53 protein-coding genes and 1 tRNA gene (2 of these 54 cut by a window edge) are annotated in these 57,671 nt (G+C 49.9%); 16 read left to right on the top strand and 38 right to left on the bottom strand.

The window, feature by feature from the left end:
* From recC to rppH, 9 genes are all read right to left on the bottom strand, one after another.
* Positions 1-2,572, bottom strand: the 5' portion of a protein-coding gene (recC, locus tag SK36_RS02100) for an exodeoxyribonuclease V subunit gamma (RefSeq protein WP_048220637.1). Its footprint begins 797 nt before the window's first position; the window shows 2,572 of its 3,369 coding nt (coding positions 1-2,572); the start codon lies at positions 2,570-2,572; its stop codon lies off the left edge, out of view.
* A gap of 12 nt (positions 2,573-2,584) precedes the next feature.
* Entirely contained in the window at positions 2,585-2,908 is a 324-nt protein-coding gene (locus SK36_RS02095) for a prepilin-type N-terminal cleavage/methylation domain-containing protein (RefSeq protein WP_048220636.1), read from the bottom strand.
* Entirely contained in the window at positions 2,893-3,300 is a 408-nt protein-coding gene (locus tag SK36_RS02090) for a DUF2509 family protein (RefSeq protein ID WP_045446992.1), read from the bottom strand. The genes SK36_RS02095 and SK36_RS02090 overlap by 16 nt, the downstream gene beginning before the upstream one ends.
* Positions 3,297-3,860, bottom strand: a complete 564-nt coding sequence (locus tag SK36_RS02085; protein WP_048220635.1) for a prepilin peptidase-dependent protein — start codon at positions 3,858-3,860, stop codon at positions 3,297-3,299. Before SK36_RS02085 ends, SK36_RS02090 begins: the two co-directional genes overlap by 4 nt.
* Positions 3,851-4,321 (bottom strand): prepilin peptidase-dependent protein, encoded by a 471-nt coding sequence (locus SK36_RS02080; RefSeq protein WP_048220634.1) that lies wholly within the window; start codon positions 4,319-4,321, stop codon positions 3,851-3,853. Before SK36_RS02080 ends, SK36_RS02085 begins: the two co-directional genes overlap by 10 nt.
* 186 nt (positions 4,322-4,507) lie before the next feature.
* The gene (gene thyA, locus SK36_RS02075) at positions 4,508-5,302 is read right to left on the bottom strand and encodes a thymidylate synthase (RefSeq protein WP_045447002.1); all 795 of its coding nucleotides are present in this window, start codon (positions 5,300-5,302) and stop codon (positions 4,508-4,510) included.
* A 6-nt stretch (positions 5,303-5,308) separates the two neighbouring features.
* On the bottom strand, positions 5,309-6,184 hold the full coding sequence (lgt, locus tag SK36_RS02070; protein WP_048220633.1) for a prolipoprotein diacylglyceryl transferase: 876 nt from the start codon (positions 6,182-6,184) through the stop codon (positions 5,309-5,311).
* Positions 6,185-6,482: 298 nt separating this feature from the next.
* Positions 6,483-8,729, bottom strand: a complete 2,247-nt coding sequence (gene ptsP, locus SK36_RS02065) for a phosphoenolpyruvate--protein phosphotransferase (RefSeq protein ID WP_045447008.1) — start codon at positions 8,727-8,729, stop codon at positions 6,483-6,485.
* Between the two features lie 12 nt (positions 8,730-8,741).
* Positions 8,742-9,272 carry an RNA pyrophosphohydrolase gene (gene rppH / locus SK36_RS02060; protein ID WP_045447012.1) on the bottom strand — a complete coding sequence of 177 codons (531 nt, stop codon included), beginning with the start codon at positions 9,270-9,272 and terminating at the stop codon, positions 8,742-8,744.
* A gap of 684 nt (positions 9,273-9,956) precedes the next feature.
* Here rppH and mutH point away from each other — a divergent pair.
* The 4 genes from mutH to SK36_RS02040 all read left to right on the top strand — a co-directional run bounded on the left by mutH (position 9,957) and on the right by SK36_RS02040 (position 12,953).
* Positions 9,957-10,649 carry a DNA mismatch repair endonuclease MutH gene (mutH, locus tag SK36_RS02055; RefSeq protein ID WP_048220632.1) on the top strand — a complete coding sequence of 231 codons (693 nt, stop codon included), beginning with the start codon at positions 9,957-9,959 and terminating at the stop codon, positions 10,647-10,649.
* Between the two features lie 78 nt (positions 10,650-10,727).
* Positions 10,728-11,441 (top strand): TerC family protein, encoded by a 714-nt coding sequence (locus SK36_RS02050; RefSeq protein ID WP_045447018.1) that lies wholly within the window; start codon positions 10,728-10,730, stop codon positions 11,439-11,441.
* A gap of 144 nt (positions 11,442-11,585) precedes the next feature.
* The gene (gene ygdR / locus SK36_RS02045; RefSeq protein WP_000758660.1) at positions 11,586-11,804 is read left to right on the top strand and encodes a lipoprotein YgdR; all 219 of its coding nucleotides are present in this window, start codon (positions 11,586-11,588) and stop codon (positions 11,802-11,804) included.
* A gap of 108 nt (positions 11,805-11,912) precedes the next feature.
* Positions 11,913-12,953, top strand: a complete 1,041-nt coding sequence (locus SK36_RS02040) for an NADP(H)-dependent aldo-keto reductase (RefSeq protein ID WP_048220631.1) — start codon at positions 11,913-11,915, stop codon at positions 12,951-12,953.
* 50 nt (positions 12,954-13,003) lie between these two features.
* Here the strand turns inward: SK36_RS02040 and lplT are convergent, their stop codons facing one another.
* Positions 13,004-14,197, bottom strand: a complete 1,194-nt coding sequence (lplT, locus tag SK36_RS02035) for a lysophospholipid transporter LplT (RefSeq protein ID WP_048220629.1) — start codon at positions 14,195-14,197, stop codon at positions 13,004-13,006.
* A complete protein-coding gene (gene aas, locus SK36_RS02030) occupies positions 14,190-16,349 on the bottom strand; it encodes a bifunctional acyl-ACP--phospholipid O-acyltransferase/long-chain-fatty-acid--ACP ligase (protein ID WP_048220628.1) in 2,160 nt (719 codons plus the stop codon). Before aas ends, lplT begins: the two co-directional genes overlap by 8 nt.
* 590 nt (positions 16,350-16,939) lie before the next feature.
* On the opposite strand from aas, the gene galR reads away from it, so the two are divergent.
* On the top strand, positions 16,940-17,968 hold the full coding sequence (gene galR / locus SK36_RS02025) for an HTH-type transcriptional regulator GalR (RefSeq protein WP_045447037.1): 1,029 nt from the start codon (positions 16,940-16,942) through the stop codon (positions 17,966-17,968).
* Between the two features lie 11 nt (positions 17,969-17,979).
* On the opposite strand, the gene lysA is transcribed toward galR, so the two are convergent.
* Complete coding sequence (gene lysA / locus SK36_RS02020; RefSeq protein ID WP_045447040.1) at positions 17,980-19,233, bottom strand: diaminopimelate decarboxylase; 1,254 nt, start codon at positions 19,231-19,233, stop codon at positions 17,980-17,982.
* Between the two features lie 118 nt (positions 19,234-19,351).
* On the opposite strand from lysA, the gene SK36_RS02015 reads away from it, so the two are divergent.
* Entirely contained in the window at positions 19,352-20,287 is a 936-nt protein-coding gene (locus tag SK36_RS02015) for a LysR family transcriptional regulator (protein WP_048220627.1), read from the top strand.
* Here SK36_RS02015 and SK36_RS02010 read toward each other — a convergent pair.
* Positions 20,274-20,966: an aspartate/glutamate racemase gene (locus SK36_RS02010; RefSeq protein WP_045447045.1), complete on the bottom strand. Its 693-nt coding sequence runs from the start codon at positions 20,964-20,966 to the stop codon at positions 20,274-20,276. The two genes, SK36_RS02015 and SK36_RS02010, sit on opposite strands and share 14 nt — an antisense overlap.
* A 142-nt stretch (positions 20,967-21,108) precedes the next feature.
* Here SK36_RS02010 and SK36_RS02005 point away from each other — a divergent pair, with 142 nt between their 5' ends.
* Positions 21,109-21,435 carry a cupin domain-containing protein gene (locus SK36_RS02005; protein WP_045447048.1) on the top strand — a complete coding sequence of 109 codons (327 nt, stop codon included), beginning with the start codon at positions 21,109-21,111 and terminating at the stop codon, positions 21,433-21,435.
* Between the two features lie 114 nt (positions 21,436-21,549).
* On the opposite strand, the gene kduD is transcribed toward SK36_RS02005, so the two are convergent.
* From kduD to SK36_RS01985, 4 genes are all read right to left on the bottom strand, one after another.
* On the bottom strand, positions 21,550-22,311 hold the full coding sequence (gene kduD, locus SK36_RS02000; RefSeq protein WP_045447052.1) for a 2-dehydro-3-deoxy-D-gluconate 5-dehydrogenase KduD: 762 nt from the start codon (positions 22,309-22,311) through the stop codon (positions 21,550-21,552).
* Positions 22,312-22,368: 57 nt separating this feature from the next.
* Positions 22,369-23,205, bottom strand: coding sequence for a 5-dehydro-4-deoxy-D-glucuronate isomerase (kduI, locus tag SK36_RS01995; protein WP_045447055.1), 837 nt, complete (start codon positions 23,203-23,205; stop codon positions 22,369-22,371).
* 692 nt (positions 23,206-23,897) lie between these two features.
* Positions 23,898-25,076 carry an acetyl-CoA C-acetyltransferase gene (locus SK36_RS01990; RefSeq protein ID WP_045447057.1) on the bottom strand — a complete coding sequence of 393 codons (1,179 nt, stop codon included), beginning with the start codon at positions 25,074-25,076 and terminating at the stop codon, positions 23,898-23,900.
* Positions 25,077-25,178: 102 nt separating this feature from the next.
* The gene (locus tag SK36_RS01985) at positions 25,179-26,063 is read right to left on the bottom strand and encodes a LysR family transcriptional regulator (RefSeq protein WP_045447059.1); all 885 of its coding nucleotides are present in this window, start codon (positions 26,061-26,063) and stop codon (positions 25,179-25,181) included.
* Between the two features lie 101 nt (positions 26,064-26,164).
* On the opposite strand from SK36_RS01985, the gene SK36_RS01980 reads away from it, so the two are divergent.
* Together SK36_RS01980 and SK36_RS01975 are read left to right on the top strand one after the other, a co-directional pair.
* Positions 26,165-26,620, top strand: a complete 456-nt coding sequence (locus SK36_RS01980) for a multidrug/biocide efflux PACE transporter (protein ID WP_045447061.1) — start codon at positions 26,165-26,167, stop codon at positions 26,618-26,620.
* A 142-nt stretch (positions 26,621-26,762) separates the two neighbouring features.
* Positions 26,763-27,992 (top strand): amino acid permease, encoded by a 1,230-nt coding sequence (locus tag SK36_RS01975; RefSeq protein ID WP_048220626.1) that lies wholly within the window; start codon positions 26,763-26,765, stop codon positions 27,990-27,992.
* A gap of 52 nt (positions 27,993-28,044) precedes the next feature.
* Here the strand turns inward: SK36_RS01975 and rcnR are convergent, their stop codons facing one another.
* Positions 28,045-28,317 carry a Ni(II)/Co(II)-binding transcriptional repressor RcnR gene (gene rcnR, locus SK36_RS01970; protein WP_016154292.1) on the bottom strand — a complete coding sequence of 91 codons (273 nt, stop codon included), beginning with the start codon at positions 28,315-28,317 and terminating at the stop codon, positions 28,045-28,047.
* Positions 28,318-28,436: 119 nt separating this feature from the next.
* On the opposite strand from rcnR, the gene SK36_RS01965 reads away from it, so the two are divergent.
* Positions 28,437-29,336, top strand: coding sequence for a nickel/cobalt efflux protein RcnA (locus tag SK36_RS01965; RefSeq protein WP_048220625.1), 900 nt, complete (start codon positions 28,437-28,439; stop codon positions 29,334-29,336).
* 55 nt (positions 29,337-29,391) lie between these two features.
* Here the strand turns inward: SK36_RS01965 and SK36_RS01960 are convergent, their stop codons facing one another.
* From SK36_RS01960 to SK36_RS01930, 7 genes are all read right to left on the bottom strand, one after another.
* Complete coding sequence (locus SK36_RS01960) at positions 29,392-30,774, bottom strand: amidohydrolase family protein (RefSeq protein ID WP_045447070.1); 1,383 nt, start codon at positions 30,772-30,774, stop codon at positions 29,392-29,394.
* A gap of 12 nt (positions 30,775-30,786) precedes the next feature.
* Positions 30,787-31,737 carry a carbamate kinase family protein gene (locus SK36_RS01955; protein ID WP_045447073.1) on the bottom strand — a complete coding sequence of 317 codons (951 nt, stop codon included), beginning with the start codon at positions 31,735-31,737 and terminating at the stop codon, positions 30,787-30,789.
* Positions 31,738-31,763: 26 nt separating this feature from the next.
* On the bottom strand, positions 31,764-33,314 hold the full coding sequence (locus tag SK36_RS01950; RefSeq protein WP_048220624.1) for a hypothetical protein: 1,551 nt from the start codon (positions 33,312-33,314) through the stop codon (positions 31,764-31,766).
* Positions 33,315-33,434: 120 nt separating this feature from the next.
* Positions 33,435-34,850: a YlbE family protein gene (locus tag SK36_RS01945; protein ID WP_048220623.1), complete on the bottom strand. Its 1,416-nt coding sequence runs from the start codon at positions 34,848-34,850 to the stop codon at positions 33,435-33,437.
* Positions 34,850-36,397 carry an acyl-CoA synthetase FdrA gene (gene fdrA / locus SK36_RS01940; RefSeq protein ID WP_048220622.1) on the bottom strand — a complete coding sequence of 516 codons (1,548 nt, stop codon included), beginning with the start codon at positions 36,395-36,397 and terminating at the stop codon, positions 34,850-34,852. Before fdrA ends, SK36_RS01945 begins: the two co-directional genes overlap by 1 nt.
* The gene (locus tag SK36_RS01935; RefSeq protein WP_048220621.1) at positions 36,375-37,250 is read right to left on the bottom strand and encodes an oxamate carbamoyltransferase subunit AllH family protein; all 876 of its coding nucleotides are present in this window, start codon (positions 37,248-37,250) and stop codon (positions 36,375-36,377) included. Before SK36_RS01935 ends, fdrA begins: the two co-directional genes overlap by 23 nt.
* A gap of 39 nt (positions 37,251-37,289) precedes the next feature.
* Entirely contained in the window at positions 37,290-37,895 is a 606-nt protein-coding gene (locus SK36_RS01930; protein ID WP_045447086.1) for an ankyrin repeat domain-containing protein, read from the bottom strand.
* A gap of 385 nt (positions 37,896-38,280) precedes the next feature.
* Between SK36_RS01930 and SK36_RS01925 the strand changes: the two genes are divergently transcribed.
* The gene (locus tag SK36_RS01925; RefSeq protein ID WP_045447089.1) at positions 38,281-39,210 is read left to right on the top strand and encodes a LysR substrate-binding domain-containing protein; all 930 of its coding nucleotides are present in this window, start codon (positions 38,281-38,283) and stop codon (positions 39,208-39,210) included.
* Positions 39,211-39,279: 69 nt separating this feature from the next.
* Here SK36_RS01925 and SK36_RS01920 read toward each other — a convergent pair whose 3' ends face one another.
* The 6 genes from SK36_RS01920 to pgaA all read right to left on the bottom strand — a co-directional run bounded on the left by SK36_RS01920 (position 39,280) and on the right by pgaA (position 46,312).
* Positions 39,280-39,552, bottom strand: a complete 273-nt coding sequence (locus tag SK36_RS01920) for a GNAT family N-acetyltransferase (RefSeq protein WP_045447092.1) — start codon at positions 39,550-39,552, stop codon at positions 39,280-39,282.
* A gap of 11 nt (positions 39,553-39,563) precedes the next feature.
* Positions 39,564-39,794: a 4Fe-4S mono-cluster protein YjdI gene (yjdI, locus tag SK36_RS01915; RefSeq protein WP_048220619.1), complete on the bottom strand. Its 231-nt coding sequence runs from the start codon at positions 39,792-39,794 to the stop codon at positions 39,564-39,566.
* A 190-nt stretch (positions 39,795-39,984) separates the two neighbouring features.
* Complete coding sequence (pgaD, locus tag SK36_RS01910) at positions 39,985-40,491, bottom strand: poly-beta-1,6-N-acetyl-D-glucosamine biosynthesis protein PgaD (RefSeq protein ID WP_045447097.1); 507 nt, start codon at positions 40,489-40,491, stop codon at positions 39,985-39,987.
* Positions 40,488-41,822, bottom strand: a complete 1,335-nt coding sequence (gene pgaC / locus SK36_RS01905) for a poly-beta-1,6-N-acetyl-D-glucosamine synthase (protein ID WP_045447099.1) — start codon at positions 41,820-41,822, stop codon at positions 40,488-40,490. The genes pgaD and pgaC overlap by 4 nt, the downstream gene beginning before the upstream one ends.
* Positions 41,819-43,840 carry a poly-beta-1,6-N-acetyl-D-glucosamine N-deacetylase PgaB gene (gene pgaB, locus SK36_RS01900; protein WP_045447101.1) on the bottom strand — a complete coding sequence of 674 codons (2,022 nt, stop codon included), beginning with the start codon at positions 43,838-43,840 and terminating at the stop codon, positions 41,819-41,821. Before pgaB ends, pgaC begins: the two co-directional genes overlap by 4 nt.
* A 9-nt stretch (positions 43,841-43,849) precedes the next feature.
* Positions 43,850-46,312 carry a poly-beta-1,6 N-acetyl-D-glucosamine export porin PgaA gene (pgaA, locus tag SK36_RS01895; protein WP_048220618.1) on the bottom strand — a complete coding sequence of 821 codons (2,463 nt, stop codon included), beginning with the start codon at positions 46,310-46,312 and terminating at the stop codon, positions 43,850-43,852.
* A gap of 1,126 nt (positions 46,313-47,438) precedes the next feature.
* Here pgaA and SK36_RS01890 point away from each other — a divergent pair.
* The 5 genes from SK36_RS01890 (at position 47,439) to SK36_RS01870 (ending at position 52,426) form a co-directional block, all read left to right on the top strand.
* The gene (locus SK36_RS01890; protein ID WP_197086120.1) at positions 47,439-48,923 is read left to right on the top strand and encodes an EAL domain-containing protein; all 1,485 of its coding nucleotides are present in this window, start codon (positions 47,439-47,441) and stop codon (positions 48,921-48,923) included.
* Positions 48,924-49,012: 89 nt separating this feature from the next.
* Positions 49,013-49,375: a helix-turn-helix transcriptional regulator gene (locus tag SK36_RS01885; RefSeq protein ID WP_045447111.1), complete on the top strand. Its 363-nt coding sequence runs from the start codon at positions 49,013-49,015 to the stop codon at positions 49,373-49,375.
* Between the two features lie 558 nt (positions 49,376-49,933).
* Positions 49,934-50,275 carry a DUF3302 domain-containing protein gene (locus tag SK36_RS01880; RefSeq protein WP_045447114.1) on the top strand — a complete coding sequence of 114 codons (342 nt, stop codon included), beginning with the start codon at positions 49,934-49,936 and terminating at the stop codon, positions 50,273-50,275.
* 2 nt (positions 50,276-50,277) lie between these two features.
* Positions 50,278-51,414 (top strand): HlyD family secretion protein, encoded by a 1,137-nt coding sequence (locus SK36_RS01875; RefSeq protein WP_045447118.1) that lies wholly within the window; start codon positions 50,278-50,280, stop codon positions 51,412-51,414.
* A gap of 91 nt (positions 51,415-51,505) precedes the next feature.
* The gene (locus SK36_RS01870; RefSeq protein WP_082138858.1) at positions 51,506-52,426 is read left to right on the top strand and encodes a LysR family transcriptional regulator; all 921 of its coding nucleotides are present in this window, start codon (positions 51,506-51,508) and stop codon (positions 52,424-52,426) included.
* A 41-nt stretch (positions 52,427-52,467) separates the two neighbouring features.
* Here the strand turns inward: SK36_RS01870 and SK36_RS01865 are convergent, their stop codons facing one another.
* The 7 genes from SK36_RS01865 to actS form a co-directional block, all read right to left on the bottom strand.
* Positions 52,468-52,806, bottom strand: a complete 339-nt coding sequence (locus SK36_RS01865) for a LysR family transcriptional regulator (protein ID WP_156184433.1) — start codon at positions 52,804-52,806, stop codon at positions 52,468-52,470.
* A gap of 425 nt (positions 52,807-53,231) precedes the next feature.
* Positions 53,232-53,756 carry a SphA family protein gene (locus SK36_RS01860; RefSeq protein ID WP_082138857.1) on the bottom strand — a complete coding sequence of 175 codons (525 nt, stop codon included), beginning with the start codon at positions 53,754-53,756 and terminating at the stop codon, positions 53,232-53,234.
* A gap of 96 nt (positions 53,757-53,852) precedes the next feature.
* Positions 53,853-55,103 (bottom strand): low affinity tryptophan permease TnaB, encoded by a 1,251-nt coding sequence (tnaB, locus tag SK36_RS01855; protein WP_048220614.1) that lies wholly within the window; start codon positions 55,101-55,103, stop codon positions 53,853-53,855.
* Positions 55,104-55,213: 110 nt separating this feature from the next.
* Positions 55,214-56,629, bottom strand: a complete 1,416-nt coding sequence (gene tnaA, locus SK36_RS01850; RefSeq protein ID WP_048220613.1) for a tryptophanase — start codon at positions 56,627-56,629, stop codon at positions 55,214-55,216.
* A 272-nt stretch (positions 56,630-56,901) separates the two neighbouring features.
* Complete coding sequence (gene tnaC / locus SK36_RS25180) at positions 56,902-56,979, bottom strand: tryptophanase leader peptide (RefSeq protein WP_197086135.1); 78 nt, start codon at positions 56,977-56,979, stop codon at positions 56,902-56,904.
* A gap of 423 nt (positions 56,980-57,402) precedes the next feature.
* Positions 57,403-57,476: transfer RNA gene (locus tag SK36_RS01845), tRNA-Gly, on the bottom strand.
* A gap of 79 nt (positions 57,477-57,555) precedes the next feature.
* Positions 57,556-57,671 carry the 3' portion of an amidase activator ActS gene (actS, locus tag SK36_RS01840; RefSeq protein ID WP_045447133.1) on the bottom strand. It continues 643 nt past the right edge of the window, so only the last 116 of its 759 coding nucleotides appear in the window; the start codon falls outside the window, past its right edge; its stop codon occupies positions 57,556-57,558.

Raw genomic sequence — 57,671 nt, 5'->3', positions numbered from 1 at the left:
GGAAATTCACTCGTAGCCGCATCTGGAAGAAGGCCCGAACCGGATGAGCCCAAAATCGTTGTAGCGTTTCCAGCGTCAGGGTTTCAGGCATCGTAAAGTGGAGTGGCTGAACAAAATCAGCGTGTGCCTTACCTGACATGTTCGCCGCTGGCAGCCATTCACGCGCATAACTTTGCTGTTCGCCTGGCTGAAAGTTTTGTACATCAAAAGGCATACGGGTGTGCAAACGGGTAATGTGGGCTTTTACTTTGGTTTCGCTTTCATCGCTGGTGAGCAATTCATCACCCGGTAAGTAGTGGCTTTGCCCAATATAGTCCATTAACTCCTGCACCAGTACCGACGGAAAGCGTTCACTGTTGTCCTGAATTGAACGCCCAATGTAGCTGATATAGAGCGTTTGCTGCGCCGAGATCAGTGCTTCCAGAAACAGATAGCGATCATCATCACGACGACTTCGATCACCCCGCATCGGCTTTTGACTCATCAGGTCAAAACCCAACGGCGCAAGCTGGCGCGGATAAACACCGTCGTTCATGCCTAACAAACACACCACTTTGAAAGGAATGGAACGCATTGGCATCAGCGTACAAATATTCACCGGACCAGCAAGGAAGCGCTGACTGATACGTTCCTGGTCTAGCCGCAGGGCTAGCTCATCGCGTAACAGTGAAAGTGGAATAGCACCGCGATACTCAGCCCCCAAACCTTCGGCAATAATAGCCTGCCACTGTTGTTCAATGAGCGTCATCGCCGCTTCGGTTTCCGCATCCGGCAGGAAGAAATCATTGAGCATGTCACGACAGACGGGTAGCCATTCCTCCAGCGGACGCTCCTGGGCCAACCCCCGGCGCCAAAGATTGAGCTGCATCAATAGCGAAGCCAGATGCCCCACCAGCTCGGCAATCAAACCGCTGGATTCATCATACGGCAATACCGATTGCCACTCGCCCTGTGTGCTTTCCATCGCATAGCCCAGCAGCATACGCGTCAGACCAAATTGCCAGGTGTGCTGGCCTGTCGGTGGTAGTTCCAGTTCGCGAACGTTATCGTCGTCAATTCCCCAACGAATACCTGACTCATTAACCCACAGGCGAAGATAGCGTAATCCCTCTTCGTTGATGTTGAAGCGCGCCGCCAGTACTGGGACGTCCAGTAATGCCAACACATCTTCTGAGACAAAACGGCTGTCCGGCAACGACAGCAGGCTGATAAAGGCCTGTAAAACGGGATGGGACTGACGTGCACGGCGGTCAGAAATGGCAAACGGTAAATATCTATCAGCTGGCGCGCTGCCAAAAACGGCCTGAATGAATGGGCTGTAGCTGTCGATATCCGCTACCATCACAATGATGTCACGCGGCGTCAGCGTAGGGTCCGCTTCCAGCATCGCCAGCAAACGGTCATGGAGGATTTCCACCTCACGCTGTGGGCTATGGCAGACATGGAAACTCACACTGGTGTCATTCGGCTCAAGCAACCGTTTATTGTCGCTACGCGAATACTCCTCCAGATTGACGCCTGCCACAGCCCGGCTTTCCAGCTCAAGGATGTCCGACTGAATGTTACGCAAAAGATTGTCGGGCGTGATATCGACAAACGCATCCAGTTCCTGGCTGTTTTCCAGCTCAGACAGCAGGTAAATATAGTCACGCCCCAGTTTTCCCCACGAGGCCAGCAGCGGATTGCTGACATCCTGCTCGCCATCACTGTTAAACAACCCCTCGGCATTTTGGCTATCACGAAACAACGGCAGCTCTCTTTCTTCAAAGCTGTGCCGACGCTGGCGCGCCAGCAGCTTCGCCAGATACGCAGGATCTTTAATGTCACCCCAGTAGTAACGACACGGATTAGTGAATAACAGGTGAATTTCGATATGCTTACCCAACGCCTGCAACGCCTGAAGATAAACAGGCGGCAACGCCGAAATACCGCAAATAAAAACGCGCGAAGGTAGCCCTTCCGGGCAGCTTGTTGCACTTTCCAGGGTCTGAATAAACCGTTGATATAAATTAGCGCGATGCCAGCGTGGTTGTCCCAGTTCAGCGGTATATTCCACCAGCGCTTTCCACAGTGGTGCCTGCCAGGCCTGAGACTCACCTAAACCTTCAACCAGCCTTCCCTCCTCCCACTGCGTTAACCAGTCCGGACGGTAGACTAAATATTGGTCGAAAAGGTCGGCTGCGCGTGAAGAAAGCTGAAACAACTTACGCTTGTCGGTATCGTCAGTCAGATAGTGACGCAGCAGCGTGAAGTCATCTTTTTCCAGTAATTGCGGCAGCAACGTCATCAGCTTCCAGCTCATACTCTGTTTGCTGAACGCGCTCTCTTTCGGGATCTCCGGCAATACGCGCACAAACATATCCCAGATAAAACTCGCAGGTAGCGGAAAATCAATGTTGGCGGCAATACCAAACTTCTGTGCCAGGGTCATTTGTAACCATTGCGCCATACCGGTACTTTGAACCAGGATCATCTCCGGTTCAAAAGGGTCGTCCAGTCGCTCCCGCTCGACGATATATTCCATTAACGCTTCCAGCACATCCAGGCGATTGGAGTGGTAGACCCTTAACATAGCGACTCCTGACTACTGACGATTTGAGCAGTGCAGACGTGTCATTTGACCCTGCCTGCCCATAGGGGACGTAATTTTAACATTGATGCTGACACATCCCGCCTGCGTTGTCTGCATTCGGTTTACCTGCCAGTTCAAAGGCGGCGAAAACACATGCAGTTGGCTTTGCTGCCACGCGTAACGCCAAAGCTGCTGGTACTGATTTCTGCCCAAGAAACTGTTCATCAATGCTCGTTGATACCCCGACAGTGTGGTCACAATCATGATCATCAACACCATTGCCAACATGACTTCCGGCAGGCTAAATCCACGTTGCCGGTTCAGGGGATCTGGCATAATGCCAGCGTCTTTAACGGGCAGAAATCGCTCCAGCCATGTGCAGAAAACTTGATATTGCCGTCTACAACCTCGCCCTGACGCCATAGAGATATCCCTTCGTATTGAGCAATAAGCAACACGTTATTATTAGCAAGCAGTCGCAGACAAACGTCTGCATTCTGCATTGCATAGGACCGACACTGAACATCGGGTTGCAAAAGCCAGCGTTGCATACGCCCCCATTCCATCGCAGATTGCGCCACGGCCTGGCGTTGCAAAGACTGGCTTTCCATTGCAACACGAGAGGCAAAACTGGCTTCCTGCCTGCTAACGCCCTGCAACAACAGACTACCGAGCACCAGAAGTAAAAGTACCAGTGCAAGGGACGATACACCTCGTTCCCGGTTCACAGATTAAATCCTGTCACGCTGTAAAGCGCTTCGATCACTCTTTGTGGTTCGACTTTACTGGAGCCACGCAGACGCAGAATGAGGACGGGCGCAAACCCGCTAACATTCTGGCGTTCCACCTGAAATGACTCAATCTGAATGGTTACAGGATCGGTCATGCTATCCCAGCCCTTTCCTGCGCACGACGTCGCACCGCGCAATGTCTCCAGCGCCTTGTTTTGTAGGCGAAATCCAATCTGCTCGGCTTCTTTCGCTGGATTCGTCTCCCAGATACCGTTACTGTTTGCATCCCACTGCACAATAACGCAATCGCGCTGACCCGATATTTCCAGCCCTTCACCGTGACAGCGTCCGTGACAGTAGCCCGCCCGCTGGAGATGCTTCGCTACGGTATAAACACGTTGCCAGACCTCATCTTCAAGCACTAACTGGTGTGTATTGTGCAAAATACCGCGCTGCAGGGCAGGTAAAAATCGCGCTGGACCCAGGAGTAAAACACTGCTTATCGCCATCGCAATCAGCACCTCCAGCAGTGAAAAACCGCGTTCGTTTAGCGACATAGATTTGCCTCATCGCGCTCGCAAAGTCTGATTCTCCCCCAACCTGATACCACCAGATTCAATTCACCAGCCGCATTTTTCAGGCGAATATGCCCAGCCCATGCCGTGTTCCGTAGGCCAAAAAAAGCCAGCGAAGGCGTTATCTCCACCATCTCAATATCGTCCCAGAGCGGCATAAACAGCCACGGCGAGGAAGGCTTACATGACTCATGAACATCGGCAGAGCTAACAAAACACCATGACGCTCCCTCTCTGATAACGCTGATAACGTGGTCGCGGTTATGCCAGTTGGCATCTTCACGAAGTTGCAGCAAATAATCCCGTACCTGACAGGCGGTTTGCCACAACCGTTGTTGCTGCTGCCAGCGTTGCCAGCCATAAAGTCCTGTGGCACTTAGGGCGACAATAATGAGCATCGCAACCAGAGTTTCAATTAGCGTATAGCCTTGTTGTTTTTTCATGTCGCCAGTATGGCGTGAGGGAATGAAATAACGAGCAGTGAATTCGGGTTATTCGGCGGGCTGCGAGGAATATTTTCCATGTTGCAGCGTATTACAACTTTTGCAGGAATCAGCATCGAAAAACTGACGCGAAGGCAAAAAAAAACCGACGCGCTATGGCGTCGGTCGTGGCAGCATGACATTCGATCAGATGGCGACCGGCGCTTTGATGCCTGGGTGCGGATCGTAGCCTTCAATTTCGAAATCGTCGAAACGATAGTCGAAGATAGACTCAGGTTTACGCTTGATAACCAGCTTCGGCAGCGCGCGGGGTTCACGGCTAAGCTGCAGGTGAGTTTGTTCCATATGGTTGCTGTACAGGTGCGTGTCGCCACCAGTCCAGACAAAGTCACCAACTTCAAGATCGCACTGCTGCGCCATCATGTGGACCAGCAAAGCGTAGCTGGCAATGTTAAACGGCAGGCCGAGGAACACATCGCACGAACGCTGGTACAGTTGGCAGGAGAGCTTGCCGTCAGCCACGTAAAACTGGAAGAATGCGTGGCACGGCGCCAGCGCCATCTTATCCAACTCACCCACGTTCCACGCGGAAACGATGATACGACGAGAGTCCGGGTCGTTTTTCAGCTGGTTTAAAACAGTCGTAATCTGGTCAATATGGCGGCCATCCGGCGTTGGCCACGCGCGCCACTGTTTGCCATAAACCGGGCCTAAATTGCCATTTTCATCGGCCCATTCATCCCAGATTGAGACATTATTTTCATGCAGATAAGCAACGTTGGTGTCGCCCTGCAAAAACCACAGTAGTTCATGAATAATGGAGCGCAAGTGGCAGCGTTTAGTTGTAACCAGCGGGAACCCTTCCTGCAGGTTAAAACGCATCTGATGGCCAAAAATGGAAAGCGTTCCGGTTCCGGTACGATCGTTTTTCTGTGTGCCTTCATCCAGCACTTTTTGCATCAGTTCTAAATACTGTTTCATGGTTCCTCAGGAAACGTGTTGCTGTGGGCTGCGACGATACGCCCAAACCATCATGATAATACCGGCGACAATCATCGGGATAGACAGGATCTGCCCCATGCTGATGTATTGTACCCATGCGCCGGTAAACTGCTGATCCGGTTGGCGGAAAAATTCAACGATGATACGAAACGCACCATAGCCAATCAGGAACAACCCGGAGACCGACCCCATCGGGCGCGGTTTACGAATAAACAGATTAAGTATGATAAACAGCACAACCCCTTCCAGCGCCATCTCATAGAGCTGGGAAGCGTGGCGTGGCAGTGAGCCGTAAGTATCGAAAATAGACTGCCATTGCGGATTAGATTGCAGCAGTAAGATATCTTCTGTACGCGAACCAGAGAACAGCATGGCATAGGAGAAGTTCGGGTCGACACGTCCCCACAACTCGCCATTAATAAAGTTGCCCAGACGACCGGCACCCAGGCCAAACGGAATCAACGGTGCGATGAAATCAGAAACCTGGAAGAACGAGCGCTTGGTACGTTTGGCGAAGATAATCATCACCAGAATCACACCGATAAGACCGCCGTGGAAGGACATACCGCCATCCCAGACGCGGAACAGATACAGCGGATTATCAAGGAAGAGAGGGAAGTTGTAGAACAGTACGTAGCCGATACGCCCACCGAGGAAAACCCCGAGGAAGCCTGCATAGAGTAAGTTTTCTACTTCGTTTTTGGTCCAGCCACTCCCTGGGCGATTAGCACGGCGAGTCGCCAGCCACATCGCAAAAATAAACCCCACCAAATACATCATGCCGTACCAGTGAAGTGCGACGGGTCCAATTGAGAAAATGACCGGATCGAAATCCGGAAAATGCAGATAGCTACTGGTCATCTGTCACCACAAGTTCTTGTTATTTCGCTGAAGTCAGACAGCAATTGATAAGCGCGCCTGCATAATGCAGGCGCTCCGAAGTTGCGAATGATAGCACAAGGGGATCACAGCGGATGCCGATTACAGTTAAAAGATATGTATACGCCCTCGTCTTTCAAGCTGCATCTTTGTTGGTTGCGTTCACTCACCGGAGGCAGCCTCCGACTGTTCAAATTCGTTCCTGACGAATTTGTCACGGACTTACCTGTTCAATACACTCAAAATACATTGGGTGTAGCTACTGTTTCCCGCCCTGGTTTCATAATCCCCCGCGAATTAAACCGCCCATGCCACGACGCTCCATAAATGCCGCCACCTGATGGCGTACTTCTGTCGCTAGCTGCGCTTCCAGGCTGCGCTGAGCCAGCGTTTGCGCTTCATCAAAATCGATATGTCGCAGCAGATATTTTACTCGCGCCACGGAACGACCGTTCATCGACAAATGACGGAAGCCCAAACCGATTAGAATAGTTACACACATCGGATCGCCCGCCATTTCACCACACAGGCGCAAATCGATACCACTTCGCTCAGCTTCCTGCGCAATCATCGCCAGGGCACGTAACATTCCCGGATGCAGGCTGTCATAAATGCTGGCGACACGCGTGTTGTTGCGATCGACCGCCAGAATATATTGAGTAAGATCGTTAGTCCCGACCGATATAAAATCGATCCTGTTCGCCAGATGCGGCAACATAAATACCATCGACGGGACCTCCAGCATAATGCCGATGCGTGGTTTCGGGATCGCATAGCCGATCATCTCTTCCACTTCGCGTCCGGCACGTTCAATCAGACGTCGTGCTTCGTCCACCTCATCAATACTGGTTACCATCGGCAGCAAAATACTTAGATTGCCGGTTGCTGCATTTGCCCGCAGCATCGCTCGTACCTGGATCAGAAAGATCTCCGGCTGATCGAGTGTAATGCGGATCCCACGCCACCCGAGGCACGGATTCTCTTCACTGATTGGCATGTAAGGCAGCTGCTTATCCGCCCCGACATCCAGCGTGCGCAGCGTCACAGGCTTGTCGTTAAACATTTGCAGCATCCCTTGATACTGCGCAACCTGCTCTTCTTCCGATGGAAAGCCACTTTGCAGCATGAACGGGATTTCGGTGCGATACAGGCCAATACCGTCGATCCGACTACCCAGCTTCTGTTCATGTTCGGGACTAAGTCCGGCATTGAGCATCACCTTAACGCGCTCGCCGCTTTTCAATTGTGCAGGTTGATTAACGTCATCTTCTGCCAGGCGACTCAGCTCATTCTCTTCACTGATGAGGCGCTGATATTCCTGTATCAATACAGGTTCCGGATCGACCAACACTTCGCCGCGATAACCATCCACCACCAGCGTGCGACGATGCAATACCGATGGCTGGATATCAGCCCCCATCACGGTGGGGATACCCAACGCACGAACCATTATCGCCGCATGGGAGTTGGCGGCACCGTCCCTGACCACAACACCCACAAGCCGATCCTGTGGAAGTTCCGCCAGAGTGGTAGCTGAGAGTTCATCGGCTACCAGCACAAAACGCTCAGGCCAGGCATTCGGCCCCTGGATGGAGTCATCAAGATGGAACAGCAAGCGCTGACCGAGCGCACGTAAATCCCCGGATCGCTCTTTAAGATAGCTATCACTCAGGGCAGCAAACTGTTCGGCAAACTTCTCGATGATCGTTTTAACGGCCCACTCTGCCACTGAACCGTTATCCACTTCAGCAAACAGCTCACGGCGTAAACGGGTATCAGAAAGCAGGTGCGAGTAGAGATCAAAGATCGCCGCCGTTTCTTTCTGCGCCCCGGCAGCAAAACGCTTACTGTAGCGACGGAATTCGTTAGCAGCTTCTTCCAGCGCTCCGGTCAGTCGTTCTCGTTCCAGCGCAGGATCCAACGTTGACGCCTGATACACCTGCTCCATCAACGGCAGCGTGGCATCCTGCCAGCCTTCAGCAATTGCCACACCGGGCGCTGCGGGCAGCGCACGAATGCGCGTTTGGCGGTATTGACCGAACAGCGCGGTAAGCTGCGACTGAGAAAGAATGGCTGCCATTTGCGTGGCAAGCGTGACCAGGAAGGACTCTTCACTTTCATCGTACTGGCGCAACTCGCGCTGCTGTACGACCAGCACACCTAATAGCTGGCGGCGCTGGATGATCGGGACGCCTAAGAACGCACGAAAACGCTCTTCTTTCACCGAAGGAATATATTTGAAGCTCGGATGTTTTTGCGCATCGGCAAGGTTGATAGGTTCCGCCAGCCTGCCAACCAGGCCAACGATCCCTTCATCAAACGCGAGTGCAACAGTGCGACCGCGTGGTTTTTTGAGTCCCCGGGTCGCCATGAGGTAATAACAACGTCGGTCGTGGTCGGCCAGATAGACCGAGCAGACCTCTGTATCCATCGCAAGACAGATGTCAGTAACCAGAATATTCAGCGCCTCATTAAGGCGTGGAGCACTGGCTACCTTTTCGACTATTTCGCGCAGGCGGGTGAGCATAATTTGCGTAGCTTAACCTCTTTTACGTCTGTACGCAGGCGGGCTTTGCGGCTTAGGAGTACTTTCCTGAAGCGCCATCACAACACTTGCGAATTCTTTCATCACCCTGCGATAAACATCGCGTTTAAATGACACCACCTGTCGAACCGGATACCAGTAACTCACCCAGCGCCAGCCATCAAACTCAGGTGTACTACTGGTTTGCATATTGATTTCAGCATCGCTACTGATCAATTGCAGAAGAAACCATTTTTGTTTCTGGCCGATACAAACCGGCTTCGTGTCCCAACGCACCAAACGTTTCGGTAACTTGTAACGCAACCAGTTACGAGTAGAAGCGAGGATCCGTACATCTTTACGGCTGAGCCCCACTTCTTCAAAGAGTTCCCGGTACATCGCCTGCTCTGCTGTCTCTCCTGCGTTTATCCCACCTTGTGGAAATTGCCAGGAGTGCTGACCAAATCGCCGGGCCCACATGACCTGCCCCTGGCGGTTACAAATTACTATCCCTACATTCGGGCGGTAGCCATCGTCATCAATCACCGGACTACCTCAACATAAACCTTATATACAAACGATTGTTTCACACTCCTGGGAGGCGGTAAACCACTCTGTTAAGGACACGATACTCTAATAACAATTGAATAACTCACAGCAAAGGCCCGAGTTATAAACAGAGGGAGCACTGCCAGGACGATTTTATTCACCTTTTCTGTGGATATAGTTGTGAAGAAGTACGGAATTACTATGGGAAAACCCGGAACAGTCTGAATAAGACCTTCGTCACACATAAAAAATAGTCTTATATATTCATTAAGTTAAACTCGGGATCAGGAGATAATCACACAGAAACGTGACGATCATCACGCATACGATCTTCGAGCTGATGAAAGATCAACCAGCGTTGGTTTTATCCACAGATTATGCCAATAAGTTAGGCACAATTTGTGTAAAAATTCGATTTTCGTCGCACGTCAAGGCTGTAAATTGAAACAGTAGTAGGGATTTTTCACAGTTATCCCATCTTTCTGTGGATAACATGGTGTAAGATCCTGTTCATTGTCAGTGACCAGAATTGGAAAACCTGAATTGCTGTTGCGCAACTCCGCGAATTGAAATCTAAAAACCAATATAAATCATATAATTGAATATAGCATGTGGAAAAAGATAAACTCTGTCCACACGGTATAAAATCATTGCTCATTTTTTCGCCTAAGGTATAACCCAATGCCAGAACTCCATCCGTTACTTTTACCTCCTGAATCTGAGACTCAGTTGCTTACCCAGGCACGACAACTCTCAGGCTACGCTTTGGGAGAGTTGGCGACGATGGCGGGTCTTGTTACGCCAAAGGATTTAAAGCGGGACAAAGGCTGGATTGGCGTGCTGCTGGAGATATGGCTTGGCGCCAGTGCGGGCAGTAAGCCAGAACAGGATTTTGCCGCGCTCGGCGTGGAGCTGAAAACAATCCCTGTGGACAGTCTTGGCAGACCGCTGGAAACCACCTTTGTTTGCGTAGCGCCACTGACCGGCAATACAGGCGTAACGTGGGAAACCAGCCATGTCCGGCACAAACTCAAACGCGTACTGTGGATCCCCGTTGAAGGTGAACGCAGCATACCGCTGGCTGAACGGCGCGTCGGCTCTCCGTTACTGTGGAGTCCAAATGAAGAAGAGGACCGACAATTGCGTTTGGACTGGGAAGAGTTAATGGACATGATTGTGTTGGGTCACGTCGAGCGCATTACCGCTCGCCATGGGGAAGTCCTACAACTACGGCCAAAAGCAGCCAATGCCAGAGCGCTTACCGAGGCTATTGGTGCCAATGGCGAACCAATCCTGACCTTGCCACGCGGGTTTTACCTTAAAAAGAACTTCACTCGTGCCTTACTGGAGCGACATTTTTTATTCCAGCCCTAATAGGCACTGCCCGGCCTTTCACCCGCCGCGTTACGGGCCTATAATTAGCGCTTCTTTTTTTTGGCAGGACTTTGTTCGATGTTATTTGCATGGATAACCGATCCTAACGCCTGGCTTGCGCTCGGTACGCTGACGCTGCTGGAGATCGTTCTCGGGATCGACAATATTATTTTCCTCTCTCTGGTAGTTGCCAAACTTCCGACCGCGCAACGCAGTCACGCCCGACGTATTGGGCTGGCGGCAGCGATGCTCATGCGTCTGGCTTTGCTGGCCTCTATCGCCTGGGTAACTCGTTTGACAAACCCGTTATTCGAGGTGTTTGGCGAGGCGATATCCGCACGAGATCTCATACTTCTGCTCGGCGGATTATTCCTGATCTGGAAAGCCAGCAAAGAGATCCACGAGTCGATTGAAGGTGAAGAGGAGGGGCTGAAAACTCGCGTATCCTCTTTCCTGGGTGCGATTGTGCAGATCATGTTGTTAGACATTATTTTCAGTCTGGACTCCGTCATCACCGCGGTAGGCTTGTCCGATCATCTGTTTATCATGATGGCGGCGGTGGTCATCGCCGTGGGTGTGATGATGTTTGCGGCACGCCCAATAGGCGAGTTTGTGGATCGTCACCCTTCGGTAAAAATGCTGGCACTCTCTTTCCTGATTCTGGTTGGTTTCACGCTGATTCTGGAAAGTTTCGATGTCCATGTACCGAAAGGATACATTTATTTCGCCATGTTCTTCTCTATCGCGGTAGAGACCCTGAACCTGTTGCGCAATAAAAAAAATCCGCTCTGATAAAATCTGTCGCTCCCCGCAAGGGGAGCGAATAGCCTCATCATCTTCCCCTTCTCACAGATTAAGATTTTCCCTCTTTCGTCCTGCATAACTTCGCGTTATTACTAAACTATTGTCAGACGCAGGCCATGTGAGGATAAACAGATGAAAAAATGGGCAGTTTTAATTTCCGCCGTAGGATTGGCTTTTGCAGTTTCCGGATGCAGCAGTGATTATGTGATGGCGACAAAAGACGGTCGTATGATCCTGACCGACGGTAAACCGGAAATTGATGACGATACCGGTCTGGTGAGCTATCACGATCAGCAAGGCAACGCGATGCAAATTAACCGTGACGATGTGTCTCAAATTATTGAACGTTGATGGTTGAGGTCAGCAATGCTGCTGGCCTTAACAATTTTTGCTTCCCTTTTTCCCTTCCCTCAGCCATTTTTATAATCCTTATGTCGTGATTATAAAAAGGAAACGGCTATGCAATATCACCGTATACCCCACAGCTCGCTGGAAGTCAGTACACTGGGGCTGGGCACAATGACGTTTGGTGAACAAAATAGCGAAGCCGACGCACATACACAGCTCGACTATGCCGTTGCACAAGGCATAAATTTAATCGACGTTGCCGAGATGTATCCGGTACCGCCTCGCCCTGAAACTCAGGGGCTCACAGAAACTTACGTCGGCAACTGGCTCGCCAAACATGGTAGCCGTGAAAAACTGATCGTGGCCTCGAAGGTCAGCGGTCCGTCACGTAACAATGACAGCGGTATTCGCCCCGATCAGGCGCTGGATCGTAAAAACATTCGCCAGGCGCTGAATGACAGCCTTAAACGCCTGCAAACCGATTATCTGGATCTGTATCAGGTACACTGGCCTCAGCGCCCTACCAATTGTTTTGGCAAACTTGGCTACAACTGGACGGATTCCACACCGGTAATTACTCTGCTGGAAACACTGGAAGCTCTGACTGAATTTCAGCGTGCGGGGAAAATTCGCTATATCGGCGTTTCCAACGAAACCGCATTCGGCGTGATGCGCTATCTGCACCTTGCTGACAAACACGACCTGCCACGCATCGTCACCATCCAGAACCCGTACAGCCTGCTGAACCGCAGCTTCGAGGTTGGGCTCGCGGAAGTCAGCCAATATGAAGGGGTTGAACTGCTGGCCTACTCTTGCCTGGGTTTTGGTACCTTAAGCGGTAAATATCTGAACGGCGCTAAACCAGCCGGAGCACGTAATACACTGTTTAGCCGTTTCACGCGCTACAGCGGTGAACAGACGCAAAAGGCTGTCGCCGCTTATGTAGATATCGCGAAACGTCATAATCTGGATCCAGCCCAGATGGCGCTGGCGTTTGTTCGTCGCCAGCCGTTTGTCGCCAGCACTCTGCTGGGAGCCACGACGATGGAACAGTTAAAAACCAATGTCGAAAGCCTGCATCTGGAATTAAGCGAAGAGGTACTGGCGGAGATTGAAGCGGTGCATCAGGTTTATACCTACCCGGCACCGTGATAATGCGCATTGTGTGCCGGGTAAAGCCAAACCGCTACCCGACACACAAATTAATGACGGCGTTGCCAGACCCACAGCGCCGTAATCGCCAGCGCAAATAAGCCGCCAAACCCGATGCCAATCGCGACCGCCGGAAGCCCCACCAGAACCGCTAACGAGTAGATGCCGAGCATTAGCAGCATAGCGCTGTTTTCGCCCAGGTTTTGCACCGCAATAGCATTACCCGCACCAACGCTTTTTTTGCCCCGCTCCTGCAGCAACGCATTCAGAGGCACAACAAAAAAGCCGCCCAGTACACCGATAAGCATCAGCAACGCATAGGATGGAAGCAGCGCATGTTGCAGAGACAAAAACAGCACCCCCACGCCAATCAGGATCCCCGCCGGCATGCAGCGAGACACCGTTTCCAGCGTTACCAGCTTAGATGCCGCTCCGGCACCAACCACAATACCGATAGCCACCATAGCATTGAGATAGGTTGGCGTGGCGTTATCAGTGATGCCCAGAGCCACCGGTACCCATAACACCAGCAGAAAACGCAACGTCACACCTGCGCCCCAAAAAAGGCTAGTACCTACTAACGAAAAACGTGTTTCACCGTCACGCCATAACGAAGACGCTGCGCAGAAAAAACTACGCGTCATTTTCCCCAGATGCCACGATTGCCCGGGACGAGCAGCGGCCAGTTTTGGAATATACAGGTTAGCCAGGACGGCTCCGGCGTATGCCAGCGCGCAAACAGAGAGTGCGGCAATGACATGCCAGTCGGCCAGAACGCCGCCAGCGACAGATCCCAGCAAAATAGCTGCGATGGTTGAAGCTTCCATCAGTCCGTTGGCTTTCACCAGTTTGTCGCCAGTGGTCAGCTCGCCGAGAATGCCATATTTGGCCGGTGAATAAGCCGCAGCGCCAATACCCACCAGCGTATACCCCAGAAAAGGGTTAAAACCGAAGCAAATACTCGCCGCACCCAATAGCTTGAGGCCGTTGGCGAACATCATCACTCTGCCCTTGGCAAAGCTATCCGCCACCTGTCCGACAAAAGGCGCAAAAAGAATGTAAGCGCCCACAAACACCATTTGCAGGATCGGTTGGCTCCAGTCCGGGTAGAATTGCGCCTTCAGCAACGCCAGCGTGGCGAACAGCAACGCATTATCGCCAAACGCCGACAGAAACTGCGCGGCGATAACGGACAACATCCCTTTAGACCAGATTGAAGTGTTAGTGTGTACTGACTCAGGCATGTTGTTCTTCCGGTTCATCAACCCAGCTTTTTAGCGTGACAAAATCAGGCTTACCGCTGCCAAGTAGAGGGAGTTGTTTCAGGTGGCGGATATCACGTGGCACGGCAAGTTCCGGAACGCCATGGGCGCGCGCATACTGCAGCAATTTATCTCGCGTCAGCTCTCCATCCGTGGTGAACAGCACCAGCGCCTCGCCTTTACTGGCATCACTCTTGATAGCCGTAGCATGCATTTTATCGGCGGATACCGCCAACGCCAGTTGCTCGACCATTTCAAGTGAGACCATCTCGCCGGCAATTTTGGCAAAACGTTTAGCACGCCCCTGAATTTGCACGAAGCCGTTCTCATCAAAGCGCACGATATCACCGGTGTCATACCAGCCGCGTTCAAGCTCGCCTTGCGCATTCTCTGCCGTCGGCACTTCCAGTACACCGGGTTTTTCGACGCGCAAATAGCCGTTCATAATATTAGGGCCTTTCAGCTGTAAACGCCCACCCTCCTCAATCCCGGGAACCGCCAGCAGTCGGGCATCCATCCCCGGTAGAATACGCCCTACCGTGCCCGATTTTGCCGCCATCGGCACGTTAATCGAGACGACTGGCGCACATTCCGTCACCCCATAGCCTTCGAGGACACGCAGACCAAACTTCTCCTGCCACAACTGCCTGGTACTGTCTTGCAGCTTTTCTGCTCCCGCCACAACATAGCGCAGGCGGTGGAAATCATAAGGATGTGCGAAACGTGCGTAGTTACCGAGGAACGTTGAGGTACCAAACAACACGGTGCAGTTCCGGTCGTATACCAGTTCTGGCACGATGCGATAATGCAGAGGACTGGGATAAAGAAACACTTCAGCACCAGTCAGTAACGGTGTGAAAAGTCCCACAGTCAGACCAAAAGAGTGAAACAACGGTAGCGCTGACATAAAGCGATCGTCAGCGGTAAAATCGGCAATAGTTTTAATTTGCTCGACGTTAGCCAGGATACTTTTGTGGCTGTGCACTACGCCTTTCGGGTGACCCTCAGAGCCAGAGGTAAAGAGGATCACTGCAGCCTCTTCAGGTTGCTGCTTGACCTGCGCCAGATGCGGCATCAGCAAATGAGAAAAAATCCACAGCTTGTCACCCAGGGTAACATCGGCTTTTAAATCTTCCAGATAAACCCAGCGTACCTGAGTAATCTGCTCCGGCAGATGCCAGAGTTTGCCTTTATCGAGAAACTGTCGGGAGGTAAAAATGGTTTTGATTTCAGAAGCGGTAATTGCGCTGGTTAACCCTTTTACGCCCGCCGTGTAGTTCATCATTGCCGGGATGCGTCGGCGAGCCATAGCGCCAAAGATAACGGCTGCGCTGATACCCGCGTTTGGCAGCATCAGGCCGATTTTCTCGCTTTTCGCGCTGTACTTTTCCAGAATGCGGGCAACAAACAGCGTTTTAGTCAGCAGTTTACGATAGCTATCCGGAGTAAAGTTAACGTCTTCAATGCAGTTTTTACCTGCGCCAAAGCGGTATTTCGCCGCCAGAAGGGATTCATACAACGTTTCGCGGGGGCGCACCGCCATGCGCGCTTCCATCATAATCTGATGCAACATTTCACCGGCAATCTTGCGACGATCGCGGGCGCGCGGCGCTTCAGGCATTGGCAGTGCCGTTGGCGGCAAAATGTGTAGCCGGATACGTGGGAAGAATCGCTGCTTAACCAGACCCTTCAGCCGGCTGAAGTGACTCAGTTCTGCCCCTTCAATGCGCACAGGTACTACCGTCGCCCCTGATTTTGCCGCGACAAAACCGGCACCGTCATAGATTTTCATCAATGATCCGGTCGTTGAAATACGGCCTTCCGGGAAGATAACCACCGGGCGTCCCTGCTCAACCAGGCGAACCAGATGTTTAATCGACATCGGTTTAGTTGGGTCCAACGGAACGAAATCAATCAATGGGGTTAACCAGCGCATATACCATTGCTGGCTGATAGAAGTATAAACGGCAAAGACGGGGCGAATGGGCAGGAACAGCGCCAGAAGAATACCATCTATAAATGAGACATGATTGGGAGTGATTAGGATGCGTTCTCCCTGTAGCGCACTAACATCGCCCATGACGCGAACACGAAAAAGTACGCGAAACAGAATACGAAATAACCCAAATAGCATCTCAACTCCCTGTACCATCAATTATCTAAAGATGAATGGTGGCAGATTATACGAGTTGGGGATTGCGTGCGACAGGTAAATAGAAGACGAAAAAAAACCTGCGCATCCGCGCAGGTTGGTGCAAGAGACAGGTACGAAGTGCGTACCGAATAATCTCACCAATCAATACCTCTGGGATCTTGATTGTGGTCGTCACCCGACTGATTCGCCAGTACGAAAACGCAAAGGAATGAACGTAAATGCAACCAGTTGTGTAAATTATCGGTTACTGTTACAGATACGCCTGAGATAAAAAAAAACCTGCGCATCTGCGCAGGTTGGTGTAAATCTTGTGATCAACCCGAAAGTTGATTTCACCTATCAATACCTCTGGGATCTCAACTTTAGCAATGTGGCCAGTTCCCTCACCAGCGAACAATCGCAACAGCCCATCGCAAAGTGTAAGCAAAGGTTTTCATTTTCCCCTTTCTGTCTTACTTCGCTCGTGCGCGCTCACATTTGCGACGTTCTGGCGGGCAATCTGCTTGAACAGCCAGCCATTTTCCGTAACACTGGCGGAATGTAAGCGTTTACCCACAACAGGTACTATCATGGCGACCATAAAGGACGTAGCCCGACTAGCTGGTGTATCAGTCGCCACCGTTTCTCGAGTGATCAATGATTCCCCTAAAGCCAGCGAAGCCTCGCGCCTGGCTGTAATGAGTGCCATGGAATCACTCAGCTACCACCCCAACGCCAATGCGCGTGCGCTGGCACAACAATCCACTGAAACCATCGGACTGGTGGTAGGTGATGTGTCAGATCCTTTCTTTGGGGCAATGGTAAAAGCTGTCGAGCAGGTGGCCTATAACACCGGAAACTTTTTACTGATTGGCAACGGTTATCATAACGAACATAAGGAGCGTCAGGCGATTGAACAGCTTATTCGTCACCGTTGCGCCGCTCTCGTTGTACACGCGAAAATCATTCCGGATGCTGAACTTGCGTCGTTAATGCAGCAGATCCCCGGCATGGTGCTCATCAACCGAATCCTGCCCGGCTTCGAGCAACGCTGCGTTGCCCTGGATGACCGTTACGGGGCATGGCTTGCCACCCGGCACCTTATCCAGCAAGGCCATACACGCATCGGTTATCTGTGCTCCAATCACACCATTTCGGATGCAGAAGATCGTCTGAAAGGCTATTACGATGCATTAGCAGAAAGCAATATACCGGTGAACGAACGGCTGGTGACCTTTGGTGAACCGGATGAAAGCGGCGGGGAACAGGCCATGACCGAGCTGCTTGGTCGTGGAAAAAGCTTCACTGCGGTAGCCTGTTATAACGACTCAATGGCAGCCGGTGCCATGGGCGTATTAAATGATAATGGTATTGATGTACCGGGCGAAATATCACTGATTGGCTTTGATGATGTGCTGGTTTCACGCTACGTGCGCCCACGGCTGACAACGGTACGTTATCCTATCGTAACGATGGCAACGCAGGCCGCTGAACTGGCGCTGGCGCTGGCGGAAAAACGCCCGGTGCCCGAAATTACCAATGTATTTAACCCAACTCTGGTACGCCGACATTCCGTTTCAACGCTGACAGAGCCAGGGAATTCATCGTCAAACGATTAAACAGGATTGCGTCATAGTTCCAGCGCTAAGAGTTCGTTAATGGTCTGGCGACGGCGAATCAGCCGCGCCACTCCGTTATCAAACAGCACTTCCGGCAGTAGCGGGCGGCTATTATAGTTCGACGACATCGACGCACCGTACGCCCCGGTATCATGCAGTACCAGATAATCACCCGGTGCCACCGCAGGCAGCAGACGGGTCTCAACTTTACCGCCCTCCTGCTGGGTAAACACGTCGCCGGACTCGCACAGCGGACCCGCAACAACGGTTTCTCGTTGAGGCTCCAGCTCCAGCGAACGACCATCCCCCGCCAGCGCGGAGATATGATGATAACTGCCATACATCGCCGGGCGCATCAGATCGTTAAAACCTGCATCGATCAACACGAAGTGGCGGCTCCCCATCTCTTTTACGCTGCGCACCTGCGCTACCAGTACGCCCGCTTCCGCGACCAGGAAACGTCCCGGCTCAATCTCCAGCTTCACCGGATGCCCAAGATGTCTGGCGATCTGCTCACGCGCGGCGTTCCACAAACCGAAATAGTGATCGGTATTGATCGCCTCTTCTCCTTCGCGGTACGGGATCGACAAACCACCGCCTGCAGAGATCGCCTCGAGATCCTGGCCAAACTCCATCACCTGGCGCACCATCGCGCCACATACCTGCTCCAGGTGTCCGTAGTCCACGCCAGAGCCGATATGCATATGAATACCGACCAGATTCAGTTTATAACGCTGAATGACGTCCAGAGCTGCTGGCAGATCGCTGTACCAGATTCCGTGCTTGCTGTTTTCTCCACCAGTATTGGTTTTCTGACTGTGCCCGTGACCAAATCCAGGATTGACGCGCAGCCATACGCGGTGACCCGGCGATACCTGACCAAGCTGTTCCAGCATATCCACTGACCCGGCATTAACCGGAATTTGTAACTCATGCACCCGTGCCAGCGTCGCTTCATCAATCATATCGGCAGTAAAAACGATCTCATCTTTACCCGCGACATAGCCTGCAGCCAGCGCACGTTCAATCTCACCTAACGATACCGAGTCCACCTTCACGCCCTGCTCGCGCATCAGACGCAGAATATGAATGTTCGAACATGCCTTCTGGGCAAAGCGCACCACGTCGAACTGATTCAGTTTAGCGATCTGCGCACGGATAATCTGCGCATCGTAAACCCATACCGGGCAGCCAAATTCGGCAGGCAGACGCAGCAGGTTGTCGGCGGTCAGGTCAGTATCGGTGTTATTAAGCGAGCGTGGCATAGCGGACTCCGGTATTCATTTTTTTATGATTACGCCACAAGCTAAAGAGAATAAAAAATATCGTTTTATCGCGAGTCTATGCAAAAATGATATGGACTACCTGATTCGAGGAACACCCATGCCTGCCGTTAACCTGCGACACATTGAAATCTTTCACGCCATCATGACAGCGGGCAACCTGACGGAAGCCGCACGGATGCTACACACTTCGCAACCCACAGTCAGTCGGGAACTGGCGCGATTTGAGAAAGTATTGGGGTTAACGCTGTTTGAACGTACTCGTGGTCGACTGCAGCCAACGGTACAGGGCCTACGGTTATTTGAGGAGGTACAACGCTCCTGGTATGGTCTGGATCGCATTGTTAATGCCGCAGAAAGCCTGCGAGAATTCCGCCAGGGCGAGCTGTCAATTGTTTGCCTGCCGGTGTTTTCACAATCGTTTTTACCTACCCTACTGCAACCGTTTCTGGCTCGCTATCCGGACGTGAGTCTGAACATCGTTCCGCAAGAGTCACCGCTGCTTGAGGAGTGGCTTTCAGCCCAGCGCCACGATCTGGGATTGACGGAGACCTTGCACACGCCCGCAGGCACTGAACGTACTGCACTGCTGACGCTTAACGAAGTGTGTGTCCTACCTTCAGGACACCCGCTAAGTGCGAAAGCCATACTAACGCCAGAAGACTTTCAGGGTGAAAATTACATCAGCCTGTCACGCACAGACAGTTACCGTCAGTTGCTGGATGCTCTGTTTAATGACCATCAGGTTAAACGTCGAATGGTCCTGGAAACGCACAGCGCCGCGTCCGTTTGCGCGATGGTTCGTGCCGGCGCAGGGATCTCGGTCGTAAACCCACTCACTGCATTGGATTATGCCGCCAGCGGCGTTGTCGTTCGACGTTTCAGTATCGACGTACCGTTTACCGTTAGCCTGATTCGCCCGTTACACCGACCGGCATCCGCACTGGTCGAGGCATTTACGGCACATTTGCAAGCCCATCTTCCTGCTCTGATCGATCCGCTGGATGCTATTTTGGATCCGCTTACGACAGCATAAACTCCACCGCATCAGCCGCGTGAATCGCAGCCGTATCAAACACCGGCAGCGGACTCATCTGCGCCGGAACCAGTAGGCCAATCTCGGTACAGCCAAAAATGACGCCTTGCGCGCCCTGACGAGCCAGGCCATCAATCACATTAAGGTAATAATCTCGCGAAGTGTCACTGAATTCACCCAGGCACAGCTCTTCGAAGATTATCTGGTTAATCTTCTGCCGGTCATCCTGTTCGGGGATCAACGTGTTAATACCAAACTCTTGCTGTAGGCGTCCACGATAAAACTCCTGCTCCATGGTGTAGCGCGTACCGAGTAGCGCCACGTTAGACATTTTCTGCTGGCTGATGGCCCTGCCCGTTGCATCAGCAATATGCAGGAACGGCACCTCGCAGGCCGTTTCAATCGCCCCGGCGACCTTATGCATCGTGTTGGTACACAGAACGATCCCTTGAGCCCCCGCCTGCTGAAGCCCCATGGCGGCCTGCGCCAGAATCTCACCAGCCTGCTGCCAGTCGCCACTTGACTGGCAAGCTTCAATCTCGTGGAAATCTACGCTATGCAGCAGGATCTGCGCCGAATGCAGGCCTCCCAGACGTTTCTTCACACCTTCATTAATGAGTCGATAATAAGGAATAGTGGATTCCCAGCTCATACCGCCTAACAGACCGATAGTTTTCATCTTTTTTTCCTTGTTCGTTGTTGTCGCTCCAGTGAACCAAAGATGTGATCAACTTTCCACATCTGTGAGCCTGCGTTTCCTTTTAATTATTTATGATATAAATTTAATGAAACATTGTTTCAACATAATACAGGACCGCCGGATGTTTATTTTTCATAAAGAAACCACCCTCGAAGATCTGGGCAACGGCGTTACCCGCCGCATCCTGGCTCACGACGGCAAAATGATGGCTGTTGAAGTGAATTTCGAGCAAGGCGCAATTGGTCCGATGCACAACCACCCGCACGAACAGCTCACTTATGTGTTATCCGGCGAGTTTGAATTTACCATTGGCGAAGAAAAGCATGTTGTCCGCGCAGGCGACACGCTGTACAAGCGACCCAATATTATGCATGGCTGCGTTTGTTTAAAACCAGGCACATTACTGGATACTTTCACCCCCGTACGCGAAGATTTCCTGAAAGCATAATTCCACCGTTCTCAGGTCACCCTTTTAGCTTCTTATCTGAAATGTAAGGGATAAAAGATAAAAAACCCTGCTGTTTGGCAGGGTTTTTGTTTGTCGATACAGGAAGAAGACCCGTTAACGTGCCAGCCAGCCGCCATCTACTGCAACGGTATAGCCGTTGATGTAGTCAGATGCACTGGACGCCAGGAATACAATTGGCCCTTTCAGATCGTCTGGTAATCCCCAACGTCCCGCCGGGATGCGATCGAGAATTTCTGCACTACGTTGCTCATCAGCACGCAGCTGTTGCGTGTTGTTGGTTGCCATATAGCCCGGAGCAATCGCATTAACGTTGATGTTGTGTTTTGCCCACTCGTTCGCCATCAGACGCGTTACGCCCATCACACCACTTTTTGATGCGGTATAAGACGGAACGCGGATGCCGCCCTGGAAAGAAAGCATAGAGGCGATGTTAATAATTTTGCCGCCCTTGCCCTGCGCGATGAAGTGCTTAGCCGCAGCCTGAGACATAAAGAACACGCTCTTAATGTTCAGATTCATCACGTCGTCCCAGTCTTTTTCGCTGAAATCGATCGCGTCGTCACGACGAATAAGACCTGCGTTATTGACCAGAATGTCGATATGACCGAATTCTGCAACTGCACGCTCCAGCAGCGCCGGGATACCGTCGATTTGACGCAGGTCTGCAGTCAGACTTAAAAAGCGGCGGCCCAGTGCGGTAACACGTTCGATAGTTTCAGTCGGCTCAACAATATTGATACCCACGATATCGCAACCCGCTTCAGCCAGGCCCAGCGCCATACCCTGCCCCAGACCAGTGTCACAACCTGTCACAACGGCGACTTTACCTTCAAGAGAGAATGCATTCAAAATCATTATTAATCCTTACTTTTTATAATGCCTGTCACAGACAGGCAGGGTTGCCGCCCGCAACTAGCGCAGATCTTTTACTGCAACGTGGTCCATATCATCGAAGACCTGGTTTTCACCGACCATGCCCCAAATGAACGTATAAGCTTTTGTACCGACGCCAGAGTGAATAGACCAGCTTGGAGAAATTACTGCCTGCTCGTTATGCATCACAATGTGACGCGTTTCCTGAGGCTGCCCCATCATATGGAAAACGCAGGTGTCTTCTTCCATGTTGAAGTAGAAATAAACTTCCATGCGGCGTTCATGGGTATGGCACGGCATGGTATTCCACAGATTACCAGGTGCCAGTTCCGTCAGACCCATGCTCAACTGGCAGGTTTCCAGTACGTCTGGTACGAAATATTTATTGATGGTACGACGGTTACTGGTGAGATCATCACCCAGAGTCACTGGAGCAACATCGGCTGGGGTCACTTTTTTGGTTGGATAGGCTGTATGTGCCGGTGCGCAGTTATAGTAGAACTTGGCTGGTTTTGTCGCATCGATGCTTGCAAACACAACTTCTTTCGCCCCTTTTCCCACATACAACGCATCGCGGTGACCGATTTCATAGCACTGGCCGTCAACGGTAATTGTGCCCGGACCACCGATGTTGATCACACCGAGTTCGCGACGTTCCAGGAAGTAGGTTACGCCCAACTGTTTGCCCACTTCGCCACCCACGGATACGGTTTTTGCCACTGGCATAATGCCGCCAACAATAATGCGGTCGATGTGGCTGTAAACCATGGTGTATTCGTCAGCGACAAACACTTCTTCTACCAAAAACTCATTGCGCAGCGCCTGAGTGTCCAGGGTTTTAGCATGCGCACTATGGATGCTTTGTCTTACGTCCACATTTACCTCCAGTGATAAATTGACCGTGAATTCTTGAACGGATAACAAAACACCGTTCCGTTTTTAACTAATGGGTTAATGATATCCCTCCCGGAACACGTTTTCAATTACAACTAAAACGATGTTTCACTTTTTCTGCATCTTATTATCAAAAGTGTAGTTGCGATCACGTTAGGGTCTCAAAAATAGCGGAAAAAATGATAGCAATGCCATATAAAAACCATATAAAACAATAAAATAGATTAGTTATTAAATAGTGATTCAGCAGTGGTTGAGATAATGCACTGAAAATACAGAGTTAACCAGGACGGCTACCGAAGAAGGAGATTTTGCAGGTTAGAAAGACGACGGTAGCATACGCGCCAAGTCAAAGCCCATGCGGAAGGTAAAACTATACCCAAAATAATTCGGGTGGCCTGTAGGTGGCAACAGAGCGAAGCCCCGGGAGCTTACACAAGTAAGTGACTGGGGTCAGGAGCCGCTTTGAACACTGCGGAGCTGCGGTCCCGTAAAGGCGAGACTCATGGTAAGCCAAGTAACGCACAGCTAACACCCAGGCAACTTGAAGTATGACGGGAATACAGGCATGAATTCTTGTGTGCTTGTATTAAAGATATCACTCACCGACGCTGTCACATTTGCATGGGACAGCGCAGCAGAAGAGCGTGTTTGAAAGGGGAGTATAAAACGCTTCAGTCTCGTTCAATGGCGAGCGCGACGCCCTGGCCGCCACCGATACACAGCGTAGCCAGGCCTTTTCGCGCCTGACGTTTGACCATCTCATGTACCAACGACACCAGAATACGACAGCCGGATGCGCCAATAGGATGGCCAAGCGCGATGGCTCCACCATTGACATTGACCCGCCTCTCATCCCATTCCAGCACTTTTCCCACCGATAACGCCTGGGCAGCAAATGCTTCGTTAGCTTCGATAAGATCAACATCAGCCAGCTGCCAGCCGACTCGTTCAAGACAGCGACGGGTAGCATACACTGGCGCAATCCCCATTAACGCAGGATCGACCCCGACGCTGGCAAAAGCTCGAATACGCGCCAGTATGGGCAAATTCAGCTCCTGCGCCTTGGCTTCGCTCATCATCATCACGGCTGCGGCGCCATCATTTATCGACGACGCATTGCCCGCCGTGACAGAGCCTGAACGATCAAATGTGGGATCCAGTCGCGCCAGCCCTTCAGCACTGGCATCCGTTCTCGGCTGTTCATCGGTATCAACAACGATCGATTGTCCGTTACGTTGGGTCACGACCGGCACAATCTCATCTTTAAAACGCCCGGCGTCGATCGCCATACGCGCTTTATGCTGAGAGCGAAGCGCGTAGTCATCCTGCAATTCGCGGCTAATTCCGTATTCCCGCGCCAGGTTTTCGGCGGTGACGCCCATATGGTAATCGTTGAAAGCGTCCCACAAACCGTCATGAACCAGGCTGTCCACCAGTTGGCTATTGCCCAGTTGCGCGCCGGTGCGGCTGTCGGTGAGAACATGCGGCGCGCGGCTCATATTCTCTTGTCCACCAGCAATCACAATATCGGCTTCACCACACTGGATAGCCTGCGTTGCCAGATGCAGCGCTTTGAGGCCCGAACCACAAACATCGTTAATAGTGATAGCAGAAACGGTATTGGGTAATCCCCCATTGATAGCAGACTGGCGCGCGGGATTCTGCCCGGCTCCTGCGGTGAGCACCTGCCCGAGGATCACTTCGTCAACAGCATGGACATCCACGCCTGTGCGTTCCAGTAACGCCCTGACCACCATGCTGCCTAGCTCAACGGCAGAGTGACGCGCCAGCGTCCCCTGGAAGCAGCCAATTGGTGTCCTTAACGCCCCCACTATCACAACCTCTTTCATCACCACCTCAGCGCAAAATAACATCGCAATAGTAGATGATTGTTAAAGATAGTTATCACAGTTGTTTAAAAATGGTGATTTTTATCACAAAGGAATTTCGTATCATTTATTGGTCATCTGAACGCCACTCTGCTGTAAATGGTCGCGTAACCAGCTTCCCGCCACGCCAGGAGGCGATTTCTTATTCCACAGCAGGTCGATAGAGATAGCCTTTGGCCAGCCGGGCATCTTCAACTGTACCAGCGGTTTTTGTGCCGCAAATTCTTCCACCAGCGCGCAAGGTAGCGCGCACCAGCCAAACCCCTGAACCGCCATACTCAGTAATAACAGGTAGTTAGGAGCAGACCATACGGGACCACGCGCCACGTTAGTGCCGCTTTCCAGATAGGTATTCAACCGCAGTTCGCGCCAGGTGTGGAGCTGCTCCCATTGCAGGTTGTTTTGCGTAGCCAGCGGATGCGAGGCCGCCACATATAACCCCATCCAGGTTTGCATTGGCAGACGAGTGACGCCCATATCCGTCGGATAGTCCTCGCGCGCCTCAATAAGCCCAACCTGAGCACGTCCCTTTTGCAGCAGATCGATCACATCTTCATCTTCGCCAATCAGACATTCAAACTCGGTATGGGGGAACAGGCGGTCAAACTGCACCATCAATTCTTCCAGCACATCCGGATGCAGCGTGTCAGAAAGCACAAACGTCAAACGCGCTTCCGTTGCGCCTGAAAGTGAAATAGCAGCTTCATCCAGACGATCGCTCGCTGACAAAATCGCCTGAACGTAGCCAAGTACCCGTTTACCTTGTTCAGTGAGCGTCGGCTGGCGCGAGGAACGATCAAATAGCGCAAAACCGAGATCGGCTTCCAGATGCGCAATCGCCGTACTGATAGTGGACTGACTTTTACGCAGCCGCCGCGCTGCCGCAGAAAATGAACCGCAGGAAACGGTCTCAACAAATGCTGTTAATGCTTCGGGAGAGTAACGCATAACCTATCTACTTTATCGATGGATTCTATCTTTTAGATATCACATAAAACGATAAAATTTCCACCATTCCGTTATCCGGGCATCAAAGAAGGTTTTACGTTATGCAACACGATACAGTCCAACGCCGTTCGTTACTGGAACGTATTTTTCACGCCGTCTGTTTTGAGGGCATTGCCACCGCTATTCTCGCACCAACCACCGCATGGTTGATGCAACGTTCGGTGCTGGAAATGGGCGGATTGACCGTACTCCTGGCTACCACAGCGATGATCTGGAATATCATTTATAACGCCCTGTTTGATCGCTTGTGGCCGTCACATCTGGTGAAACGTACGGCGAAAGTACGGGCATTTCACGCCTTAGGTTTCGAAAGTGGTTTTATCGTTATCGGGGTAACCATCGTGTCGTATGTGCTGAGCGTCAGTCTGCTGCAGGCATTCACGCTAGAAATAGGTTTCTTCCTGTTCTTCCTGCCGTACACCATGTTTTATAACTGGGCATACGACACGGTGCGTGAACGCGTGATGAAGCGCCGTCAGCAGCGCGTTACTGCCTGATAATTCAACGAATAGTCGGAATTATCCCGATTCCGGCTATTCATCCATTCACCAGCCCACTTGTTCACACCTCCCCCAGCACCTCTCATTTGTGGTAAATTGCGCTTCTTTTTGTTTATTTTATAGTTGATACGTTCAAATAATGTCGAAAATTTGGTCAAAAGAAGAGACTCTCTGGAGCTTCGCGTTATATGGGACTGCCGTCGGCGCAGGAACCCTATTTCTCCCCATACAGCTGGGTTCTGCTGGGGTGGTCGTATTGTTTATCACCGCACTTGTTGCCTGGCCTTTAACTTACTGGCCACACAAGGCTCTGTGCCAGTTTATCCTGTCATCGAAAACATCAGCTGGTGAAGGGATCACCGGTGCGGTAACGCACTACTACGGCAAAAAGATTGGTAGCTTAATCACCACTCTCTATTTTGTTGCCTTCTTTGTGGTCGTGCTGATCTACGCCGTGGCAATCACCAACTCCCTCACAGAACAGCTGGCAAAACATATCACCGTGGATCTACGCATCCGCATGCTCGTCAGCCTTGGTGTGGTGCTGGTACTGAATCTCATCTTTCTGATGGGGCGACAAGCCACTATTCGGGTGATGGGATTTCTGGTGTTCCCACTCATCGCTTACTTTTTGTTCCTTTCGCTCTATCTGACCGGAAGCTGGCAGCCTACGTTACTCACCGGCCAGATGTCTTTCGATCAACACACGCTTCATCAGGTATGGATATCAATCCCCGTGATGGTTTTTGCTTTTAGCCATACGCCAATCATCTCCACGTTTGCCATCGACAGACGCGAGAAATACGGCGAGCAGGCCATGGGTAAATGCAAAAAAATCATGAAAGTAGCCTACGTAATCATTTGTCTGAGCGTGCTGTTTTTCGTCTTCAGCTGCTTACTTTCTATTCCAGTAAATTATATTGAAGACGCAAGAAATGAAGGCGTGACGATTTTGTCAGCGCTCTCAATGATGCCGAACGCCCCTGCATGGCTGTCGATTTCAGGGATTATCATAGCCATTGTGGCGATGTCAAAATCGTTTCTGGGTACGTACTTTGGCGTGATTGAAGGAGCAACCGAAGTCGTAAAAACGTCGTTGCATCAAGTGGGAGTGAAGAAAAGCCGGGCCTTTAACCGCGCCCTGTCGATTATGCTGGTCTCGACGATCACGTTTATCATTTGCTGCATTAACCCGAATGCCATCTCAATGATTTACGCAATTAGCGGGCCGCTCATCGCCATGATTCTTTTCATCATGCCGACGCTGTCGACCTATTTGATCCCGGCTCTGAAGCCGTACCGTTCAGTGGGCAATTTGATTACCCTGATTGTGGGTCTGCTGTGTGTTTCGGTGATGTTTTTCGGCTAAAAATGTTATGCAACGGCTCATTCATCAGTGGGTGAATGAGCCGCATATCGCCTTACTTGATGTAGGAATCCAGTACCTTCAGCACCACATCCAAATCTTCTTCGCGTTTTATTTCATCGCCCTGATGCACAATATGCTCAGTCAGGTGACCTTTAATCACTTCTCGCATTAACCCGTTTACCGCCCCGCGGATCGCCGCAATCTGTTGTAACACCGCCGCGCATTCATGCGGTTCATCAAGCATGGTTTTCAGCGCCGCCACCTGCCCCTGAATCTTACTGGCACGGGCCTTGAGCTTTTGTTTGTCGCGGATCGTATGTGACATCGTCCTGTCCCCGTTGCATAAATCACGGCTCACTATACCGCGCCGATCTACTGGGGGGTAGTATTCTGTACTGGGGGGGAGTAGAATCTGGCGAAACAAAACAACTAAGAATCATTCTCATGGGTGAGTTTTCTACGCTTCTTCAGCAAGGTAATGCCTGGTTCTTTATTCCCAGCGCGATTTTATTAGGCGTGTTACACGGTCTGGAACCGGGACATTCCAAGACGATGATGGCGGCATTTATTATCGCCATTAAAGGAACCATCAAACAGGCGGTGATGCTGGGGCTGGCGGCCACGCTGTCGCATACCGCTGTGGTGTGGTTGATTGCGCTCGGCGGGATGTATATCAGCAAAGCGTTTACCGCCCAGGCCGTCGAACCCTGGCTGCAGTTTGTCTCTGCCATCATCATTCTGGGCACAGCATTGTGGATGTTCTGGCGGACATGGCAAGGCGAACAGAACTGGCTGACCCAGACGCATCACGAGCACGACCATGATCACGAACATCACCACCATGAGCACCATGAGCACCATGAGCACCATGAGCATCATAACCATGATGACGATCACCACCATCATCACGACCACGATCATGACCATGCCGTGCTGGCAGAACTCACCGAAGGTTCGAAAGAGTATCAGGACGCTCACGAACGGGCACATGCCACCGACATCCAGCGTCGCTTTCAGGGTAAAGAGGTCACTAACGGGCAAATTTTACTTTTTGGCCTGACCGGGGGGCTGATCCCGTGCCCAGCCGCGATTACGGTCTTGCTGATCTGCATCCAGCTCAAAGCCTTCACGCTGGGAGCAACAATGGTGCTGTGCTTTAGCCTCGGGCTGGCGCTGACGCTGGTGACGGTAGGTGTCGGTGCGGCAATCAGCGTGCAGCAGGCGGCAAAACGCTGGAGCGGATTTAACACACTGGCACGTAAAGCCCCCTATTTTTCCAGCGCACTCATCGGCATGGTCGGATTGTATATGGGGATCCACGGCTATATGGGCATCATGGGTTAGGAACGAAAAAGAGAGGAAACGCGCAGCAACCTGTGCCACTGCGCGTGGAATGACGCTAGCTGGCGACATTTCCCCACACCAGTTGCCCTTTATGGAAGGTCGCTGTACGTGGAGAGATCCTTGCAACCGCTTCTGCTGAGCAGGAGGCATCAACCAGTACAAAACTGGCCTCATCCTGCGCTTTTGGCCAGACGCGCTCACCTTTATCATTCAACGGCAGCACATCGCCGGTGGCGAGGAACAGCGCCCGTGACAGATTCAGCTCATTAGGACGAATATAGAGCTGCGCGTATAGATTCGCCTTCTCCAGCATGTCCCCCAGCCCATACGGTGACCAGTGGTCGATCACGCTGTCGGTACCGGTAATCACCACCACACCTTTGTCACGCAGTTGTTTCAACGGCATGTGCATCGTGCCAATCGGCACCGTCGAGGCAATAGTAATTTGCTGAGCCACCATGCGGGTCGCCAGTTCATCCACCTGCTGCTCATTAAGCGTAGACAATGCAAAAGCGTGGCTGATGGTCAGTTTACCCTTCAGCTGTGGCGTTTTCTCCACGGTCTCCACCATGTAATTCACCGCCGCAACGCCAGCCGGGCTGGTTTCATGCAGATGGATATCCACGCCTTTATCGTAATCCAGCGCAATCTGGAACATGGTATCGAGGGATTTCTCCATCGCCCCATCCACGCTGGTCGGATCCAGCCCGCCAACGTAGTGTGCTCCCGCCTGCATCGCTTCACGCATCAGCGGTTCAGACTTTGATAACAGCAGACCATGCTGGGGAAACGCCACGATCTCACAGGCAAAACCGGGCTGACGACGCGCCAGCACCGCCTGTAAGTTTTCCAGATTTTTCAGTCCGGAAACCGGCTCAATATTGCAGTGGCTGCGCGCAATCGATGTACCTTTTGACTGCAGCAGGTCAATAAGCTTTTCCGCGCGCTCCTGGGTGTACGGTTGTAGCTCGGGCAGCAGCTTTTGCTCCAGGCGGATCATATCCTGAATGGTAGTGCCCGCAGGACGATTAAGTGAGCGCCACGGGCCACCATAAAAAGTTTTATCCAGATGGATGTGCATATCTCGCATGGCAGGAAGCATCAGCTTTCCGCCTGCATCGTAGTGTGGCAACGTCGCATCCGGATGCTGCTTATTCTCACGCAGCGCAACAATCTTTCCGTCCTGAATTTCGACAGTTTGTAGCGCAGTACGGGTATGTACCACCACGGCGTTTTCGTAATCAAACCCCGCTTCCAGCAGAACGTTATCCAGATAATAGTGTTTATCGTTAATCGTCATTGTGCTTTTCGCGCCACTGGTTGTCCCGACAGGATTAGCAGCATACGCGACCGGGGCCACCGCGCCAAACAACGCGGCAGCGGTCACCATTTTTCCGCTCTGGCTTAAAAACTCACGGCGGCTGTTACTTTCCTTCATTCGCATCTCCTCTCAGGAATGGACAATATGGGTACCCGTTTCACCACGCAGCGCGGCAGGAAGACATTCTGGCGTGGTGATAATCACCCGCTTACCGCCACGCGCCAGGAATGTCAGGCTGGCAACAATTTTGGGTAACATGCTGCCCGGCGGGAAATGCCCTTCCTGCATGTAACGGGTCATCGTCGCGATATCGACCGTGTCCAGCGCCTGCTGGTTAGGTTTGCCGAAGTGAATACACACTTTCTCTACACCGGTGGTGATCACCAGGATGTCAGCGCGGATCTCCTGCGCCAACAGCGCGGTAGAGAGATCTTTATCAATCACCGCGTCCACGCTGTGATAATCCCCCTGCTCGCTACGCACTACCGGGATCCCACCGCCCCCCGCGCCAATCACCACAAAGCCCTGCTGGGTCAGCGTTTTAATCGCCTCCGCTTCGACAATGCGCTTTGGCTCCGGAGACGCGACAACACGACGGTAACCGCGCCCGGAATCCTCCACAAAACGCCAGCCCGGATTGACCCGCTGTAGCTCATCACGCTGCGCTTCGCTAAAGAACGCCCCGATAGGCTTGGTCGGATTAGCAAAACCGGGATCGTTCTTGTCGACCTCCACCTGCGTCACCACGGTCACCGCTTTCTGCTCCCCGCGACGCGCCAGACGGTTATTTAACGCCTGCTGGATCAGGTAGCCGATGCCCCCCTGGGTATCGGCTACGCAGTTGGCCAGCGGGGTGAGTGGTAAACCTTCACGCTCATGCGCGATTTCCGCACGCCGCAGATCGAGTCCAACCTGTGGCCCGTTACCGTGCGTCAGCACAATGTTGTAGTCCGATGCCAACATCTCCAGCACCGTATCTGCGACCGCTTTCACCGCTTCAGCCTGGTGCTCAATCGACTGGCTGGCGTTATCTTTGATAATGCTGTTGCCGCCAATGGCAACGACCACAAGTTCTTTCATAGTGTCATCTTCCGCTTGCAGGCGATTCAGGTAGTTTTCGTTGGTTCCTGCTCAGGCGCAGTTACCGCTTCACGGCTGTCGAGAACATGTTTGATGACAAACATGCCGCTCATCATCAGGTAGGCCAGAACAAACATCATCGAACTGCCTTCCGCAAAGCCAACCGCCGGGGAGTGGATCACACCAAACAGCGACAGCAGTGCGCCGAAGGCTGCGGCAACCGCACCGCGCAGTGGCTTGTTCATAATGGCGAAGATAGCGACACAGCCCCACAACATACTGGCCAACGGCGCGCCGCTTCCCAGATGAACCAGCCCGTCGTAATACACGCCTTTGCTGTGCAACAGATCGCTACCCAGTTTCGCCGCTGACGTTCCGGCCGCGCCCATCACGCTGTTGACGATGGTCAGCGCCCAGTTGGCAATCCATGGGAACAGACAGATGAAGATGACGGGGACCTCGACTTTGGGCGTTTCTCGTACCACCTGATTGGCGGTCACTACGCCGATAAACACCAGGATCGGCACTATCGCGGTCATCGGAATAATGGCGAGCATAAACGCCCCCAGACCAAACAACGGCACCAGGAACATGGTGATACCCGATGCGAGGGTATAACCAATACTGGCTCCCATCGCTTTCCAGCCCGCATGTCCAACGTAGACGGTGACCGGGAACGGGTTCCCCAACATACAGCCAAGCATGGATGCAAAACCGTTCGCCATCATGACCTTACGGGTGTTGTACTCATCTCCTGCCGCGTGCGCACTTTCAATATTCTCAAGGTCAAAAATATAGTTCGCCAGACCCAGAGGAACCGCAGAAGCCAGATACGGCAGCGCGTGCGGCAGGCCTTGCAGGAAGCTGTCGACATGGACTTCCGGCGGGTTAAAGCCAAAAGAGGACATTGAGGCTTTGATCGCTTCAGGGCTTTGCAAGCCGGAGATCCACGCCAATGCCGTACCGGCAATCAGCAGCAGCAAACCGGTAGGAATGCGGGCAAAAATTGGTTTCTTACCAAACCAGTTAATGAAGATCAGCAGCAGGACGATGAAAGAGACAGTTGGCGCTTCAAATGCCTGCAACATCGGGTTCATTGCCAACAGCAACAGACCCAGGCCAGATAAACAGGAAAGCAGCACTGTGCGCGGTATCATTTTGCGGATGGTCTCACCGAGGAATGAACCACCGACCAGGATCAACGCTTCAACAAAGCACCATACCAGCGCTATCTGAATAGCGAAGTTGGCGTCTTTCGTTTGCTGATACACCGGCATTAATACCAGGAAGGTCACAGTAAAGATCGACGGTGCGCTTGGCCCGGACGGCAGCGCCGTCACGTCGTTACGCCCGGTATGTTTCGCCATCTGCAAGCCAAACCAGGCATAACAGATGCTGGCCACCAGCACCGCCAGACCAAAGGCGGGTGCAATTCGGCCGTAGACAATTTCAGTAGGGATCCCGACAACAAAAATGAGAAGCCCCATCATTGTCAACAGGTTAGTCAGGTTGTTGGTCATCAGCCCGAAGTAAGCCGCCCAGTCACCACGTTTCCATTCTAGTTTTATGTTGTTCATGGAATATCCTTTACAGGTTAAGCATCGTTTGCGATCACGGAGATCGCCCAGCCCTGCAGGTAAGCAACGTTTTTCTCTTCGCTACCGTGGGGCTAACGGTGTTAGCCCCTGTGGTTGTTATTAGCAGTAGCGGTCACGCCAGTTGAGGATCGCCTTTTCAAAGCAGGCGAACGGCGGGTGTACTATTCCGGCGCCGATCATGCCGACCCCCGCATCTTTGTGCGCAATGGCGGTGTTGATCACCGGCAGAATACCGGTGCTGCCCACACGCGTAATGTCGATCGCGGTTGGCACGCCCATAAAACCGAGCAGCGGAATGGTGACGTTTGGGTTTTCACCGAGGGTGATTTCACGCATCTGGCGGGAGAAGTCGACGGCTTCTTCAACCGTACCACCCACCAGCGCCACGATGGCTGGTGCGGTGGCCATCGCGAAGCCGCCAATACCGTAGGTTTCGGTAATGGCGCTGTCGCCGATATCACGCCCGGAGTCTTCCGGCTTATAGCCCGCGAACATCGGGCCAATCACCTGCTGTGCCGGACCGGTAAACCACTGGCCCGGTAAGCCGCTGATACGCAGGCCGAACTCAACGCCATTACGCGCCATCGTCGTCACCACCGTGCTGTATTCAATGCCGTGCGCAGCATCCATGGCGGCTTTACACATCGCCATCCACGTTGGACCGGAGAAATAGTCGCTGCTGAGCACAAACTCGAACACTTCACGTTGTTGCTCAACCGGATAGCCGGTCTGGATAATCCACGGAGTCAGCGCCTGAATTAACAGTGCCGTACCGGCGTTGTTGCGGTTATGGCACTCATCGCCCATGTGCAGCGCCTGTGCCAGCATCAGGCGTAAATCGATTTCACCCGCCAGTTTCATCGCATCACGCAGCATCGGTCCCATCACATCACGCATCCAGTTAAGGCGATCGATAACGCTTTGATCGTTCGCTCCCATGCGCAGGATCTTTGCCATCTGCTCGCTCATATTGGTATATGCGCGGTTGCCGTAAGTTTTGTTCTCCACGATGTGCATGAACATCGACGCGGACGTTACGCCCGCCATCGATCCCACGCAGTCATGTTCGTGGCACGGCGAGAAGTTAATTTCGCCCGAAGCGGCAAGCTCGGCGGCTTCATCCAGATCTTTCGCCAACCCTTCAAATACCAGCGCGCCGGTGACTGCACCTTTCATCGCACCGCACATTTTTTCCCAGCGGATCGGCGGCCCGGCATGCAGAATCGTGTTACGGGTCATTCCAGGTACCACATTGATGGCCTGGTCATAGCCAATCAGCACCGGATGCGACTTAATAATACGTTCCAGCGCCTGCTGGTTAGCGGCGGCAATCTTGTCTGCCAGCGGTGAATCAGCAATCTGATCCAGTGCCGCAACCACCTGCATATTGCCCTGGCCTGGCGGTGTCCAGTCGAGTTGAGTAACGGGCACGTTCTGCTTTTTCAGGTCATCGCTGAACATCGCGATACCGACGTTAATCACATTCAGCGGCTGGTTAAACAGTGTCTGGCTCATCAGGCTTCCTCCCCTTTACAGATAAATTCACGCGCCAGCAATCCGGTGTTGGTGCTACTGCTCGCCCAGATAACGCCGGCATCAGTCAGCATCTGGCACTGTTTTTCCAGCGATGGCGTATCCAGGTCGGTCCCCAGAACATAGCCGAGAATTTCCAGAGGACGACCGTCAGCGGCAGCGATGGCTTTCGCTTCATTGATCGCGTCGATCATCACGCCAACCGGATCTTCATGCGATCCAAATCCAAGGACGAAATCCATCACGATCACGCCGACTTCAGGATCTCTCGCTTCCTGCAACAAACGACTGATGCGGTTGGTCGGATCGATCATTGGATGGGGCTTGCCGTTGGTGAAATCATCATCACCAAAATCAAGGAAGGTATGCGCCACACTACGGTTGAGATCCTGCAGGCGGAACGCCGGGTCCGGATGAATGTTGCTGTACACCTCGGCATGTTTTTCCATGGCGGCAAACATCGCTTCATCACACAGCGTGCCGCCACAGAACAGTCCGCGAATATACTTTTGCTGCGGCGTCAGACGGGCGCGAACTTCTTCAATCAGCGGCCAGTTGAGCGGATGCAGATCAAGACTCTCTTTTTTCACGCCACTCAGCAGCACTGCTTTCAATGCCGCTTCTTTAGTGCCGCGAGCGAACTGCAGACCCTCTTCGTCCGCAGGCGCAGCTTCACGTCCGAGGAAACAGACCACCACCGGTTTAAAGCAGGCGCGCGCACGTTCCAGCACCTTACGGGCTACCGCAGGTGCTGGCGGTTTAGAGATCAGCGCAATGATCTCAGTTTGTGGATCGGCCTCCAGCATACCTATCGCATCGAGCATCATCAGGCCGCCAATCTTCTCGCTCAGATCGCGTCCACCGGTGCCGATCAACTGGGAAATGCCACCGCCAAATTCGTGAATGCGCACACTGAGTTCCTGACTACCGGTGCCAGATGCCCCAATAATGCCGATATTGCCGCGACGCACCGCGTTCCCAAAACAGAGCGCCGCGCCGTTAATAATGGCGGTACCGCAATCAGGCCCCATCATCAACAACCCTTTTTCATGCGCCAGCTGTTTAAGAGCCAGTTCGTCATCAAGGGAAACGTTGTCAGAAAACAACATTACGTTGAGGTTGTTTTGCAGCGCCTGACGCGCCTCGCGGGCCGCGAACAGACCATTTACCGATATCACCGCGAGGTTGCTGTCGGGGACATGTTTTTTAGCACTGGCGAGCGTGGCATAACGTGCTTCGTGCTGCCCACCTTGTTCCTTATGCGTGAACAGTTCCTCTATCGCCACCAACGTTTGCTCGTTCGCGGCCTCACTCGCACCTTTAATGACAATCATTAGATCGCCACTCTTTGCCTCTTCCAACTCAGGCGTAAGCAGACCGAGATTCTTCAGCACGCCCTTGTTCATTTCCGTTGCCATCGCCACGAACGCCTGCTCCACACCATCAAGCTTATTAGCGCGCGTAGAGATAGACATCAGTGAGACAGAATCAAAATACGTGTTCTTTTTAACAACTATCCTGATCGACATAATTCCCTCCGGACCGTTGGCTCAGGGCGCAGGCATCCGCCATGCCGTACAGCATGTCGCAGCCAGAACTTGAGCCGATATTTTTAATGTCAGTAATAAATTTCGTAGCAACGTGTGGTTGCTCAGTAATAATATGGGTCACCAACCGCGTGACACTTTCCCGATAACGTTGATGAAACGCCTCTTCCAGCGTTATTTTGCTGAGTAAGGTTGTGTTATTTCCGGCAATCTGTAATGCCGTTAAAAAATCTTGTCGATACTTATTCAGCGGATGCCCACTAATAAATAAAATTGTACTCAGGCCTACTAAATAATCATCAGACGATGGCGTCAGCCCTATTCCAAGACCAATTAAATCGCTGACCGCAACACAGATATTTTCTCCCGTACTCAGCGCCGTTATTAAACTTTGGCGGCGCAGTTGTAATTCACGAGTAATTTCCTGGTAAAACGGATTATCCCCCTGGTACAGAAATAATGTGTCGTCGCGATTAAGCTGTTGGCGGATAACCTCTGCCCAGTGGCGCCAGGATATTGTGGTGAAGCGCTCTGCATCTGGCGACCCACGAGGCATTTGCCACATCAGGCAACCAGAGGTCTCTATCCATTTATCATAACCAACAGCGATCCCTGACTGCGTAAAACTCACCGGCTCACCGGGTTGAAACAGATCTTCGCAATGCGTCAGCGCCAGCCGACAGCTGTTAGGCGCGTTATCGCAGCACTCACTCAATAACGTAAACAATCGCTGCTGTTCCGGTATGAACAGGTTCACCGCGCGGGAAAAAACCTGTTCAACTCGCCCCGTTCCCCGATACGCAAGAAACGCGCCGTCTGCAGTTAGCGCCCGCACGCATCGCCGTGATGGCGTGGCGATAGTGGCGCTCCTCTGTCAGGCTCCGGCGGCAATCAGCAGCTCGGCGATTTCATGGAACCCTTTCTCCCGCGCCAGCTCCAGCGGGGTTTTACCGTATTTATCCGTCATGTGCGGGTTGGCGCCATTGTCGAGCAGCAGCTTGACGATTTCCTGCTGCTTCGCGCCGCCATCATTAAGTACGATGGCTTCCAGCAACGGCGTCCAGCCGACAAAGTTGGTATGGTTTACATTGATATCGGTACGCTGCAGTAATTCACGTACGATCTCAACGTGACCTTTTTCGCTGGCTGGCGTAATACCAACGCCGCCAAAACGGCTCAGTCGTTCGAGATCGGGATTGGCAGGTAATACCGTACGCAGCAGCGTTAAATCATTAGTCAGGCAGCTAATCAGGAAGGGGTTAAAACAAGTTTGATCTTGTTTATTAATATCGGCACCGGCGTCAATCAATAAAGAAACGCAGTCATAATGCTTATTCAGGCTGGCAATAATTATGGCGGTACGGCCCTGGCGGTTAGTGGCATTAATATCCACATTATTTGCCAGACAGGATTTTAATCCTTCGGCATTGCCCTGTTCTGCCGCCAGCAGAAATTCAGTAATGAGTTCTTTCTCTGACATAATCGCTCTCCTGCAGTTTTTTAGACTTTTTAAATATCCGATAACCTGAGAATAGCAACAGAGTACGGAGAATAACATCCGCTTAAATTTCATTCATCGTAAGTGAGTCGATTGTTGAAACAAATTTAATAATGAGAACAAAATGTGCTGTAGTGCAATCTTTCTCTTATGACTAACGGTCTTTCAGCCATTAATCAGTCATAGGGGAAATAAAGCGGTATGCTGCACGGATAGCGGCCTGCAACTAAAACACAGAAGTGTGATTGCCTTCAAATCAAATGTAACCCTAGTGTTAAATTCTGTTCAAAACTGATTGCTCTCCATAAGGATTACAAATACATTCAACAATCATCGTATCGCGGGTTGTGGACTCAGGGGAGAAGGAATGAATTCAATATTTACCGAGGAAAACCTGCTGGCGTTTACGATGGCTGCCCGCTACAGCAGCTTCAGCAAGGCCGCCGAGGAGCTGGGTTTAACCACCTCCGCCATCAGTTATACCATCAAGCGCATGGAAATGGGGCTGGATGTGGTGCTGTTTACCCGCAGTACCCGCAGCATTGAGCTGACCGAGTCCGGGCGCTATTTCTTTCGTAAAGCGACAGACCTGCTCAACGACTTTCACGCCATCAAGCGCAGCATTGATACGATCTCCCAGGGCATTGAGGCTCGGGTGCGCATTTGTATTAATCAACTGCTGTATACCCCGAAGCATACCGCGCGACTGTTACAGGTACTTAAGAAACAGTTTCCAACCTGCCAGATAACCGTGACCACGGAGGTCTATAACGGCGTCTGGGATTCCATCATCAATAACCAGGCCAATATCGCCATTGGCGCGCCAGACACGCTACTGGACGGTGGCGGGATCGATTACACCGAGATTGGCGCGATCCGCTGGTCGTTCGCCATCGCACCTGATCACCCGCTGGCCTTTATGCCTGAGCCGATTTCAGAGAGTCAGCTGCGTTTGTACCCGAACATCATGGTAGAAGATACCGCGCACACTATTAACAAGAAGGTCGGCTGGCTGCTGCACGGGCAGGAATCAATCCTGGTGCCCGATTTTAATACCAAGTGCCAGTGTCAGATCCTCGGCGAAGGCATCGGTTTTCTACCCGACTATATGGTGCGCGAAGCAATGGAAAAATCGCTGCTGGTGACGCGACAGATCCATAACCCACGCCAGGATTCGCGCATGCTACTGGCGACCCAGCACTCGGCAACCGGGCGGGTGACACAGTGGATTAAAAAGGAGTTTGGCCCACAAGGGGTACTGACGGGGATTTATCAGGATCTGCTGCATCGGGAGTAATATGCACGATGAGGGGAACTATTGTGGACGCACCGGATGCGCGTTGCGTCATCCGGTGAAAAGTAAAACTCAGGCACGAATGTCGTCGTACTCGCGAGTTTTATCAAACTCATGTTTGGCAAACGGACAGAGCGGGATCACTTTACGGTTTTCGCGGCGCATTTTTTCCACCACTTTCTCCACCAGCAGCTTGCCGACTCCCTGACCTTTCAGGCTGGGGTCAACATCAGTATGTTCAATGATGCTCAGATGTTCACCCGTCGGCACGAAGACAATCTCAGCAACCTGATTGCCCTCGGCATCGTTAACATAAAACTTGTTGTGCCCTTCAAGAATATCCATGGTCTTCTCACTCATTTCTGGCGATATTTAAGCGCACCGCTCGGACAGGTATCGATAACCTTAATGACCGTCGCGACATCAACTTCATCCGGGATGATCCACGGTTTACGTTTCAGGTTAAAAAGCTTCGCGCTTCCCCGCACACAATTACCCGAATGCTGGCATATCGCCGTATTGAAATAGACATCAACCTTCTCGCCGGTATAGGCCCGGTAACCTGCTTCCAGTAACTCTTTATCCACGACATTACCTCAGTTATTTTTATTGTCCTGGGAGTAATCATAGACCCAGGCGAGTCTGAAGGCTGCTGCTGGCGGCTGAAATTGTCGCAGATTAGCTCCGGCACACGATTACGTTCACCTCATGTTCTTCACTTCTGTGGAACGATACAACCCGTGAACGTAATCCAGTCCAAGGGTCAAAGGTTCTCTGTCACCGATTCATTTCTTCGTGCAACCGTTCCCTGGCTGACGGTAGCATCTCAAGCATTGCAGGTGTTGGCGGCGGCAAGCGGTTATCGGCAATATGCCTGTCCACTTCCACATAGTCGATTTCACCATTCTCATGGTGATGAACCGTAAGCACCCTCGCCTTATTCAGCTCGGTAACCAGTTCTCGGGTAATTCGCAAACTTTCTGCCAGCTCATGATCTTCAAGCCCAGGCCTGCGACTGCGTCGTTCCACACGGAAGCGATACTGGTTGTACTTCGCCCAGCCAATGAGCACCAGACCGTTTATCAATGCGATCAGGATGTAAAAAGTGACCGTATCCAGAGTTGTGAAAAACGGCCTCACGCCCATAAAGGGTGAATGAGCCAGTGCCGTAATCAGCCCTTTATAGATCAGGTACAGAAATCCAACCCAGGCAAAAAACGTTAGCAGAACGTCTATTACACGTGGCAGAAGTCGCTGTTCGGTAAAGATGAGTGGCTGGCTCATGATTCTATCCTCCCAATTCCACGGTCAGGGCTTACCCAACGCGCTCTGCCGCGTTTGCGTTTAAGCATCACTTTGGGGAAAGCGACCAGCGTGGTGAACAGACTCAGCATCCAGTACACCACCGGGAACCAGATGATCCAGAACAACGAAGCGCCGATACCTTTTTCATAGCGCCGTTCAATCATCAGACTCACCGCAAACTGCAGCAAGCAAACCACGCCGAGTATTAGCCCGGTAAATGCTGGCGGGAACAGGTTTTGCACGTATAGCGAGTCTGGCATTGGGAAAAATAACCCGCAAAGGAACAGCACAATGCTGACCGCATAGGCAAATGACCAGGCGGTAGAAAAACAGAACTCAAGGAACAGCGGCCACATGCGGCGAAATTCCCAAGACCACAGGCGACGCATGTTAACAATAAATACTTCCGCACCACCTTGAGCCCAGCGCAGACGCTGTTTCCACAATCCTCTTAACGTTTCAGGCATCAGGATCCAGCACAGTGCTCGTGGTTCAAAGAATACTGACCAGTGGCGCAATTGCAGCTTCCAACTGATATCGATATCTTCAGTGATCATGTCCGGGCTCCAGTACCCCACCTCAGCCAGAGCACGACGACGAAATGCCGCAATGACGCCAGAAACGGTAAAGATCTGCCCATAGACTCGCTGAGTGCGCTTAATCAAGCCGATAATCGAGGAGAATTCACCGACCTGTACACGACCAATTAACGTGGAACGGGTACGAATGCGCGGGTTTCCGGTCACCGCCCCGACACGCGGGAACTGTATCAACGGGGCGACAATATAGGCGACGGCATCGCGATCCAGTAAAGCATCACCATCAATGCAGACAAGATAATCACTGCGGGCCGCCGCTGCGCCGGTCCTGAGCGCCAGGGCTTTCCCCTGGTTCTCGGCTAAATGAATCACCCGCAGGCTCGGGTATTCCGTTGCCAGTTGTTCAAGCACGTCGTGCGTGTCATCTGTCGAACCGTCGTTAATGGCAATAACTTCAATATTTGTATAACGCTGCGCCAGCGCTGCACCGATCGTTTCACGCGCATTGATCCCTTCGTTATAACAAGGGATCAAGATCGAAATCAGCGGATTTCCTTCAAGCGTCGGCGGCGGTGTTTCCTCTCCCCATTTCCAGTGGCGTTCACGGTAAAACCAGAAGTAAACCCCACCGCTTATCCACAAAGCCGACATGAACAAGGGCCAGAAGAAGACGAAGTTCAGCATCACTTCACCTGTAAAAACGACAGCCACGCCAAACGGCAGACTGAACATCAGGCAAAGAATCAGGAAAGCAATAATGCGATCGGTCATTTTTGCGGGTACCAGTATGATGAGAACGTCGAGCGAATCTCTGACATCTCGGGTTTGTCGCTGATGAAATCATCCGGGTAATAACCATAGTTACCCGCACCGCTTAACTTAAGCTGGCGCATCCACTCGGCTATTTGTTTACCGCTGATTTCGGCCTGTTCCCCGGACTTACGCCAGTCTCGTGCTTGCAGTTCAAACACGGTCTTATCCAGCGCTCCGGGCGTTTGTGCAACGGCATTCACCAGTCTGTCCAGCCAGGCGTTGGCATCATTGGCCGGAATATTCTCCATCAATGGCATTGCCATCGGTGCTGTCCAGTCATAGGTATTGAGGAAATCATTCAGGTTCTGCGCGAACCAGGCTTCACTTTCTGGTTCCAGCACCGGCATGGCGTAAATATTGCGTGCGGTTTGTACCTGTGGGCCGCGAATATTACGTACCGCGCGGGTCAGTTCCTTTGTAAAGTCGGTCAGCATCTTACTTTTCAGGCGAGTCCAACGTTCGAATGCCTGAGGATCGTTACGAATTTGCTCAATACTGCCCGGAAGGCCTGCGGCACGGTATGCGGCTAAAGCCTCCGGCGACGCATCTTCAAAATCCGTCAGGAAAGCATCATCATGGAACAAAATCCCTTTGAAACTGGCATGCTTCGCCAGATCTTCATAAATCTCGGTGATACGCTTACGCGCTTCGCTATCCCAGGGAGAAAGACGAACATACTGCTCACGATTAATCGCGCTACGTCCGGTTTTCGGATCCCATGCCGTCACGCGTGGAATAGCGTCGTCGAGACCAAAAGCCAGCACTGGCATCCAGGCATAAACGGTAACCCCTGCCCGCGTTTGTAATTGCCAGGAGATATAGTTAAAGAGATCGGCACGCATCGGCAGCCAGCGGTTAGGGAAATAAAGCTCGTGAATATTTCCGTCACCTTTTGGATCGGCATACGCCTGCAGGAAAACATGAGAAATACGCATGTCATAGACACGCTGGATCAGCTTGTCGATATTTCTACGTTGTTGGGCAGGATCTTTGTCATACACATAATCCAGATCGATATGCATAACGCGCATCGTCTGAGGTTCACGCACCTGGCCGACCTGGCTGGCAAAGCGCTTAAGGGATGGGTTATCAGATATCAGAACACGGGGGATATCATCCAGAAACGCGGCATTCGCCAGCCCTTCGTTGAGCGTAAACGCCATCTTGTAACCGTGCTCTTTGGCCAGACTTAATGTCGTGCCATTGGCTGCGCCATAAGGCCAGACCCATGCGCGTGGCGATTTCCCGGTTACAGATTTTATTTTGTTTGTGATTAAAGAGATATCAGTGTTAATACGGCGATTGTACTGTTCGTCCGTTTCGTAAGTGCCGGTCTTTTTATCGTACAGACGGTTTGCCACAGCAGGTTCTTTACTTCCCTGCGGGTTCGCTTCACCACCGAAATGCGATGCCCATGTATGCGCACCAATTTCAACCAGCGGCGATTTCCCCATTTCCTCGACCATTTTCCAGGTGGCAAATTTGTCTCGCGCCGTCATCAGCCCACCAAAATCGACTTTTTTATTGGCGGGAGAATCAACCCAGCTGCCCACCGGTGCCCACAGTGCTGGCCAGTTATAGGCTTTCAGCAGCGGCCACACGCGGGTATAAAAACTGCTATAACCATCATCAAAGGTGAGTAATACCGCTTTTTCCGGCAGCACGATTTTCCCGTCATGCGCATCCAGAATTTGCTGCACGCTGATCGGGTTATAACCGTTGTCACGTAGCCATCCCATCTGATCGCTCAGCGCACTGGTACGCACAGAGAGGTATCGCTGATCTGCCGCGCCGTCCTCTACATCGTGATAGCCCAGCACCAGGAAGCTATTTTTCGGCCATGGATGATCAGCAGCAAGCGGAGATCGCTCCGCCGGAGGAACGTAGCGCGGGGTCGTATTGTGCGCGCTACTGCACGCAGTGATCATCAACCAGCCAGCGATTAATGCGCTAACCCATAGGCATCTTTTAAACATGTACAGTCCTTAAAACCTGACATTCAAATCGAAAGCGAGGGAGATATTCCGCTCACGTTTACCGTCGTAGGGGCGTTTATCCCACACCAACATCACCCCGCCATCCACGACGTTGTTCCATTTAAGCCGCTGTCCGTATCCCACCTGAACGATGGCCCCCACGTCTTCACCTTGCTGCCAGTAGCCACCTACGCCAGCCACGCCTTGCTGCGTCCACACAGTGTCATAGTGGCGGTAAAGAACCTGCTCTGCGGCAAGCCCTGGTACAACGGAAAAATCACTCTTAGGGTTGTAATACGGCACATTCTCTTTGGTGTTGGTACTTCCGCCGATACCCGGTGTGAAGTCCAGCGTGAAGCGCGGCGTCGTCCACATGCGCTCTTTTCCGCTCAGCCCGTACTCGATACGATCGTTACCATCCGAGAAATGTGATGCGGCAAACGACAACTGATACTCTCGTCGTTCATTTTGATACCAGCGGACAAACATATCCCCGCCGTTTGCGTACACACCGCTACGCAATGCGCGAAGCGGGGTATTACGTGAAAGACGCTCCGCCGAACCGCCAACGCGCCAGTTATCATTAAAATCATGCCAGGCTGAAAGACGCCCACCAATTTTCTGACCATCGCCATAGTTACGGCCCGAAACTTCCATTTCCGCCCAATTATCGCGTGAGGTCCATTCCGCACCGGCAGCCAGGTCACGGTTGATACCCTTTCCTTCTTCAAATTCACCAGTGGCAAAGTTGAATCCGGTAAACAGTCGCCAGTTGTCATTAATCGGCGGACTGTAAATTGCGGTATTGATGTTGAAGTCATTCTTACCACTGACCGGGCTATCGGAGGAAATCCCCTGCGTGCCGCTGATCCGCAGCTCTGACATTTTGTGAACATCACGTATGCGGGCCAGGCGCAGCGTTGCTTCATCATCCGGGCTACGGGCAATGACGTCATCGGTAAGTTCATCGGCCTGCCGCCATTCCTGAAGATCCAGCGCTACATAGGCCTGCTGGCGTTCCAGCTCCAGGTTGCTTGGCTCAATAACTTCGGCCAGTTTAAGCTCTTTCTCTGCAGCTCGAGGCAGACCACGGGCTTCAAGCACTGAAGAATAGGTTATACGCAGCCCCTGGTTACCAGATCCCGTGCGCGCCAGATGTTCCGCGAGTTTTTCTGCCTCAGGCAATTCATTGGCAGCAATGTGATATTGCGTGAGCAACGTCTGACCAAGCAGCCAGTTATCGTTAGGCTGTGGCGTAGGTGAACCATAAATCCGTCGCAGATACGGACTCTCTTTGATTAAATTGTCGACCTGCTTTTTGGCTGCAGCAAAGTTTTCATTATCAATATGCGCATAAAAAAGATCCTGCTGATCTTCAGGACTGAGAGGAGTGACTGGAAGCGGTCCATGCGGATAGTAGATGCTCATCAGCATCGCTTCGGTTTTTTCCGGCTGACGTTCGCTTAGCCACGCCGAAGCGACCCAACGTTTCGCATAGTTAGGCACCTCCCCGCTCGCTTCAAGTGACTCATATTCTTGAATCACTTCGGCAGTACGCTTGCGCACCAGCAAAGCGCCCATACGGTCAATCCTTGCCCGGCGAACATCATCCTGAGCGGACGGTTCATCTTTCCAGGCCGCGAGCAGTTGGGCATATCGGGCAAGCGCTTTATCTGCCACGATAAAACGTTCTTCTTCATTACGCGCGGAAGTATATGAGGAGCGAACGATTTCTGCTGCCGCATCAAGTTCAAGACGACGTTTAACAGGATCTGACGTCGGAACCACCTCCGTTAGCCCTAACGCAGGCCCGGATACACGGTTAGCTGACAGGGCAGATAACAACGTAGATTTTGCATTTTTGTTGCTCGGATCGATATCATTGGCCTGGCTGGCGACTAACAATGCATCCCAGTTTTTCCCCTGCGAATGGTATACATAGGCCACCAATGCATCGGAGTCAGCTCCCGGGTGCGCCTGCGCCCATTTATTCGCTTCAGTGAGCGCCTGCTGATTATAGCGAGCATCTGCAAGCGTCATTATCCAGCCGGTACGTACATCCACGTTATCAGGATCTTCCTGCAAAACGTTTTCCCAGATGGCTAACGAATCATTCCATTTTTTCTGATTGCGAAAAGCCCGTGCAGCGGCGATTTGCCCACGCGCAGGCACAGCCATCTGCCCACGATATCGCAGCCAAATATCAATCGTTTCTTTATCGCTGTTATTGGCCCAACTGGAGACTTGCAACCAGTCAGCGACCTGATTTGGCGTTAGTGAGGATTTCTTTTCCTGTTCCTGAAGGTAGCGCATGAGCGGCGCACTATTACCTTCACGAGCTTCAATAATCAAACCGTCATAATCAGATGCTGCCGCAGAAGTTTGAACAGGAAAAAGAACGCAGGCCGTAAATAAACAGGTTACAGACTTAAAGCTTTTAATGAAGTTGGTATGTCGACGCATACTGAACATATCTGCCCTTATGTCTTACATCAGAGTAAAAATAAGCGTTTTCAATAAGTTAACTTAATTTCTTAACGATTGTCGACCATCTTATATGCACTACCGCTTATTTCGTAATAGGGTTGCAAACCATTTTAATTCTTTCGTCTTATTGACTACCTGCGCCTCATCCTCTAGTTACCGGAATGGGGCAAAAACTCATAAATTTTAACACTCAGCGTACACCGTGGCTACATGATAAGAAAACCCTTAGGCAAAAAAAGTATTTTAGACCAGAATATCCTAATACTCTTGGGATCGAATTCTGAACTCGCTTTAAGACCAGGCGGAAAAGTTATGTAACTCAGTTTACTATTACTTTAAAATATAAAAACACAACGTAATTGTATGCCTGTTAACTATTAAAAGAGTTTATCCCTTTCAGGGGGCCCGGCGCCTTCATCTATACCATTATCCAGCAGTGTACCCATCATGACAGCGCTCATGACGTTACATGGAGTGGTAACCAGTATGAGTCAGCGAGGAAACATCCATAATAATGAAATAACGAAAAGTATTTTCTCGCCATTGAGACGAAAGTGAATAATAAATGCCTACAAAATGCAAAAACAGGCCCTTAGAATATCTGTATTAATATTATCAACAGCTGTTCCGGAAGCATCCTGGCTATCAATACCGATTAATAATTGCAAACCACAAAAATCAATAATGATTTATATTATTTAAACTTTAATGTTATTTAAAACAATTATAATAATGAGATATTTTTTAGCATGTAAAATTCATCTCATTGATAAATATGGGTATTTTACAAACAAATTTATATATAAAAAAGAATGCGCCAGTGCATATAATACTGATGCTTTTACCTGCTTAAAAATTATAGTAGCGTATTAAGCCCGAAATAAAATATTCTACAGGAAATTGAATATAATATTCTTCGCTGACCGTTCTTATAACCGCAGCTAAACCAGTATCACTGAATAGCAAGGGTCGTCATGTACTTCTAAACGACACTAAAATCTGGCACCACCTTCTGGTGACGTAACAGTAAAGCTAAAGCGCAGTTCATGTAGGGTATAGAGGTAATGTCATGCCATTTGGTCTGTTAAAGAAGCGTCAACTCAGGTACCGAATGGTTCGCACCATACTTGTGAGCCTGCTTTGCATCCTGTTGGGACTCATCAGCACCTTCTGGCAGGCGGCAGCAAATCTCAAACGAACCACTAATATCCGGATGACAAATGCCCGGCAACTGGTGGAAGGAACGCTGGACAGTGCCAGGCATGCTGCTTACGCCGTAAAAGACAATCTTGGTCGGCCCTGCCTTGAGTCTGTCGCGATGAAGCTCAGGACGCAGGTAGCGTACTCGCAGAATGTGCGCAGCGTAAACCTGGTACAGGGGAATAAAATCTATTGTTCATCTCTGTACGGTAGCAATGAAGAAAATATTAACTTTGATAGTTATACCAACGGGATGCTCTACCTGATGAGCGACATGCTGGTCAGGAAAGGACAGCCACTGATTATCTACCGAATGGTTGTCGGTAATAACAGTATTGTGGTCCGACTCTATGGCGAGAGGATCCTTTCCGAACTGAGTGTTATGAGCATCAATTTACCCCTGGGCCTGGTTGTTGGACAACAGCAATGGCAGACTCCAGAGATTCCTTCGTTCTCCCCCGGTACGTCTGGTTATCTGGAACAAGCCTCGACCAGATATCCATTCCGGATAGTTACGGTGATTTCCGCTGCCGATTATGCCCATTACTTCTGGATCTTCTCACGATTCTCTCTTGTTTCCTGGGCCTTGCTGGCCGCTATTCTTGGTTTCAGCGCATTTCGCTGGACAGGGCGACAGATAACTGCAGAACATGAATTACATGAGGCTCTGGAATTGCAGGAATTTATTCCTTACTTCCAGCCAGTGGTATCCGCAGAGCATACTCACTGGGTCGGTTGCGAGGTTCTAATGCGCTGGTCACATCCAACGCTCGGTATCATCCCTCCAGACAATTTCATTCCTCTGGCAGAAAGCTGTAACCTTATTATGCCGATGACTCAGGCGCTGATGGTTCAGGTACGTCAACAGTTTTTACCATTAATACATTTACTGCCGAAGGATTTTCATTTCGCTTTCAATATCAGCGCCAGTCACTTAAGAAATTTCAATCTGGTGGAAGACTGCCGGGTATTCATCCAGGCATTCAGGGCTAATCCTGTTAAGCTGGTTCTGGAGTTAACTGAGCGGGAATTACTTGTTACAGATGGTGTGACAGAAAGGTTGGTGGCAGAACTGCACAAACTGGGTGTGCTTATCGCTATCGATGATTTCGGCACCGGCAATTCCAGCCTTAAATACCTGCAAAACTTCGAGGTCGATATTCTTAAAATCGACAAAAGCTTTGTCAGCAATATAGGTATTGATTCGCATTCTGTTCATATCATCGACAATATTATTGACCTCGCCCGCCGATTACACCTGCAAACGGTGGCGGAAGGAGTAGAAAATGAAATTCAGGCAGCTTATTTGAAAGCACACAACGTTACTTTTCTGCAAGGATATTTATACGGTAAGCCCATCCCCATGGAGGATTTCACCAGACAATTTTATTCCTGATGTTGAATAGTAACATCAAAACGTAGTCATCATACCGTGCAGAGACACTCGCCAGTATATAAACATCTCGATGATAGAGGTAAAAACATATGGAATGTTCAAAAAATAATTTATTTACCAAAGAAGTATCTAACCAACTGATTATATTTATTAATGAAAGACGGAAAGACAAGTTACAGATTGACGATCTGGCTGCTATTTCTGGCTTTTCAAAATTTTATCTGCAATCTTTTTTTAAAGCTCATACCGGGATACCACTTGGCCGTTTCATCAAGGATACCTACCTTAATCATGCAGCTCATGAACTCATCAACTCCCAGAGCACTATTCTGACTATTGCTTTAAATGCCGGATATGGTTCTCAGCAGTCATTTTGCCGGGCGTTTCGTAAAAAATACAAAATAACGCCCAATGAGTTAAGGAAATCAGGTGCGACACATAAGATTTTATAATATGAAGAGTAAATATATCACTGATTATTTACAGCGTATGACGCTGGTGTCTTTAATAATTTCAAGGCAATACATAAAAAAAGACCGCACGGGTGGCGGTCAAAATGACACTTCAAAAATATAATTTTATTTCTTAGACACATTCATGCTTGTTTCATAAATACCATCAATGTGATTTTTCTCCTCACTTGAGATACCTTATAAAACAATTTCAATATAAAACCAAAAAATTCACCATGCAATTTATTTATAAAAATTAAGTTCCATTTAATGGAATCATTCCATAAATCTAAACGATTAATACTAGCGAGACTAAGTGAATAAGGTATCCTACATTCATTAATGTATGTACAAGGCATTTTTAAACAACCAAAAGTCACTAAAACAGCCACTAAAACAACACAAAATAAAAACGACGCATCAGGTTCATTGCCTTAAGAAGCACAAGCACGCTGTCCTCAGCGTACTATTCCCTGGAGACGCCACGAAGGGGGAATACGTCAATAACCAGAGAGGCGAGCTTAGTTTTACCCAACCGACGAAGGGAGGTGGAATAGTATGTTCCTTAATTACTTTGCACTTGGAGTGCTAATCCTGGTATTCCTGGTAATTTTTTACGGTGTCATCATCATCCATGATATTCCTTACGAGATCGCCAAAAAGCGAAATCACCCGCATGCCGATGCCATACATGTCGCTGGATGGGTAAGCCTGTTCACTTTACATGTCCTGTGGCCATTCCTGTGGATATGGGCCACGTTGTATCGCCCCGATCGTGGATGGGGAATGCAGAACGCACAGCAACCACAGTATGAAAATTTGCAATTACGTATTGCTGAACTTGAACGGCAATTCAAAAAACAACAACACGCTGACTCAGATAACACTCAAGGTAATTAATTGTGGATTTATTAATTATTCTGACTTACGTAGCCCTGGCATGGCTGGTCTTTAAAATATTCAAAATACCGGTCAATAAATGGAGTATCCCAACAGCCGCTCTGGGCGGGATCTTTCTGGTTGGGGCACTGATTTTGTTAATGAACTATAACCACCCATATACCTTTAAGGCACAAAAAGCGGTGGTCTCCATTCCTGTTACGCCACAAGTGACAGGTATTGTTCGTACCATCACGAATAAGTCAAACCAGCTAATTAAAAAAGGTGAAGTCCTTTTTGAACTGGATCCAACGCGTTATCAGGCTCGTGTTGCGCGACTTGAGGCCGATCTTGTCACCGCGATCCATAGTGCCGACTCGCTGCAATCACAACTGGATGAAGCCATCGCCAATACGTTAACAGCAACTGCACAACGTGACCGGTTATACAAAGATTACCAACGATATTTACAGGGCAGTAAGGCAAAGGTGAATCCGTTCTCAGAAAGTGATATTGATCATGCCCGGCAAAACTACCTCGCTCAGGATGCAGCAGTAAAATCATCGGTTGCCGAACAAGCACAAATCAAAAGCCAGCTTGATAGCATCCTCAACGGCGAACAATCACAAGTTGCCAGCCTGCGCGCTCAACTGGCAGAAGCAAAATACGATTTGGAGCAAACCGTTGTCCGTGCGCCCAGCGACGGCTACGCCACTCAGGTATTGATCCGTCCCGGTACTTTTGCGGCAGCGCTGCCGCTGCGCCCGGTTATGGTATTTATTCCCAAACAAAAGCGACAGATTGTGGCGCAATTCCGTCAGAATTCATTGTTGCGCCTGAAAGCTGGTGATGAAGCAGAAATCGTTTTTAATTCGTTGCCCGGCCAGGTCTTTACAGGAAAACTGGCTGGAGTCCTTCCCGTGATCCCTGGCGGTTCTTATCAGGCCCAGGGGACGCTTCAATCCTTGACTGCTACCCCAGGGAGCGAGGGGGTTCTCGCTCTTATCGATCTGAATCCAGATGAGAATATTGATGCATTACCAGATGGCATATATGCGCAAGTTGCGGTCTATTCGGATCATTTTTCTCATGTGGCCATTATGCGTAAAGTTTTACTACGCATGACCAGTTGGATGCACTACCTCTATCTGGACCATTAAGCCGTTCATTGTGCCTTGTTGATATCGGGTAATTATATCAGGACGTAGATCATCTACACTGAAAGCAAGGCACTATCCTCACAGAACAGCCATGATGAAACAATTAAAAATCAGAGATTTAAAAATACTCCTGGACCTTGTTGAAACGAAAAGTTTCAGTCTGTCTGCTAAAAATGTCGGCCTGACCCAGGCCAGCATCAGTAAAAGTATTGCGGCAGTAGAAGAAACGTTAGGAATCAAAATAATTGATCGAGAGAGTCGTCCGGTCAGGCTGACTGCATTCGGGGAAACTCTTCTGCCTAACATTAGAAAGTACATTATTGAAAATGATGAACTCTTTGAACTAGTCGACCATTATAAGAAAGCGCCATCTGGTGAAGTTAATATTTTTTCTCCTTCCGGTATGCAGGCTTATCTTGCAGAGAATATTCTGCCGCCATTGTTTCAACGATTCCCCGATTTGAACGTGACAATAACAACATCCAATCACTATAACGCGGACTACTTTAAGGGCGTGAGCTTTAATAACTCCTGTGACATGCTCATATCCTATTCCCCACCACATAATCAGAATCTGATTGCCCGAAAAGTAAAGCGGATACGGATGGATGTTTTTGCTACCCCAGCGTTTTTTGAACATCACCCTTTCACGACGCCAGAAGAGTTATCTCGCCATCCTTTCATTTTATTAAGTTCGATGGCCAATAACAGCTATGAAAATGCGCTGGAGTTCACCCATGAAAAAACGGCTGAAGTGAAATCAGTCAACGTCACGGGGAAACTAAAATTTGACAATATCTATACAGCCATCAACTGCTGCAGAAATGGAATGGGATATATAGTGACATCCCATCTACTTCTCAAAGACACAAGCGGAATAATGTCTGTACTTCCTCCAGAATGGGGAGTTTTTATTGATTGCTACGTTATTTACAGAAACCGGAAAAATCTTCCGCTACGAGTACAACTATCGTTGGATTATATAATTGAACTAATGACAAAAGAAAAATGAGATGCCTGTAGATTTACTCTGAGTGATAATTAAGACAATGCTCATTTAAAAATCGTAACTTTTCGAGGATCATTGCTCATAGCCACAGAAAATTTCAAAAATGTTTCTCCGATCATTTTATCCAGTTCTACCGCATATTTCGTCGGGCTCAGGCAACGACCTTCTCTCTCAAACAATGGAACGGGAAAGTAAGAACAAAAGCGTTTGAGCATGATGCTAACTGTTGGCGCAGAACAGTTTAATACCACACTAGCATTAAAAATTGTCTTATAACTCATCACTGCAGAAAAGTAGAGTGCTGAATTTAAATCAATGTTCTTTATACATTCAAAATCATGTTTTTCAAGCATATTTATACTCTCAACGCTATCAATATTCACTTGATCAGTGTCTCATATAACAATACAAAAAATAAGTATTTTAAATTATTAATCAAATAATCACTAACACTATAAGTGTTAGTGATTAGAGCCATATAGTTCTGGAAAAGGTTAAGTGACCAGGTGACTTATTTCAGATAAATCAGTGATTTTAAACAATAACTCCAACACATCAGATTAATTAAACTATTTGATAGACTACAATAGTTTTCATATTGCTATCTTTATTTAGAAAAAGTCCGAATCCAAGAACAGTTCACAAAGATTACCAAAACCACAAAAAAGATAAACAATTAAAAGATACAAAACAGTGAATACTATTATTCCAAAATTAGTATGGCTCTGGGGTTGCTAGCATGCAGGCTCTTTTTCAACGAACCGAAGAACGACTCAGACACCACGTACTATTTTTGAGAATATGGTTTTCAGAACGGAATAGTCGCTTTTAGATATAGCTGGGAGCCGACTGGCCGATTGAGAACATTCGTTTCCTTCTGCCATTTCAATATAGGTAACCAGTTCTTATCGTTGGCGTCACGGACAGAAGGACCAACTGAAAATGCCCGCACCTTTGCCTGCGCTGCATTAGGCCCGTCATCATCCGTTGTTTGAATGAAGTTATAGCCACCAAGACCAATCACCCAACCATTGCCAAAAGCCCATTCCAGGGCATAATCGGCATGAAACGCCTGACCTGAACGCGTACGGGTCTTACCATTGCGGAAATTAAAGTCGTACATCATTTTGATATCAGCATTGACGCCTTTTTGAGGGATATAGCTGATCGCCCATACCGGTTGTACCACCCAGTAATTTCGCCCCAGGCTGGAAAGATCAAACTGGTTATAGTCGCCTGTTGGCACATACATATCAAAGCTCAAAACATAGTGAAGATCCCGGGTGGGATGAAAGCCCAATGCAGTACCCAGCGTGATATCCCCTAACCCCATTGATTCTATTTATCTGTAGGAAATTTGAAGCAATGATTGTGTGTAATAGTAAAATCAGGACAGGTTTCATAAAAACCTGTCCGTCACGAACTCAAATTACACCAGTTTTGGTAAAATATTCAGTACGTTACCAAACCAGCAAAAGATAACGACAATGCCAAAGATAATCACTACGGCTGGAATAATGCGCCCACCCCATACTGTAAACATCTGATTGGGAAATTTTTTACGAGACTTCAATGCGAGTACCGCAGGAATAATAACAGCCCATATCGTTGCACATAATCCTGCGCCACCTATCCCATAGATAAAACCGTTAGGAAATAGCAGATAAAGCAGTGTTGGTGGCAGGAAGGTAAGAAGGATTGTTTTAAAACGACCAGTATGTGAGTTGTCAAATTTGAATAAATCAGCAAGAAAATCGAATAATCCCAGCGTCACACCAAAGAAAGAACTCGCCACTGCTAAATTAGAGAAAACGAGTAAGCAGAACTCAATCATGCCACTCTGATTTGTCCCAAGAAATGATCCTACCAGAGCATCAACATTTCCACCGGAAGCAATGATACCTTTGAAACTCTCGCGCGGAATATTCCCCATTGTGCAATACAGCCAAAACAAATAGATAACCAACGCCAGAAAAGACCCCAATACAACACTTTTTATTAATTTATCTTTTCTCTTCCCATAACAAATGATAAGACTGGGAATATTACCATGAAAACCAAAGGATGCCAGACATACTGGAACCGCCATAAATATATAGAGGAAGTAGGAATGACTAGTTTCATTTACGCCACTGATACCACTTAAAATTGAGTAATCGACCTGAAAGAAAAGTGAACCAAAAACAATAACGAAGGCAATGATTTTTATACCGAGAAAAAGCGAAGTAATCCGACTCGCAGCTAGCGAACTAAACCATAACACCCCGGCCACGAACAGAGCGGTACAAACACCTATAATTCTGGGGTTAACATGTTCTCCTGAATGCATAGATATCGTTTCACTAATAATAGCTCCGTTTGCTGAAATATATGCATACGTTAATATGTATAAAACAAAGGCAACCGTAGCGCCACTAATGATATTCCATTTGTTACCAATTAGATCTTTAGTAATAGTATTAAAACTGGAACCCACTGGATAGTTTAAGTTTGCTTCCAGTAGTAACAATCCTGAGTGTAACATTGAAAACCAGGAGATTATTAATATAAACGCGCCCCAAAAAAACCAGGCACCTGCAAGATCAACGGGTAAAGCAAACATCCCTCCACCAATTACGGTTCCGGCAATAACCATAACTCCCCAAAAGGATGAATGCTTTGAACTGGAATTTTCTTCCATGCGAGCCTCTTATCTTGAGTTATATATATTCATTGTCATGTCATTTTTATAGAGCGAGATAGAACATGAATGGCCATTAAATATGGCCATTCATATTCGGTTGCTAATTATCAGATTTCTTTCAGTCGGGCAGTAAAGTGACGCAGAACTTTAGGTTCATAGGTGAATGTTAATCCTTTAATATTATTGGCATTTTCTTTCACATGACCAAACGCCTCAATAATAAAGTCCATATGTGATTGCGTATATGTAGCGCGTGGAATGGTTAAACGGAGCAATTCTGCCGGACAAGGTAATTGAATCCCTGTTTTAGGATCTCTTCCCAATAAGAACGATCCAATTTCAACAGCCCGAATCCCAGCAACTTTGTAAAGCTCACACGCCAGGGCCTGTGCAGGAAACTGTTCGGCAGGGATATGAGGTAACAACTTTCCTGCATCCACGAAAGCGGCATGTCCGCCCGCCTGCTGACAGATGACACCAATGGCTTCAAGGCCATCAACCAGGTACTGGATCTGTGCGATGCGATATGCCAGCCAGTCCTGATTCATACCATCATAAAGACCAACGGCCAGACGCTCCATTGCCCCGCCTTCCAGACCACCATAGGTTGGAAAACCCTCCTGGACCACGCAAAGTGTTCTGCATTCGGTGTAGACATCAAAATAACTGTCATCTTTAATGCATAACAATCCGCCCATTGGCACCATTGCATCTTTCTTCGCCGACATAGCTAACATATCAGCATATTTATATGTTTCGCGGGTTATGTCTTCAATGCTCCAGTCTTTATAAGCGGCTTCTCTTTGTTGGATAAAATATGCGTTTTCAGCGAATCGCGCTGAGTCCATTACTACCGGAATGTCGTACTTTTTCGCTAACTGGTACGTTGCTTTCAAATTTGCCAAAGATACCGGCTGACCGCCTGCGGAGTTGCATGTAATAGTGGCAACAATATAGGGGACATTATTTGGACCTACTTCCTGGATTCCTTTCTCCAGTTTATCAAGGTCAAAGTCTCCTTTAAAATCAAAACGAACTGAAGTATCAAATGCTTCTTTGATATAAACATTACGAACGGTACAGCCATTTATTTGACTATGCCCTTGGGTGGTATCGAAGAAATAGTTTGAAAAAACAACCATTTTGCTTCTGTCGAGTCCTTTTTCCTGCTCACGTTTACGAATTAATACAGGAATATAAATCTGCTCGGCCCCCCTTCCCTGGTGCGTTGGAATAGTATAATGATATCCAAAAATATTCTTCACTGCCTCAGCAAGTGCATAGTAACTTCGACTTCCGCTGTATGCCTCGTCTCCCCGTAGCATTGCGGCTTGCATATTTTGGGTAACTGCGCCTGTACCACTATCTGTCAGCAAATCGATAAATACATCTTCACTGTCAAGCAGGAACGGGTTCATCCCTGATTTGAGAATGGCATTTTCACGATGATCCCGTGTTGTACGTTTTACGGGTTCAATAACACGAATACGGAATGGCTCTGGCAAATGTTTGAAGTTATTCATGGAATAGTCCTATATTAGATAAAAGACATGTCAGCCTGCAGCAACTCATTAAGCATGAATTACCGATATAATTTATTTAAAACCCGCAAAATTAGTCCATGGAGATATTATTAGCACACCAAGCATTCCCTTATCACAGGCCTTTTTCAGGCATACAGACAGAGAAACGTGATTGTGCAGACAATAATTTATGGATTATTCAGGGCATGCAAAACAGACAGATTTTTTAATCTGCTTCTGTCCTTCATTGCATTTATAAAGAGGAAGGGAACTTATGGGCGATGATTGACAATGATGGTATCAATGTTGAACCATTTGGAGGTCGTGTATGTATTAATTAAGCTAATCATTATATGTCAACCCTTATTAAACATGCTGACATCATTATAGTGTGGAGAAAATTTGTCTATTAGCAGATAAACTTAATGTGATAAAAGTCACTATAAATTTATTATACACAAAAAGGAATTAATTAACAGATACAGGTTTACAGCTGATTGACATTACCTCAGTAAGACCTGGTCAACATACAGGAATTTGTACATTCGACCCGAAAATTGTCCAGGTTTTAGTTTTGCGTTAACGAGCATTTTCACCCAACGAATGCTATTGCAACACTTGTACTGTTATTGCTGAGTTAAGCAACGGGTGAAAGCCACAGTCACCGACCAGTTAGCAGGAAGAAAAATAGAGCTCAACTGACGAACAGAATGCAATAACTGCTTATTTATCAAGGGTAAATTGAGTTCGGTAGATTTCAGGAGAAATGAATTTGGAGCGGGCGAAGGGAATCGAACCCTCGTATAGAGCTTGGGAAGCTCTCGTTCTACCATTGAACTACGCCCGCATTGAAGTGCGTAAGGGATTATAAACCTTACACTCTTCTTGGCAAGGTGCTAACCGACTGACTGGCGATTAATTCACCGTCAACATTTAGGTTTACTCCCCTGTGGCGGTAAATAACGCAGCGGATCGATAGCGGTTGCACGATAGCGGATCTGAAAATGCAAACGCACAGACGCCGCATCTGAGCTGCCCATGG

The organism is Citrobacter sp. MGH106, assembly GCF_001037495.1.
Classification (GTDB): Bacteria; Pseudomonadota; Gammaproteobacteria; order Enterobacterales; family Enterobacteriaceae; genus Citrobacter; species Citrobacter murliniae.
This window is presented reverse-complemented; position numbering and strand designations above follow the sequence as displayed.

Coding starts and splice junctions, on each gene's coding strand:
- SK36_RS02010 (WP_045447045.1), bottom strand. CDS start 20,966: ATGAAAACTATCGGTCTGTTAGGCGGTATGAGCTGGGAATCCACTATT.
- SK36_RS01925 (WP_045447089.1), top strand. CDS start 38,281: ATGAATTCAATATTTACCGAGGAAAACCTGCTGGCGTTTACGATGGCT.
- fdrA (WP_048220622.1), bottom strand. CDS start 36,397: ATGTCGATCAGGATAGTTGTTAAAAAGAACACGTATTTTGATTCTGTC.
- lysA (WP_045447040.1), bottom strand. CDS start 19,233: ATGCCACGCTCGCTTAATAACACCGATACTGACCTGACCGCCGACAAC.
- rcnR (WP_016154292.1), bottom strand. CDS start 28,317: ATGTCACATACGATCCGCGACAAACAAAAGCTCAAGGCCCGTGCCAGT.
- SK36_RS01890 (WP_197086120.1), top strand. CDS start 47,439: ATGGTTCGCACCATACTTGTGAGCCTGCTTTGCATCCTGTTGGGACTC.
- kduD (WP_045447052.1), bottom strand. CDS start 22,311: ATGATTTTGAATGCATTCTCTCTTGAAGGTAAAGTCGCCGTTGTGACA.
- mutH (WP_048220632.1), top strand. CDS start 9,957: ATGCCAGAACTCCATCCGTTACTTTTACCTCCTGAATCTGAGACTCAG.
- SK36_RS01880 (WP_045447114.1), top strand. CDS start 49,934: ATGTTCCTTAATTACTTTGCACTTGGAGTGCTAATCCTGGTATTCCTG.
- SK36_RS01960 (WP_045447070.1), bottom strand. CDS start 30,774: ATGAAGGAAAGTAACAGCCGCCGTGAGTTTTTAAGCCAGAGCGGAAAA.
- SK36_RS01860 (WP_082138857.1), bottom strand. CDS start 53,756: ATGGGGTTAGGGGATATCACGCTGGGTACTGCATTGGGCTTTCATCCC.
- SK36_RS01990 (WP_045447057.1), bottom strand. CDS start 25,076: ATGAAAGAGGTTGTGATAGTGGGGGCGTTAAGGACACCAATTGGCTGC.
- pgaA (WP_048220618.1), bottom strand. CDS start 46,312: ATGTTCAGTATGCGTCGACATACCAACTTCATTAAAAGCTTTAAGTCT.
- SK36_RS02085 (WP_048220635.1), bottom strand. CDS start 3,860: ATGTCGCTAAACGAACGCGGTTTTTCACTGCTGGAGGTGCTGATTGCG.
- SK36_RS01965 (WP_048220625.1), top strand. CDS start 28,437: ATGGGTGAGTTTTCTACGCTTCTTCAGCAAGGTAATGCCTGGTTCTTT.
- lplT (WP_048220629.1), bottom strand. CDS start 14,197: ATGCCTGAGTCAGTACACACTAACACTTCAATCTGGTCTAAAGGGATG.
- SK36_RS02050 (WP_045447018.1), top strand. CDS start 10,728: ATGTTATTTGCATGGATAACCGATCCTAACGCCTGGCTTGCGCTCGGT.
- pgaC (WP_045447099.1), bottom strand. CDS start 41,822: ATGACCGATCGCATTATTGCTTTCCTGATTCTTTGCCTGATGTTCAGT.
- SK36_RS01885 (WP_045447111.1), top strand. CDS start 49,013: ATGGAATGTTCAAAAAATAATTTATTTACCAAAGAAGTATCTAACCAA.
- SK36_RS01985 (WP_045447059.1), bottom strand. CDS start 26,063: ATGCGTTACTCTCCCGAAGCATTAACAGCATTTGTTGAGACCGTTTCC.
- SK36_RS01945 (WP_048220623.1), bottom strand. CDS start 34,850: ATGAGCCAGACACTGTTTAACCAGCCGCTGAATGTGATTAACGTCGGT.
- SK36_RS01920 (WP_045447092.1), bottom strand. CDS start 39,552: ATGGATATTCTTGAAGGGCACAACAAGTTTTATGTTAACGATGCCGAG.
- SK36_RS02015 (WP_048220627.1), top strand. CDS start 19,352: ATGCCTGCCGTTAACCTGCGACACATTGAAATCTTTCACGCCATCATG.
- pgaB (WP_045447101.1), bottom strand. CDS start 43,840: ATGTTTAAAAGATGCCTATGGGTTAGCGCATTAATCGCTGGCTGGTTG.
- SK36_RS02080 (WP_048220634.1), bottom strand. CDS start 4,321: ATGAAAAAACAACAAGGCTATACGCTAATTGAAACTCTGGTTGCGATG.
- pgaD (WP_045447097.1), bottom strand. CDS start 40,491: ATGAGCCAGCCACTCATCTTTACCGAACAGCGACTTCTGCCACGTGTA.
- SK36_RS01950 (WP_048220624.1), bottom strand. CDS start 33,314: ATGAACAACATAAAACTAGAATGGAAACGTGGTGACTGGGCGGCTTAC.
- tnaB (WP_048220614.1), bottom strand. CDS start 55,103: ATGGAAGAAAATTCCAGTTCAAAGCATTCATCCTTTTGGGGAGTTATG.
- SK36_RS02040 (WP_048220631.1), top strand. CDS start 11,913: ATGCAATATCACCGTATACCCCACAGCTCGCTGGAAGTCAGTACACTG.
- aas (WP_048220628.1), bottom strand. CDS start 16,349: ATGCTATTTGGGTTATTTCGTATTCTGTTTCGCGTACTTTTTCGTGTT.
- tnaC (WP_197086135.1), bottom strand. CDS start 56,979: ATGATTAGCTTAATTAATACATACACGACCTCCAAATGGTTCAACATT.
- tnaA (WP_048220613.1), bottom strand. CDS start 56,629: ATGAATAACTTCAAACATTTGCCAGAGCCATTCCGTATTCGTGTTATT.
- SK36_RS01980 (WP_045447061.1), top strand. CDS start 26,165: ATGCAACACGATACAGTCCAACGCCGTTCGTTACTGGAACGTATTTTT.
- SK36_RS02005 (WP_045447048.1), top strand. CDS start 21,109: ATGTTTATTTTTCATAAAGAAACCACCCTCGAAGATCTGGGCAACGGC.
- SK36_RS01870 (WP_082138858.1), top strand. CDS start 51,506: ATGATGAAACAATTAAAAATCAGAGATTTAAAAATACTCCTGGACCTT.
- SK36_RS02095 (WP_048220636.1), bottom strand. CDS start 2,908: ATGCCAGATCCCCTGAACCGGCAACGTGGATTTAGCCTGCCGGAAGTC.
- thyA (WP_045447002.1), bottom strand. CDS start 5,302: ATGAAACAGTATTTAGAACTGATGCAAAAAGTGCTGGATGAAGGCACA.
- lgt (WP_048220633.1), bottom strand. CDS start 6,184: ATGACCAGTAGCTATCTGCATTTTCCGGATTTCGATCCGGTCATTTTC.
- galR (WP_045447037.1), top strand. CDS start 16,940: ATGGCGACCATAAAGGACGTAGCCCGACTAGCTGGTGTATCAGTCGCC.
- ptsP (WP_045447008.1), bottom strand. CDS start 8,729: ATGCTCACCCGCCTGCGCGAAATAGTCGAAAAGGTAGCCAGTGCTCCA.
- ygdR (WP_000758660.1), top strand. CDS start 11,586: ATGAAAAAATGGGCAGTTTTAATTTCCGCCGTAGGATTGGCTTTTGCA.
- SK36_RS01930 (WP_045447086.1), bottom strand. CDS start 37,895: ATGTCAGAGAAAGAACTCATTACTGAATTTCTGCTGGCGGCAGAACAG.
- SK36_RS01975 (WP_048220626.1), top strand. CDS start 26,763: ATGTCGAAAATTTGGTCAAAAGAAGAGACTCTCTGGAGCTTCGCGTTA.
- SK36_RS01955 (WP_045447073.1), bottom strand. CDS start 31,737: ATGAAAGAACTTGTGGTCGTTGCCATTGGCGGCAACAGCATTATCAAA.